50 protein-coding genes are annotated in these 57339 nt (G+C 71.8%); 26 read left to right on the top strand and 24 right to left on the bottom strand.

Annotated elements, in window-relative coordinates; translation table 11 throughout:
• Positions 1-36 precede the first annotated feature (36 nt).
• On the bottom strand, positions 37-1137 hold the full coding sequence (locus ABD466_RS35245) for a transporter substrate-binding domain-containing protein (RefSeq protein WP_344661587.1): 1101 nt from the start codon (positions 1135-1137) through the stop codon (positions 37-39).
• A 13-nt stretch (positions 1138-1150) separates the two neighbouring features.
• Entirely contained in the window at positions 1151-2536 is a 1386-nt protein-coding gene (locus ABD466_RS35240) for a hypothetical protein (RefSeq protein WP_344661586.1), read from the bottom strand.
• A gap of 139 nt (positions 2537-2675) precedes the next feature.
• Here ABD466_RS35240 and ABD466_RS35235 point away from each other — a divergent pair, with 139 nt between their 5' ends.
• The 3 genes from ABD466_RS35235 to ABD466_RS35225 all read left to right on the top strand — a co-directional run bounded on the left by ABD466_RS35235 (position 2676) and on the right by ABD466_RS35225 (position 6719).
• Complete coding sequence (locus tag ABD466_RS35235; RefSeq protein WP_344661585.1) at positions 2676-3926, top strand: L,D-transpeptidase; 1251 nt, start codon at positions 2676-2678, stop codon at positions 3924-3926.
• A gap of 30 nt (positions 3927-3956) precedes the next feature.
• The gene (locus ABD466_RS35230; protein WP_344661584.1) at positions 3957-5798 is read left to right on the top strand and encodes a glycoside hydrolase family 15 protein; all 1842 of its coding nucleotides are present in this window, start codon (positions 3957-3959) and stop codon (positions 5796-5798) included.
• A gap of 213 nt (positions 5799-6011) precedes the next feature.
• Positions 6012-6719, top strand: a complete 708-nt coding sequence (locus tag ABD466_RS35225) for an HAD family hydrolase (protein WP_344661583.1) — start codon at positions 6012-6014, stop codon at positions 6717-6719.
• Between the two features lie 13 nt (positions 6720-6732).
• Here the strand turns inward: ABD466_RS35225 and ABD466_RS35220 are convergent, their stop codons facing one another.
• Both ABD466_RS35220 and ABD466_RS35215 read right to left on the bottom strand, forming a co-directional pair.
• Positions 6733-9612, bottom strand: a complete 2880-nt coding sequence (locus ABD466_RS35220; RefSeq protein WP_344661582.1) for a hypothetical protein — start codon at positions 9610-9612, stop codon at positions 6733-6735.
• Positions 9609-12911 carry an FtsX-like permease family protein gene (locus ABD466_RS35215; RefSeq protein ID WP_344661581.1) on the bottom strand — a complete coding sequence of 1101 codons (3303 nt, stop codon included), beginning with the start codon at positions 12909-12911 and terminating at the stop codon, positions 9609-9611. The genes ABD466_RS35220 and ABD466_RS35215 overlap by 4 nt, the downstream gene beginning before the upstream one ends.
• A gap of 222 nt (positions 12912-13133) precedes the next feature.
• Between ABD466_RS35215 and ABD466_RS35210 the strand changes: the two genes are divergently transcribed.
• Positions 13134-13634: a GNAT family N-acetyltransferase gene (locus ABD466_RS35210; RefSeq protein ID WP_344661580.1), complete on the top strand. Its 501-nt coding sequence runs from the start codon at positions 13134-13136 to the stop codon at positions 13632-13634.
• 36 nt (positions 13635-13670) lie between these two features.
• Here ABD466_RS35210 and ABD466_RS35205 read toward each other — a convergent pair whose 3' ends face one another.
• From ABD466_RS35205 to ABD466_RS35190, 4 genes are read right to left on the bottom strand one after another with little or no spacing between them, the layout of a single operon-like run.
• Complete coding sequence (locus ABD466_RS35205; protein WP_344661579.1) at positions 13671-14759, bottom strand: ABC transporter ATP-binding protein; 1089 nt, start codon at positions 14757-14759, stop codon at positions 13671-13673.
• A gap of 34 nt (positions 14760-14793) precedes the next feature.
• On the bottom strand, positions 14794-15681 hold the full coding sequence (locus tag ABD466_RS35200; protein WP_344661578.1) for a carbohydrate ABC transporter permease: 888 nt from the start codon (positions 15679-15681) through the stop codon (positions 14794-14796).
• Positions 15678-17186, bottom strand: a complete 1509-nt coding sequence (locus ABD466_RS35195) for an ABC transporter permease subunit (protein ID WP_425558827.1) — start codon at positions 17184-17186, stop codon at positions 15678-15680. The genes ABD466_RS35200 and ABD466_RS35195 overlap by 4 nt, the downstream gene beginning before the upstream one ends.
• 2 nt (positions 17187-17188) lie before the next feature.
• Positions 17189-18592, bottom strand: a complete 1404-nt coding sequence (locus ABD466_RS35190; RefSeq protein ID WP_344661576.1) for an ABC transporter substrate-binding protein — start codon at positions 18590-18592, stop codon at positions 17189-17191.
• Positions 18593-18804: 212 nt separating this feature from the next.
• On the opposite strand from ABD466_RS35190, the gene ABD466_RS35185 reads away from it, so the two are divergent.
• Positions 18805-19992, top strand: coding sequence for an ROK family transcriptional regulator (locus ABD466_RS35185; RefSeq protein WP_344661575.1), 1188 nt, complete (start codon positions 18805-18807; stop codon positions 19990-19992).
• A gap of 91 nt (positions 19993-20083) precedes the next feature.
• A complete protein-coding gene (locus tag ABD466_RS35180; protein WP_344661574.1) occupies positions 20084-21070 on the top strand; it encodes a serine/threonine-protein kinase in 987 nt (328 codons plus the stop codon).
• Between the two features lie 13 nt (positions 21071-21083).
• Here the strand turns inward: ABD466_RS35180 and ABD466_RS35175 are convergent, their stop codons facing one another.
• Positions 21084-22277: a lipid-transfer protein gene (locus tag ABD466_RS35175; protein ID WP_344661573.1), complete on the bottom strand. Its 1194-nt coding sequence runs from the start codon at positions 22275-22277 to the stop codon at positions 21084-21086.
• 37 nt (positions 22278-22314) lie between these two features.
• Positions 22315-24522: an acyl-CoA dehydrogenase family protein gene (locus ABD466_RS35170; protein WP_344661572.1), complete on the bottom strand. Its 2208-nt coding sequence runs from the start codon at positions 24520-24522 to the stop codon at positions 22315-22317.
• Between the two features lie 50 nt (positions 24523-24572).
• Here ABD466_RS35170 and ABD466_RS35165 point away from each other — a divergent pair, with 50 nt between their 5' ends.
• On the top strand, positions 24573-25196 hold the full coding sequence (locus ABD466_RS35165; RefSeq protein WP_344661571.1) for a class I SAM-dependent methyltransferase: 624 nt from the start codon (positions 24573-24575) through the stop codon (positions 25194-25196).
• Positions 25197-25336: 140 nt separating this feature from the next.
• Positions 25337-25807: a hypothetical protein gene (locus ABD466_RS35160; protein ID WP_344661570.1), complete on the top strand. Its 471-nt coding sequence runs from the start codon at positions 25337-25339 to the stop codon at positions 25805-25807.
• Positions 25808-25886: 79 nt separating this feature from the next.
• On the opposite strand, the gene ABD466_RS35155 is transcribed toward ABD466_RS35160, so the two are convergent.
• The gene (locus tag ABD466_RS35155; RefSeq protein ID WP_344661569.1) at positions 25887-26366 is read right to left on the bottom strand and encodes a cupin domain-containing protein; all 480 of its coding nucleotides are present in this window, start codon (positions 26364-26366) and stop codon (positions 25887-25889) included.
• A 96-nt stretch (positions 26367-26462) separates the two neighbouring features.
• Here ABD466_RS35155 and ABD466_RS35150 point away from each other — a divergent pair, with 96 nt between their 5' ends.
• Complete coding sequence (locus ABD466_RS35150; RefSeq protein WP_344661568.1) at positions 26463-28001, top strand: serine/threonine-protein kinase; 1539 nt, start codon at positions 26463-26465, stop codon at positions 27999-28001.
• 97 nt (positions 28002-28098) lie between these two features.
• Here ABD466_RS35150 and ABD466_RS35145 read toward each other — a convergent pair whose 3' ends face one another.
• Genes ABD466_RS35145 through ABD466_RS35135 form a run of 3 tightly spaced genes read right to left on the bottom strand, consistent with a single transcriptional unit; the run spans position 28099 to position 31290 of the window.
• Entirely contained in the window at positions 28099-29223 is a 1125-nt protein-coding gene (locus ABD466_RS35145; RefSeq protein WP_344661567.1) for a prenyltransferase/squalene oxidase repeat-containing protein, read from the bottom strand.
• Positions 29220-29933 (bottom strand): class I SAM-dependent methyltransferase, encoded by a 714-nt coding sequence (locus tag ABD466_RS35140; RefSeq protein ID WP_344661566.1) that lies wholly within the window; start codon positions 29931-29933, stop codon positions 29220-29222. The genes ABD466_RS35145 and ABD466_RS35140 overlap by 4 nt, the downstream gene beginning before the upstream one ends.
• A 1-nt stretch (position 29934) precedes the next feature.
• A complete protein-coding gene (locus tag ABD466_RS35135; RefSeq protein ID WP_344661565.1) occupies positions 29935-31290 on the bottom strand; it encodes a glycosyltransferase family 4 protein in 1356 nt (451 codons plus the stop codon).
• Between the two features lie 208 nt (positions 31291-31498).
• Between ABD466_RS35135 and ABD466_RS35130 the strand changes: the two genes are divergently transcribed.
• The 4 genes from ABD466_RS35130 (at position 31499) to ABD466_RS35115 (ending at position 34348) form a co-directional block, all read left to right on the top strand.
• Positions 31499-32140 carry a TetR family transcriptional regulator gene (locus ABD466_RS35130; protein WP_344661564.1) on the top strand — a complete coding sequence of 214 codons (642 nt, stop codon included), beginning with the start codon at positions 31499-31501 and terminating at the stop codon, positions 32138-32140.
• A gap of 60 nt (positions 32141-32200) precedes the next feature.
• Positions 32201-32434, top strand: a complete 234-nt coding sequence (locus ABD466_RS35125) for a hypothetical protein (RefSeq protein ID WP_344661563.1) — start codon at positions 32201-32203, stop codon at positions 32432-32434.
• 79 nt (positions 32435-32513) lie between these two features.
• A complete protein-coding gene (locus tag ABD466_RS35120) occupies positions 32514-33833 on the top strand; it encodes a DUF6745 domain-containing protein (protein WP_344661562.1) in 1320 nt (439 codons plus the stop codon).
• A gap of 35 nt (positions 33834-33868) precedes the next feature.
• Positions 33869-34348: a hypothetical protein gene (locus ABD466_RS35115; RefSeq protein ID WP_425558826.1), complete on the top strand. Its 480-nt coding sequence runs from the start codon at positions 33869-33871 to the stop codon at positions 34346-34348.
• A gap of 30 nt (positions 34349-34378) precedes the next feature.
• On the opposite strand, the gene ABD466_RS35110 is transcribed toward ABD466_RS35115, so the two are convergent.
• The 4 genes from ABD466_RS35110 to ABD466_RS35095 all read right to left on the bottom strand — a co-directional run bounded on the left by ABD466_RS35110 (position 34379) and on the right by ABD466_RS35095 (position 38263).
• Positions 34379-35356, bottom strand: coding sequence for a small ribosomal subunit Rsm22 family protein (locus ABD466_RS35110; RefSeq protein ID WP_344661560.1), 978 nt, complete (start codon positions 35354-35356; stop codon positions 34379-34381).
• A 180-nt stretch (positions 35357-35536) separates the two neighbouring features.
• Positions 35537-36481 carry a bifunctional helix-turn-helix transcriptional regulator/GNAT family N-acetyltransferase gene (locus ABD466_RS35105; protein WP_344661559.1) on the bottom strand — a complete coding sequence of 315 codons (945 nt, stop codon included), beginning with the start codon at positions 36479-36481 and terminating at the stop codon, positions 35537-35539.
• A gap of 75 nt (positions 36482-36556) precedes the next feature.
• Positions 36557-36772: a ferredoxin gene (locus ABD466_RS35100; protein ID WP_425558825.1), complete on the bottom strand. Its 216-nt coding sequence runs from the start codon at positions 36770-36772 to the stop codon at positions 36557-36559.
• 24 nt (positions 36773-36796) lie between these two features.
• The gene (locus ABD466_RS35095) at positions 36797-38263 is read right to left on the bottom strand and encodes an aldehyde dehydrogenase (protein ID WP_344661557.1); all 1467 of its coding nucleotides are present in this window, start codon (positions 38261-38263) and stop codon (positions 36797-36799) included.
• A 160-nt stretch (positions 38264-38423) separates the two neighbouring features.
• On the opposite strand from ABD466_RS35095, the gene ABD466_RS35090 reads away from it, so the two are divergent.
• The 3 genes from ABD466_RS35090 to ABD466_RS35080 all read left to right on the top strand — a co-directional run bounded on the left by ABD466_RS35090 (position 38424) and on the right by ABD466_RS35080 (position 40686).
• Positions 38424-39419: an MBL fold metallo-hydrolase gene (locus ABD466_RS35090; protein ID WP_344661556.1), complete on the top strand. Its 996-nt coding sequence runs from the start codon at positions 38424-38426 to the stop codon at positions 39417-39419.
• A 249-nt stretch (positions 39420-39668) separates the two neighbouring features.
• A complete protein-coding gene (locus tag ABD466_RS35085; protein WP_344661555.1) occupies positions 39669-40196 on the top strand; it encodes an NUDIX domain-containing protein in 528 nt (175 codons plus the stop codon).
• A 280-nt stretch (positions 40197-40476) separates the two neighbouring features.
• Entirely contained in the window at positions 40477-40686 is a 210-nt protein-coding gene (locus ABD466_RS35080) for a cold-shock protein (protein ID WP_344661554.1), read from the top strand.
• 302 nt (positions 40687-40988) lie between these two features.
• On the opposite strand, the gene ABD466_RS35075 is transcribed toward ABD466_RS35080, so the two are convergent.
• From ABD466_RS35075 to ABD466_RS35060, 4 genes are read right to left on the bottom strand one after another with little or no spacing between them, the layout of a single operon-like run.
• Complete coding sequence (locus ABD466_RS35075) at positions 40989-41831, bottom strand: citrate/2-methylcitrate synthase (RefSeq protein WP_344661553.1); 843 nt, start codon at positions 41829-41831, stop codon at positions 40989-40991.
• 1 nt (position 41832) lies between these two features.
• Entirely contained in the window at positions 41833-42654 is an 822-nt protein-coding gene (locus ABD466_RS35070) for a CoA-transferase subunit beta (protein ID WP_344661552.1), read from the bottom strand.
• On the bottom strand, positions 42651-43571 hold the full coding sequence (locus ABD466_RS35065; protein ID WP_344661551.1) for a CoA transferase subunit A: 921 nt from the start codon (positions 43569-43571) through the stop codon (positions 42651-42653). Before ABD466_RS35065 ends, ABD466_RS35070 begins: the two co-directional genes overlap by 4 nt.
• Positions 43556-45022: an aldehyde dehydrogenase family protein gene (locus ABD466_RS35060; RefSeq protein ID WP_344661550.1), complete on the bottom strand. Its 1467-nt coding sequence runs from the start codon at positions 45020-45022 to the stop codon at positions 43556-43558. The genes ABD466_RS35065 and ABD466_RS35060 overlap by 16 nt, the downstream gene beginning before the upstream one ends.
• Before the next feature lie 344 nt (positions 45023-45366).
• Here ABD466_RS35060 and ABD466_RS35055 point away from each other — a divergent pair, with 344 nt between their 5' ends.
• The 8 genes from ABD466_RS35055 (at position 45367) to ABD466_RS35020 (ending at position 54526) form a co-directional block, all read left to right on the top strand.
• Positions 45367-46557, top strand: a complete 1191-nt coding sequence (locus tag ABD466_RS35055) for a 2-aminoethylphosphonate ABC transporter substrate-binding protein (protein ID WP_344661549.1) — start codon at positions 45367-45369, stop codon at positions 46555-46557.
• 107 nt (positions 46558-46664) lie between these two features.
• On the top strand, positions 46665-47819 hold the full coding sequence (locus ABD466_RS35050) for an ABC transporter ATP-binding protein (RefSeq protein WP_344661548.1): 1155 nt from the start codon (positions 46665-46667) through the stop codon (positions 47817-47819).
• The gene (locus tag ABD466_RS35045; protein ID WP_344661547.1) at positions 47816-48757 is read left to right on the top strand and encodes a 2-aminoethylphosphonate ABC transporter permease subunit; all 942 of its coding nucleotides are present in this window, start codon (positions 47816-47818) and stop codon (positions 48755-48757) included. The genes ABD466_RS35050 and ABD466_RS35045 overlap by 4 nt, the downstream gene beginning before the upstream one ends.
• Complete coding sequence (locus ABD466_RS35040; protein WP_344661546.1) at positions 48738-49538, top strand: ABC transporter permease; 801 nt, start codon at positions 48738-48740, stop codon at positions 49536-49538. The genes ABD466_RS35045 and ABD466_RS35040 overlap by 20 nt, the downstream gene beginning before the upstream one ends.
• A gap of 235 nt (positions 49539-49773) precedes the next feature.
• Entirely contained in the window at positions 49774-50244 is a 471-nt protein-coding gene (locus ABD466_RS35035; protein WP_344661545.1) for a GNAT family N-acetyltransferase, read from the top strand.
• Between the two features lie 133 nt (positions 50245-50377).
• On the top strand, positions 50378-52111 hold the full coding sequence (locus tag ABD466_RS35030; RefSeq protein ID WP_344661544.1) for an acyl-CoA dehydrogenase family protein: 1734 nt from the start codon (positions 50378-50380) through the stop codon (positions 52109-52111).
• Positions 52112-52162: 51 nt separating this feature from the next.
• Complete coding sequence (locus tag ABD466_RS35025) at positions 52163-53863, top strand: NAD-binding protein (RefSeq protein ID WP_344661543.1); 1701 nt, start codon at positions 52163-52165, stop codon at positions 53861-53863.
• Between the two features lie 312 nt (positions 53864-54175).
• Complete coding sequence (locus ABD466_RS35020; protein WP_344661542.1) at positions 54176-54526, top strand: DUF4190 domain-containing protein; 351 nt, start codon at positions 54176-54178, stop codon at positions 54524-54526.
• A gap of 51 nt (positions 54527-54577) precedes the next feature.
• On the opposite strand, the gene ABD466_RS35015 is transcribed toward ABD466_RS35020, so the two are convergent.
• Both ABD466_RS35015 and ABD466_RS35010 read right to left on the bottom strand, forming a co-directional pair.
• The gene (locus tag ABD466_RS35015; protein WP_344661541.1) at positions 54578-54973 is read right to left on the bottom strand and encodes an SCO5389 family protein; all 396 of its coding nucleotides are present in this window, start codon (positions 54971-54973) and stop codon (positions 54578-54580) included.
• Between the two features lie 105 nt (positions 54974-55078).
• Positions 55079-55876, bottom strand: coding sequence for a helix-turn-helix transcriptional regulator (locus ABD466_RS35010; protein ID WP_344661540.1), 798 nt, complete (start codon positions 55874-55876; stop codon positions 55079-55081).
• Between the two features lie 60 nt (positions 55877-55936).
• Here ABD466_RS35010 and ABD466_RS35005 point away from each other — a divergent pair, with 60 nt between their 5' ends.
• Both ABD466_RS35005 and ABD466_RS35000 read left to right on the top strand, forming a co-directional pair.
• Positions 55937-56776, top strand: coding sequence for an oxidoreductase (locus ABD466_RS35005; protein ID WP_344661539.1), 840 nt, complete (start codon positions 55937-55939; stop codon positions 56774-56776).
• Positions 56777-56799: 23 nt separating this feature from the next.
• Positions 56800-57183, top strand: coding sequence for a hypothetical protein (locus tag ABD466_RS35000; RefSeq protein WP_344661538.1), 384 nt, complete (start codon positions 56800-56802; stop codon positions 57181-57183).
• Positions 57184-57339: the final 156 nt, after the last annotated feature.

Raw genomic sequence — 57339 nt, 5'->3', positions numbered from 1 at the left:
GCCTTGCGGTCTACCGGCCCCGTCCGTCGGTCCGGCCTATTTCAGAGGGTACTGGTCGGGGGCCTTCGGGTGGGGCGCCACCGGCTTACCCAAATCGTTTGCAAACAGTGAGTCCCAGCCGTTCGGCCCGGGGTCGGCGATCAGGTTCGCCAGCGCCGTGTTCACGAACGGGGTCAGGTCGTTGGCCTTGGCCGGGTCGTAGTTCGTGACGATGCCGTAGGGCTGGGTCTGGACCGCCGGCGCGGTGGTGCGGTGGACGTGCGGGTCCTGCGCTTCCATGCCGCGCAGCAGGGCGTCGTCGGTGAACACCGCGTCCACCTGGTCCTCCTGGAGCAGCGCCAGGCAGTCCAGGGCGTAAGGGGCCTGGTAGGCGGCGTCGTCGCCGGCCTTCAGCTTGATGGTGTCGACGGCGGTCGAGTTCAGCGTGGCGCAGACCTTCTTGCCGGTGCCCTTCAGGCTCTCCAGCGTGGCCGCCTGCGGCTTGCCGTCGGCGCCGAGCGGCATCAGCAGCGTCTGGTCGGTGAGGTAGTAGGGGTCGGAGAAGCTCATGCGCTTGGGGCCCTGCATGCGCGCGCAGGTGATGGTGGTGGTGTGCACGGCCAGGTCGATGTTGCCGCTGTGCAGCTGCGCGTACTCTCCGGTCTTCGGGTCGGCCAGGGTCACCATCCGGAACTGGATGTGGCCGTCCTCGCCGAAGATGGCGCGGGCCATGGCCTTGGCGATGTCGACGTCGAAGCCCTGGGGCTCGTTGGTGTGGTGCGGGTCGTAGCTGAACAGGTAGGTGTTCAGGTCGATGCCCGCGACCAGGAAGCCGCGCTTGCGGATCTGGTCCAGGGTGCCGCCGGCCGGCACGGCGTCGTGCGGGCCGGGCAGCGGTCCCTGCCAGGCCGCGGCGGTCGCCTCCTTGCCGCAGGGCGTCGGCGGCGCGGCCGGCGCGCCGGGGATGGCGTTGTTGCCGATGCCCTCGCCGGCACGCGGGACACTCGGCGACCCCTTCATTTCCTTGCTCGAGCTGCACGCCGCGGTGAGACCGACGGCCGTCACCACGGCGACGGCGCCCCAGGCGCGGATCCGCTTGCGCTGCTTCGTCAGCTTCGTCGGCTTCGTCTGCTTCATCAGCTTCGTCTGCATCATCATCCTCACTGCCCCCTCAGTGGTATTCGGCAAGCCGCCGGCCCAGCCCCACGACCACCGCGGCGGCCATCGCGACGGCGAGCACGCCGAGCCCGATCTCCAGCCCGGTCAGCGCGTCGGCGCCGGACGCGGCCTCGGACCGGAACGCGTCCTCGGCGTGGGCGATCGCCTTGTCCAGGTCGGCCTGCAGCTTGCCGAACGACAGTGCGGCGCTGGGTGCCGGGGCGACGTAGTCGCGCTCGCCGAGCGCCGAGTCGACGGCCTTCTGGTACTGGTTCTGCGCGTCCAGGTCGCGCAGCATCTTGTGCTGCTTGGACCACTGATCCACGTCGTCGGCGGCGGCTCCGGCCAAGTCCCGTCCGGTACCGTCGGTCGCGATCTGGCCCGCGCTCTGCAGCGCGGCGGCCAGCTTCTCTTCAGTGCCGGGCGTGTGGTTGTTCGCCGCGTCGGTGCTCCCGGAGAAGTCGGTCTCCTTGTCATCGGCGGTGCCGCGGGCCACCAGGGTGAGCATCTCGTCGGTCCGGGCCTGGAGCGACAGGATCCGGGCCGTGGCCAGCACGCTGACCTGGTTCGAGCCCTTCTTCTTCGCCTGGTCCACGTGGCTGCTCTGGATCGACGTGGCGGCGGCGGCCCACATCAGGGACAGCGCCAGCGCGGCGGTGGCGGCGAGCAGGCCGATGCTGAACACCCGGTTGGTGCGGCGGCTCTCGCGGACCTGGATCACGATCAGCCCGCCCAGCATGAGCGCCCCGACCGCGATCATCGGCCACGGGAACTGCGTGGCCGTGTCCTCGGCGGCGGACAGGTTCTTCGCCTCGGCGTCGGTGAGCTTCTGCGCCTGCGGCAGGATCGTGCCCTGCATCAGGTTCGAGGCCTGTGTCAGGTAGCGGATGCCGACCGGGTACCCGACGAGGTTGTTCGCCGCGGCCGTGGCGTTGAGTTTCGCGTAGATCGGCAGCTGCTGGGCAATCCGGTCCAGAGCGTCCTTGGCCGCCCGGTCGGAGCCGGCCTCGTTGGTGGCGGCGAGCATCGTGCTCTGCGCCCCCTTGAGGTCGTCGTCGTAGCGCTGCAGCAGCTCCTTCGGCGCCTCGCCGACGTGCAGATAGATGGTCGCCGACGTGGCGTCGGCGTCGGAGAGGTCGTGGTAGAGCTGTTCGGCCTGCTGGATCAGCACGCCGCTGTGCGACTTCACGTCGTCCGCGCCGTCGGCGCGGATCTGCGTGGAGATGATGCCCGCGGCCCCGAAGAGCAGCGCGCCGACGGCCAGCACGACGCGGGTGCGGCCCAGCCTGCGGTCGGTCCGCGGGCGGCGTGCCGCCGGCGGCCCGGGGTGCTGCGCGACCGCGCCGGCTCCCGTGGCGGCCGGCGCCGATGTCGGCGGATTTCCGGTGGCGAGCGTCATCCAGGGCCCCCTCGTGTTTCCCATCCCTTGGCAGTTGGCATTCTGCCTCGCCGCTGGTTAAGGAAAACCTAACGGTTCGACAGCACGCTGCGGTGGCATCGGTATCAGCCAGTTATAAGATCGAGCACAGGAGGCGATTATGCGCAGACTGCAGAAGCTCGCCGCCACGATGGCCGCGGTGGCCGTCGTGGCCCTCGCCGGTGGATGCGGCGGCGGTGGAAGCGGCTCGAAGGCCTCTAAGAATCCCGTGGGGAACCCGGCTGCGGGATCGGGCACACCGACCGCCGGCGGGGCGGCGTCCTCCTCGTCGAGCGCGGCGCCGAGTACGTCCTCGTCGTCGTCCTCGGCCGCGGTCGTCGTGATCAAGCCGGCCGCGAACACGTCCGACGCCGACCCCGCCTCGCAGATCCAGGTGAGCGTGGCCAACGGGAAGCTGACGTCGGTCACCGCGCAGCTGTCCGGCGGGGGCGCGGTCGCCGGGGCCCTGGACGCCTCCGGCGCCTCCTGGACGTCGGCCAACCCGGTCGGCATCGGCCACACCTACCTGGTGACCGCCGTGGCCACGGGCGACGACGGGAAGCAGCAGACTGTCACGTCCCAGTTCACGACGGCCAAGCCGGCCAACGTCTACACCGGCACCTACACCCCGGACAACGGCACCACCTTCGGCATCGCCCAACCGGTCTCCATCACCTTCGACAAGCCGATCCCGGACAAGGCCGCGGTCGAGAAGCAGCTGACCGTGACGTCCGACCCGCCGGTGGACGGCGCGTGGCACTGGTTCGGCTCGCAGCGCGTGGACTGGCGGCCGCAGCAGTACTGGGCGGCCGGCACGAAGGTGACGCTGCACATGCGGCTGGACGGCGTGAAGAGCGGGAGCCTGTACGGGAAGCAGAACCGCGACGCCACCTTCACCATCGGGCGCGCGCTGGTCGCGACGATGGACGCCGACGCGCACAAGATGACGGTCACCACCGGCGGCAAGACCACGACCCTGCTGACCAGTTCGGGCAAGCCCGGGTTCGAGACCTGGAACGGCACCATGACGGTGCTGGAGAAGGACCAGGACATCCGGATGAACTCCACCACGGTGAACATCTTCGGCGTCAACGCCTACGACATCCCGCACGTGTACTGGGCGGTACGCCTGACACCGTCCGGCACCTTCGTGCACGGCGCGCCCTGGAACGAGGGCAAGTTCGGCAAGGTCAACGGCAGCCACGGCTGCATCGGCCTGTCGTCGTCCGACGCGGAGTGGTTCTTCAACCAGGTGATTCCGGGCGATCCGGTCACCGTGGTGAACTCGAAGGACACCGTGAAACCCGACAACGGGTTCGGCGACTGGAACCTGAGCTGGGCCGACTGGACGGCGGGCAGCGCGCTGCACTGAACACGTCGCGCCGGACTGTAGGGTCTGGCCATGACCTCGCACGCCTACCCTGCGATCGACGATCACGCCCTGCTCGGCGACCTGCGGACCTGCGCTTTGGTGACCGGCGACGGGACCGTCGACTGGTTCTGCCCCGGACGGTTCGACGCGCCGAGCGTGTTCGGCGCGCTGCTGGACGACGCGGTCGGCGGCGGCGCGTTCCGGGTCTGGAGCGAGGGCGCGTCGGCGAGCCTGGCGTACATCCCGGACACCGCCGTGGCGGTGACCCGGTTCGTGGCCGCCGACGGCGCGGTGGGCGAGGTCGTGGACTTCATGGTCCCGGACGAGAGCTCCGCGGACGACGGGCGGACCCTCCTGTACCGCATCGTCCGCGGCGTCGAGGGCCGGATCCGGTTCACGATGTACTGCCACCCGCGGTTCGACTACGGGCGCGAGGAAGCCCGCGAGCCCGTCCTGGAGCGGCGCGGCACGGCGCACGCCGCGGTGTTCGAGGGATCGCAGACCTCGCTGACCCTGTTCGGCACCGTGCCGATGGTCACCGTCGGCGAGGCCGCGGCGGCGCAGCTCGAACTGTTCGCCGGGCAGGCGGCCGTCTTCCTGGTGGCCGCCTCCGCGCCGGGCGACTGGGTCCCGGACGTGGAGCACGAGGCGGAGCGGTCGCTGGCCGAGACGCTGGCGTTCTGGCTCGGCTGGGTCGCCAAGAGCGGCTACCGCGGCCGGTGGCCGGACGCCGTGCACCGCTCCGCGATCACCCTCAAACTGCTGACCCACGCGCCGACCGGCGCGATCGTCGCCGCCGCGACCACCGCGCTGCCGGAGCAGATCGGCGGACCGCGCAACTGGGACTACCGCTACACCTGGATCCGTGACGGTTCCTTCTCCGCCCGGGCCCTGCTCGACCTCGGATACCGGGACGAGGCCGAGGCGTTCGCCCGGTGGGTCACCGCCCGCCTGGCCGAAGGCCCGACGCGCCTCGGTGAGCCGTTGGACATCATGTACCGGGTCGACGGCACGTCGGACCTGATCGAGGAAGAACTGCCGCAATGGAGGGGCTACATGTCCTCCTCCCCGGTACGCATCGGCAACGGCGCCGCGGAGCAGCTCCAGCTCGACATCTACGGCGAGTTCCTCTACTCCCTGGGCGGCACCGAGCACCTGCGCAGCCCGGAGGGCCAGGCCGCCGTCGCGAAGCTGCTGGACTGGCTGGTGGAGAACTGGGCCCGGCCCGACGAGGGCATCTGGGAGACCCGCGGCGGCCGTCGCGACTTCACCTACAGCCGGCTGATGTGCTGGGCCGCGTTCGAGTACGGGCTGCGGATCGCCCCGACCCAGGAGAACGCGGGGATGTGGGCCGTGATGGCCCACGCGATCGCCGACGAGATCCGGCTCAAGGGCTGGGACGAGAAGCAGGGCTCGTACGTGCAGAGCTACGGCGACCCCGCGCTGGACGCCTCCCTGCTGCTGATGCCCGTGGTCGGCTTCACCAGCCCGGAGGACCCGCGCTGGCACGCGACCCTGACGGCGATCGAGCAGGGCCTGACCCACGACGGGCTCTGCCACCGCTACCGCGTCGACGACTTCAGCGACGGCCTGGAGGGCGACGAGTCGAGCTTCGACCTGTGCACGACCCTGTACCACACGGCCCTGGCCGGGAGCGGGGAAGTGGAGCGGGCCCGGAAGATGTTCATGGACTTCCTCGGCCACGCGGGCCCCACCGGCCTGTTCGCCGAGGAGCTGACACCGGAGGGCGAGCAGCTGGGCAACTTCCCCCAGGCGTTCACCCACCTCGGCGTGATCTGGACGGCGCTGGCCCTGGACACCGCCCTGGACGCCGTGGACACCGTCGACGCCGTCCCGGACGCGAGGATCTGAAGCCGCCGACGACTCCGGCCCCTCCGCACCTCGCAACGGCCCGCCACGGATCACCACCCGGACGCCGTAACCCGTTGGCATGACTTTCCCATCGACATCGCCCTGCCCGGGCAACACCGCTTTACAATCACCGCAGCAACGCCGCGCCATCGGGCACTGTTGGGAATGGGGAGCCGTCTGACGCCGAAGCGTCCCGCGAGAGGAACCCGCACCATGCACATCCCGGGCAAGTCCCGCACCATCGAGGCCGTCGTCTTCGACGTCGGGGAGACCCTCGTCGACGAGACCATCGAGTACCACAACTGGGCCGACTGGCTCGGCGTACCCCGCCACACCTTCTCGGCCGTCTTCGGCGCCGTCATCGCCGCGGGCCGCCCGCACCTCGACGTCTTCGAGCACTTCCAACCCGGCTTCGACCTCACCGCCGAACGCGAAGCCCGCGCCCTGGCCGGGCGCCCCGAAGGCTACGGCGAACGCGACCTCTACCCGGACGCCCGCCGCACTCTGGCCGCCCTGAAAGACGCCGGCTACCTGGTCCTGATCGCCGCCAATCAAACAGCGGCCTCCCACCGCATCCTCGAGAGCCTGGACCTTCCCGTCCACCTCGTGACCACCTCCGCGATGTGGGGCGGCCTGGAGAAGCCGGATCCGGCGTTCTTCACGAAGGTCGTCGAGGTCGGCGACGAGGTGTCGCGGGCCGAGGGACGCGGGCCGCTGTCGGGGGCCGGAAGCGTGTTGTACGTCGGCGACCGGCTGGACAACGACATGCGCCCGGCGTGGGGGGCGGGGCTGCGCACGGCGTTCATTCGGAGGGGCCCGTGGGGGCAGGTGCACGGGGATCACCCGGACCTTGTCGCCAAGGCGGACTTCTATCTGACGAGTCTCGATCAGTTGCCGGCCATGCTGGTGGACGAAGTGTGAGGCTGCGGCGGGTTCACTCGAACTCCGCCGCCCGCAAGCGCACCGTCATCTCCGCCGACCTCCGCATCAAGACATCCGCCACCGTCCCGGCCACCACCGCCCCGACCACGACCACCCCGTCGATCACAGCCCACCGCATCCCCGTGGGCGCCGTCCCGACAACCGCGGCTCCGCCCCGGGTCAGGGGTCCGATGATCGGCGCCAAGGCGACTCCGGCGCCGATCCCGACCACGGCCGCCAGCAGCGCCAGCGGCAGCGTCACCAGGAAGGAGATCGCCCTCGCGGCTCCGCCGCGCAACCCGAACACCTGCAACAACAACGCGCTGTCCCTGCTCGCGCCGCGTGACGAGGCCAACAGCAACAACAAACACAGGGCGAAGTACGCCCCGCACAGCAGCTCCACCAAGTGGAAGACCGTCCGCGCCGCGGCCACCCGGGCGTCGCCCAGACCGGTCTTCTCCGCGTCGGCGAAGCGGTCGACGAGCAGGCCCGCCGGGCTGTACGGCGCCAGCGCCGCCTGCAGGTCCCGCCTCGACGGCGTTCCCGCGATCCAGGCCGTGTTCGGCTCTCCGAACGTCGTCAACGGTGTCACCGCTGCGCCGGGCAGCTGGTCCGCCGCCACGATCACATACGACTGCCCGTTCTCCGCCGTCACCGACTCCGCGGCCGGCAGGTCCACGGCCGCCACGTAGTCCGCCTTCACCGTCTGGCCGGGCGGCCCGACGCTCCCGTCCGTCCCCACCAGCGACGCCAAGTCCGGTGACACCAGAACCGGTGCGGCCCGGTCGTCTCCGATGGTGCGGGGCCACAGATCCGGCACCGTGCCCATCGGCACGTCGAAGGCTTCCCGCGTCGCCGCCGCCAGAGCCCGGAACGAGCGCGGATCGACCACGATCAGCGCCGCTCGCCGTCCACCCGGGTCCCCACCGGGGTCGATGGTTCCAGGGCCGACCCATGCCGCCGCCACCGCGGTGACCCCGGGCACCTTCCTCGCCGCGTCCACGAACCCCGGGTCGAAGGCGGGCGCCGGCGCTTCCGGATCCGGTACCGCCTGCTGCGCCGTGACCCGTGCCGCCGCTCCCACCGTGTGCACCGCGTCGATCCGCACGCGCTGGGGCACCGCCGCGTCGTATCCCGCGGCGAACATCCCCGCCGCGACCACCACGGCCAGGCCGGTCAGCGGGGCCGCGACCGCCCGGACCCGCCGCGCGGCCAGGACCGTGGCGACGAAGCCCGCCGCCGCCCGCCCCGCCCGTGCGGCGAAGGCCGGTCCGGCCAGCAGCGCGGGAACCAGCCGCACCGTCGCGACGCCCGCGCTCACCGCCAGCAGCGCCGGGGCGGCGACGGCGATCCAGTCGATCGATCCCGCCGCCGCGTCGACGCCCTGCGAGCGCAGGAACGCCAGTGCTCCCACCGCGCCGGCCACGAGTCCCCCGTCCCGCACCGCGCGCCGGGCCCGCGCCTCACCGCCGAGCCGCTCGTGGCGCTGCGACGGCAGGCGATCCGTGTGGCGCCCCACCAGCACCAGCACGATCGCCACCGACACCAGCGTCTCCAAGACCGCGCCGTACCAGGCCTCCGCCGCGTTGCGCGGCGTCGGTCCGAGTGCCAGGGCGATCCCGACGCCCACCGCGCCGAAACCCAGCACCACGGCGCCGGTCTGCACGGCGAACCGCACAGCCAGCCGCCACGAGGCCGCACCTCGTGCTTTGCACAGGGCGATCTCCGCCGATCGTCGGGTCACCGTCATCCGCAGCATCAGCAGGAACGCGGCCAGTCCCCCCGCCACTGTTCCGCCGAGCACCACGGCGTCGAGCGCGTGGCCCGCCCGCTGATCCTCCTCGGCGGCGGCGATCAGTTTCGGCAGTCCGGTGGAGAGCTCCATCGGGTAGGGCACTCCCGAGGGGTCGGCCGGTGTCGCGCCCTTGCCGAAACGCTGCGCGTCCCGCAGGCCGGCGGCGACCGCGGGCAGGCCGGCGCGGGCCAGCCGGGCCCGGTCCACGATGTGTTCCATCGTGACCACGACCGGATCGCCCGTGAACTGGGCGACCAGGTCGACCGTCGAGGGATCGTCCACCAGGACGTCCGCCATCCACACGTCCGACAGGGCCTTGCAGTCGACGGCGGGCGGGTTGCACGCCCGTGTCTTCAACGGGCGCAGCAGGTTCGGCGTGAACGCCCACATCTGATCGTCGGTCGGCGCGCCGGTGTCGAAGACCCCGCTGACCACCAGCTCGAGGGTGGACGCGCTCGACGCCCGCGCCGAGCCTCCGGCGCCGGCCACCGGCGCGTGCACCTTGGCCCCGGTGTGCAGCCCCAGTACGTCGGCCACGCTGCGCGACAGCGCGACGGGCACCGACCAGCCCGGCCCCGGCGATCCGGGCTGCGACGATCCGGGCTGCGGCGATCCGGTGGGCCCCGGCGCCGTACTCTTCATCCACGCAGGCGGCCCTGGCGGAGCCCCCTCCACGAACGAGACAGCGCTCTCATATCCGACCACCGACACCGGCCTCGCCTGCACCGGGAGCCGTACCGTCGCCGGCGGATCGGTCACCTGGAGCGACATCTCCTTGGCCACCGTGATCCGCGTCGCTGTGACCAGACCGCCCACCACCGCTGGAAGCGATCCCCGGCTCGTTGCGGCGATCTCGCGCAGCGCGGCGCCGTCCTCCACCGTGAAGGTCTGGTCCGGCAACCCCGACTTCGCCGTCAGCACCAGATCCCGCTGGGTGTGCAGCGCACGGCCGGTGATCGTGGAGACCGTCGCGGCGTCCGAGGCGTCCGTCTCCGCGGGCACCGCCGCGGCGGCCCCCGCGGTCGCCGCGGCCAGCAGCGCGACCAGGGCCAGCGCGGAGCGTCCGGCCCGCAGTTCGGCACGCCACCGCGCGCTCATCGCTCCGCCCCGGCCCGCAGCACCAGGCCCGAGGGCTCGCGCCGGCCCCGCAAGGCCAGGAAGGACGTCCCGAACAGGAACAGCGCCGTCATGCCCACCGCCCCGGCCATCATCGGCCGGTCGACCACCTCGTGCGGTGCGGGGACCGCGGTCGCGCCGGTGTCGGTGAAGATCATGAACGACAGCTCCGATCGGATCGCGACGGTGGCCAGGGCCAGCCCGGCGGCGGTGCCGAGCAGTACCAGCAGCGCCTGCTCGGCCAGCAGCACGGCCAGGGTGCGGCGCCGGGAGAGTCCCAGCGCGTGGAGAAGCGCGAGCTCGACCGACCGCTCGCGCAGGGTGGTGACGGCGTGCAGGCTGAAGCCGACGAGGATGAACAGGAGCGCGGCCGAGGCGCCGACCAGCAGCGTGATCCGGATGCCGGCGGCGAACGGGTCGTCGCGCAGGGCGGCGGTCAAGCGCTGCCGGTCCGCGGTCGGGTGCGTGCCTTCGAAGGAGGCCAGATAGCCCTGGACGCGGTCGTCCAACTGCGCCGGCGAGGTCCCGGGGGCCGCGGACGCCCACCACTCCGCCGAGTGGCCGGTGCCGGTGGGAGCGTCGCGCAGGTTGTAGAAGCCGCGCGGCACCAGCAGGACCTCGCGGTCGCGCCCCGGGTTCCGGGCCGGGTTCGGGTCTGTGCCGGGGACGGAGTCCAGGACTCCGACGAAGTGCAGCTTGACCGTGTCGCCGCCGAAGCCGGTGGTGTCGTACGTGTCGCCGACCTTCTTCTGCAGGCCGGCCAAAAGCCGCGCGGACGCCAGCGCCGGCACGGTCGGCTTCTCACCGCGGAAGACCACGGCTTGGGTCAACGGCAGCCGGTCCTGGGTGCCGTATCCGGAGGTCTGGTTCATCGTGAACGCATCAGGGCCCGAACCATCCGAGATCTGCATCGAGTCCGGGGGAACCGACAGCAGGCTCAGGGCGTGGCCCGCGGCGTCCCCGGCGGCCCACGGCCGGATCCCGGGCGGCAGCGGCGACGGCCGCCCGCCGGCGGACAGATCGGACATCCGCACCGTGACGTTCTCGCGGACGCCGGTCGGCTGCCCGTAGGTGAACCGCACGCTGAGCAGCCGCAGCGGGTAGGCGATGGTGCCGCCGCGGGCGTCGATCCGGCCGGTCAGCGGGTGCGCGACCCCATCGGGACCGTTCACCGTGCCGAGGTCGATCCAGGTCAGGCCGCCATAGGCGTCGGCGATCGCGGCGGCCACCGAGAGCTGTCCGAGACCGCTGTCGGCGCGATCCGAGCTGTAGCGCGCGGTCAGCGCCAGACTGTCCGGACGGCCCGGCAAGGGGACGCCGCCGGTGTCACCGTGCGCGTCCCAACCATCGGTCACCAGCGCTCCGGCCAGCGCCGGCCAGGGCTGCCCGGCCTGGTCCGAGCGCAGGGTGAACACCTTCCCCGCCCGCGCCGGATCGATGCCCAGCACGTCCGCGTCCACCGTGTCCGAGCTCGAGTACCCGAGCGAGGCCACGTCCCGCAGCACGGCGGTCCCCGTTCCGGTGCCGGGCAGGGCGGCCAGGCCGCCGAGGGTCCCGGCGCCGCCGGAGGGCACCAGGGTGGCGCGCACGTCGGCTCCGACCGTATAAGTGGCCTGATCGTGCGCCGAACGGTCGGCGGAGGCCAGGAAGACCGTGGCCTGCACCCCGACCGCGACCGCCATGATGAGCAGGATCATCGGTGCCGCGTAGGCCCGCGCGGTGCGTCCGACCCGCCAGCCGGCCAGCGCCCCGACCGCGCCCCGGCGCCGGGCGGCGAACCGCTCCAGGGGCCCGGCCAGCAGCGGCAGCAGCCGCAGCGCCACCAGCGCGCCGGCCACCAGCAGCACCGACGGCGCCACCGCCTGCGGGACGCCGAGGCGGCCCACGCGCGCGACGTCGGCGGCGTGCACCACCTCCCACAGCGCGGCCGCGCCGAGCGCCACCACCACCAGGTCCAGTCCGGTGCGCTGCACGACGGTCCGCGCGGTGGAACGGCTCTTGCCGCGGCGCACACCCACGAACGACAGCGCGCCGCCGAGCCCGGCGGTGGCCAGCAGGACCACGGTCACGGCGGCCACCCCGAACGCCACCGCCCAGTACCCGCCGGAGATCGGCGAACCGCCGCCGGTCGACCAGCGGCGGGCGGTGAGCCGGTGGTCCAGCCAGCGGGCGGCGAAGGGCGCGGCGAGCGCGGCCGGCGCGGCCAGCAGCATCCCCTCGGTCACCCCGATCCGCAGCAGGCCGGCGACCGAGGCGCCGCGCGCCCGCAGCAGGCCGTCGGACTCGCGCCGGTACTCGGCCAGCAGCCGCGCGGTGAGCACCAGTGCGGTGCCCGCGAGCATCGCCAGCTGCAGCACCTGCAGCAGGTTCAGGCGGTCGCTGATCTGCCGGCCGGCGGTGATGCCGACGGTGTGCGGGCCCAGCGTGTCCCAGACGGTGGGCTGGATCTGCGGCGGTGCGGCGGCCTTGAGCGCGACGTCCAGGCCCGCGAGCCGGTCCGCCAGCGTCGCGGCCTGGCCGCCGGTGACGGCCGCGAACGCCGGGGTGGCGGAGTATCCCAGGGTCTTGATCTCCAGCACCGGGCCCGCGGTGACGCTCGGGTCGACGGCCAGCGGGCCGAAGGTCGGCCGGTCCAGGTTGCCCCGCTGCGCGCCGAGGAACAGCTCGTGCTGCCAGAACGGGGAGCCGGGGTCCGTGGGCCGGTAGACGCCGGTGATCCGGAAGACCGCCTTCGCGCCGTCCTGGCGCGCGTCCACGGTGACCGTGTCGCCGGCCTTCCAGTGCTGCGCCGTCGCGGCGGCCTCGGGGACCGCGGTCTGGAACACCGCTCCGGCCGCGGCATCGGCGCCCAGCGGTCCGGGCCAGGTGCCGGAGAGCAGGCGGGCGTGCGCCGGGAGATCGGACGCGGCCCAGAAATAGACGCTCACCGGCGGAGTGGCCGTGTCGATTCCGTAGGCGACGCTCGCGACGGTGGATCCGACGGTGACCGGGATGTCGCCGAAGGCGCCGGAGACCGCGTCCCGTGCCTCGGTGTCGACGCGGCCGCGCAGCGCGGGGTCGTCCGGCCACCGGAAACCGGTGTCGTAGGTGGCGAAGACGGTGCGCGCGGCGGGCGGGATTTCGTCGAACGCCTTGCGCAGCCCTTCGCGGTCCGCCGCAGCGGTGTGCATCCGCACCAGGGTGACCAGCACGAGCGCCGGCAGCAGCACCGTGAAGGCGGCCGCGAGCAGGGTCGCCTGTGCGGCCGCGCGCCGCCGGACCAGACCCGGGCCCCCGCTCATCGCCGGCTCCCCGCGCGGACGGACGCGCGGACGGACGCGCCGGACGCTTCACTCATGTGTCGGAGAACGGGATGATCACGCTGCGCCGTTGCGCCCGTTACCGAACGGTGATGTCAGGGTTCTCCATCACGCGCCGCGCCGGAACGGCGCCGCCGCCCGACGATTGTCACAGAGTCCTGATACCGTCGGCGATGGAAGATCCACGGCACCGGAGGACGAGAGATGCTGCTGCGTGATGTCGAGCCGGCCGACTACGACGCCTACGTCGCCCTGCGCTGCGACCCCGCGATGATGGCCGAGCTCGGCGGCCCGCAGCCGCTGGAGGCCATCGGCCCCAAGGTCGCGAAGGACGCCGCCGACGCGGCCGCCGGGACCAGCTGGATCAAGATGATCGTGCTCGACGAGACCTACCCGGAGGACGTGGCCGGCGCCGTCACCATCTGGCGCGACCACCACGGCGGCGAGGAGTTCTCGGAGATCGGGTGGATGGTCCTGACCGCCTACCAGGGCCGCGGCGTGGGCAAGCGCGCGGTGGCGATGCTCCTCGACGCGGCCCGCGCCGACGGCCGCTGGGGCCCGGTCCACGCGTTCCCCGGCGTCACCGACGCCGCCTCCAACGGCATCTGCCGCTCGCTGGGCTTCGACCTGCTCGGCCCGGAGGAGATCGAGTTCGCCGGGCGGCCGTTCGCGGCGAACCACTGGGTCTACGAGGCCGGGGTCTGACGGTCTCCGGCCCGGAACGACGGGATCGCGGAGTGCTCAGTCCGGCAGCCGCACCCCGCTCCCGGCGTCGAACAGATGGAGCGCCGCCCCGGTTCGCACTCCCAGCACCACGCCCTCGCCCTTCGCCGGCACCGGTCCCCCGGCGTGTCGCACCACCAGGTCGCTCTCCACGCCGTCGACGACCGTGCGGGCCGTGACCAGGTAGTCCCGTCCGGTGTCCCGGACCAGGACCGCCGTCGCCCGGATGCCCTCGGCGCCGTCGGAGCCGATCGCGAGGTCTTCGGGGCGCACGCCGATGACGGCGCGGGGGCCGGTCAGGGCGGCCGCCTGGGCCGGCGTCAGAGGCACGGCCAGACCGCCGAGGCGGACCGCGCCGTCGACGGCCGGGGCGGTGACCAGGTTCATGCCCGGTTCGCCGAGGAACTGCGCGACGGCGATGGTGGCGGGCGCCGCGAAGACCTCGGCCGGGGTGCCGAGCTGCTGGACGCGGCCGCCGTCCAGGACGGCGATGCGGTCCGCGATCTGCCAGGCGTCCACCGAGCTGCAGGTGGCGTAGAGGGTGGTGATGCCCAGTTCGCGTTGCAGGGCGGCGATCGGGGAGCGGCCGCGCATCATGTGCGGGGTCCCGGAGCCGGCCAGGGGCTCGTCCAGGCAGACCACGTCCGGACGGCGGACGATGGCCCGGGCCATGGTGGTGCGCTGGCGGACGTCGTAGCCGACCGCGTCCGGCTTGGCGTTGAGGTGGTCGGCCACGCCGCACAGCTCGGCGACCTGCTGGACGCGGGCCGCGGCCGACTTCACCGACGACTTGCGCATCGTGAGCGGCAGCGCGATGTTCTCGCGGATGGTCTGGTTGGGGAACAGGGCGAAGCCCTGGAAGATCATGGACACGCCGCGCTTGTCCGGGGCGGTGCGGCCGACGTCCTTGCCGCCGATCAGCACGGTGCCCCGGTCCACGGGTTCCAGACCGGCCAGCATCCGCAGCAGCGTGCTCTTGCCGCTGCCGGACGGGCCGGTCAGGACGAGCAGCTCGCCGTCGCGGACGTCGATGCTGACGCCGTCGACGGCGGGCCGCCACGCCCCGTGGAACACCCGGGTGGCGTCGATGAAGCGGACGTCCGCCACGGTTTCGCGCTCTCCTGCCTGGCTTGCAAACCCGCTAGCCCTTGACCGAACCGGCCATGAGTCCCTGCACGAAGTATCTCTGGAAGGCGAAGAACACGATAAGCGGGACCGACAGCGACAGGAACGCGCCGGGCGCCAAAATGTCGATGTTGCTGCCGAACTGCCTCATGTTGGACTGCAGCGCCACGGTCAGCGGCTGGGTCTTCGCGTTCGAGAACACCAGCGCGACCAGCAGGTCGTTCCAGACCCACAGGAACTGGAAGATGGCCAGCGAGGCGATCGCCGGCAGCCCCAGCGGCACGATCACCTTCCGGAAGATCGTCCACTCGCTGCCGCCCTCCATCCGCGTGGCCTCCAGCAGCTCCCGCGGGATCGCCGCGAAGAAGTTGCGGAGCAGGTAGATGGCGAACGGCAGCCCGAACCCGACGTGGAACAGCACCACGCCGAGGATGGTCCCGAAGATGTGCAGGTTCCGGTAGAGCGAGGCCACCGGCAGCAGCGCCACCTGGATCGGCACCACCATCAGCCCGACCACCACCACGAACAGCCAGTCCCGCCCGCGGAAGTCGATCCAGGCGAAGGCGTACGCCGCCAGCGCTCCGAGGAACACCACCAGCACCGTGGCGGGCACGGTGATCAGCACCGTGTTCCACAGGGACTGGATGATCCCCTTGTTGCCGAAGATGTCGGTGTAGTCCTTGAACGTCAGCTGCGCGGGGTGGGTGAAGACCGTCCACCAGCCGCTGCCCGTGATGTCGGAGGCCTTGCGGAACGAGCTGATGAACAGGCCGAGCGTGGGGATCAGCCAGACCACGCCGACCACCAGCACGACGATGTACAGCGCACCGCCGGTCAGGCGCTTGGCGATCCGGGTTCCGAGCGGCACTTGGCCGGGCACCGCCACCGGTCGAGTGACACTCATCGCCCCTCCTTCTTCTCGTTGCGCAGCCGCCGGATGTTGAAGTACATGGCCGGCAGCACCAGCAGGTACAGGAAGACCCCGATCGCGCTGCCGAGGCCCTGGTCCTGGCCGCCGCCGAAGGACACGCTCCACATGTGCACGGCCAGCACGTTCGCGTCCGGCAGCGTGGATCCGGGGGCGATGACGTAGACGAGGTCGAAGACCTTCAGCACATTGATGATCTGGGTGACCAGCACCACCAGCAGCACCGGGGCCAGCAGCGGCACGGTGACGCGCCAGAAGATCTGTCTCTCGTTCGCCCCGTCGACGCGGGCCGCCTCTTGCAGCTCGCGGGGGATCGAGGCCAGTCCGGCGGCGATCAGCACCATCGCGAAGCCGGCCCAGATCCACAGGTACGACGCGATGATCGCCGGGGTGACCAGGCTGGGTCCCAGCCATTGGATGCCGCGGTAGGGTTCGGCGAAGTTGGCGGCCGGGATCTCCAGGGCGTAGCTCGCCCCGGGTTTGAGGCCCTTGATGGTGAAGGTGCCGTCGTCGTGCGCGGTCGCCGATCCGGCGGCCTTCCCGGTCGCGGTGTCGATCGCCTTGACCGAGATCCCCGGCATGCCCTTCTTGCCGGTGTCGATGTGGTTCGGTGTGCCGCCGCCGCCGTAGATGATGTCCAGCCAGACGGTGCCCTCGATCTGGTCCGCGGCCGGCTGCGCGGCCGGGGCGGCGGCCTGGGCCGACTTGCCCGGCAGCTTCGCCGCCTGGATGCCGACCAGCGGCACGTTCGCCACCGAACCGGCGGTGTACGTCTTCACCGAGGTGAACGACCCGCCGGCAGCCGGCTTCGCCAGGTCCGGGCGCGGGTGCGCGCCGGGGTACTTCGACGACGGGGCGAAGGTGTCGTGGATCCCGACGGCCACGGCGTTGGCCACGCCCTGGTTCGGGTCCTGCTGGTAGACCAGCTCGAAGATGACGCCGGCGGCCAGGAACGAGATGGCCATCGGCATGAAGATGATCGCCTTGAACGCGGTCGACCACCGGATCTTCTCACTGAGCAGCGCGAACATCAGGCCCAGCGCGCAGGCGACGGTCGGCGCGCACACCACCCAGATGATGTTGTTCTGCAGCGCCTTGAGCGTGGCGTGGTCGGTGAACAGGGTCTTGTAGTTCTGCAGGCCGACCCACTTGGAGCCGTCGTGATCGTGCAGGCTCAGCCAGATCGAGTCGATGGCCGGCCAGATGATGATGCCCAGCAGGATCACCGCGGCCGGGACCATGAACCCGAAGCGGACCCGGACCGGGATGCGCAGCGGGCTGGGGCCGCCGTGGCCGGCCAGCGGGTGCGGTCCCGAGGGCAGCGCGGGCTGAAGGAGCGGTGCCGGGGTGGGGACGGCGGCCGGTACGGGGTCCGGCGCGGCGTCCGATCTGGCGTCCGGCGCGGCGTCCGGGGTCGGGGTGGGCGGCCCCGCCGCCGGGGAGTCCCCGGCGGCGGGAGTCGCGGACAGGCTCTCGTCCATGTCTACTGCCAAGTCTCCTTGGCCGCGTCCTTCTCGAGGGCGGCGGCGGCCGCGTTCGGGTCACCGCTGCTCAGGAAGTCCTGCAGGTCCTTCCACTCGCCGGAGCCCTTGGTGCCGCCGAAGCCGGCCGGCGCCTGGTCCGACATGTCGAACCGGAAGTTGTCGCCGGCGCTCACCAGCATCTGCGCCTCGGCCTTCGTGGTGTCGTCCGGGTAGGCGGTCAGCGGGACGTTCTTGTCCGGGGACAGGAACCCGCCCTGCGAGGCCCAGGCCTGGGCCGCCGCCGGGGAGGCCAGGAACTGGACGAACGCCATCGTCGCCGGGTTGTCGTTGGTGGCCAGCGCCGCGTCGCCGCCGCCGACCACGAAGTCGGTCAGCGAGCCGGCCGCCGGGAACGGGAAGAAGTTCGCGTCCGTGCCCAGCTTGGCCTTGGTGGTGCTGGTGATCACCGAGCCGGCGAAGTCGCCCTCGTAGGCCATCGCGGCCTTCGGCGGGCTGGTGAAGGTCTGGGTGATCGAGGTGTTGAAGTCGACCTGCAGCGCCCCGGACTTGCCGCCGACCATCAGCTTGTCGTTGCCGAACAGCTGCTTGAGCGTGGTCAGGGCCTGGACCACCGACGGGTCGGTCCACGGGATCTTGTGGTGCGCGAGCTTGTCGTACATGTCCGGGCCGGCCTGCGACAGGTAGACGTTCTCGAACCAGTCGGTCAGCGTCCAGCCGTCGGCGCCACCGACCGAGACCGGGGTGATGCCCGCGTCGGACAGCGTTCCGGCGGCCTTGATGAAGTCGTCCCAGGTCTTCGGCGCGGTCACGCCCGCCTGCTGGAACTGCGCGGTGTTGTACCAGAACGTCGACTTGTTCGCGGCCTTGAACATGATCGAGTAGACCTTGCCGTTGACCGTGCCGAGGGTCTTCCAGCCGGGCGCGTAGTTGGCGTCGATCGTGCTGAGCACGCTGTCCGACAGCGGCTTGATCTGCCCGGCCTGCGCCAGCTGCGCGATGGCACCGGGCTGCGCGACCAGCGCGACGTCCGGGGCGGCGCCGCCGGCGAGCTTGCTCTTCAGCACCGTGACGGTCTGGTCGCCTGCGCCCTGGTAGCTGACGGAGGCGTGGGTCTTGGCGGTGAAGGCGTCGATCACCTTCTGGAAGGACTTCTGCTCCTCGCCGGACCACTCGGCCAGCACCTGGATCGACTTGCCGGACAGGTCGGGCAGCGCGACGTCGGCGGACGAGCCGGACGCCGACGGGGCGCCGGAGGACGACGCGGCGGAGGCCGGGGCCGAGGAGCCCGAGGTGCCGCTCGCGGACGGCTTGGAGGAGCTGGACGAGCAGCCGGCCAACGCCAGACCGGAGGCGAGCCCGACGGCTATCACAGCCGAAACGGACCGGGGGGAGCTTGCGCCCATGATCAGCCTTCTTTCATCAACTCGAGTGAGGGATCTGTTGTCGTGGGAAGCGTGGCCGTTGTGTGGGGACCGTAAAGCTGACGAAATGAAGGCGTCAAGCATGTTGCGATTCCGTGATGACCGAACAAATTCCACCGAACTAACCAAGGTCTCCACCCCCTTATTTGTTTGATCCTTGACTAATGAAGACCCGTCCGACCATCCTGAGGCCCATGAGGACGCCACCCCCGGAGTCCCGTGCCGAACGCAGCCGGATGGCCGTCGTCCGCCTGCTGCGCGAACGCGGGACGATGAGCCGTGCCGACATAGCCCGGGCCGTCGGCCTGTCCCGTTCCACCGTCTCCGGCATCATCGCCGCGCTGGTCGAGGACGACTTGGTGGTGGAGCTGGACGCCCGGCTGGCCCCGGCCGGCGGCGGTGCGGGCCGGCCCGGGGCGGCGGTGATGCTGAACCCGGCCAGCGGCGAGGCGATCGGCGTCGACTTCGGCTACCGGCACGTGCACGTGATCATCGCCAACGTGGCGCACGCGGTGCGGATCGCGAAGTCGGTGCGGCTGCCGGTGGACTACGAACCGGGGCAGGGCTTCGACCTGGCCGCCGACCTGGTGCGCACGGCCATCGGCGAGGCCGGCACCGACCCCAGCCGGATCCTCGGCGTCGGGGTGAGCGTGCCGGGGCCCTTCGACACCCGGCGCGGCGTGCCGAACTCCGGGATGCCCTCGCCGTGGTCCGGGATCCCGGTGGCGGCCGAGCTCACGGCCCGCCTGGGCCTGCCGGTGCTGGCCGACGGCGACACCAAGCTCGGCGCACTGGCCGAGCGGCGCTGGGGCGCGGCCCGCGGCTGCGACGAGTTCGTCTACATGAAGCTGCACGGCGGGGTCGGCGGCGCCTTCGTCTCCAACGGGCAGCTGGCCCGCGGCGCCACCGGCGGCGCCGGCGAGATCGGGCACCTGATCGTGGACGCCAACGGGCCGCTGTGCCGCTGCGGCAACCGCGGCTGCCTGGAGACCTTCGTCGGCCTGCCGGTCGTGATGCGCGCCCTGGAACCGGCCTACGGCGACCGCCTCACCCTGCGCAACGTGATCACCATGGCCTGGCAGGGCGACCGCGGCTGCATCAGGGCCCTGTCGGACGCCGGCGCGATGGCCGGCCGCGCGGTCGGCATGCTGGGCAACATCCTGAACCCGGAGACGGTGATCATCGGCGGCGCCCTGGCCGCGGCCGGCGAGCTGCTGATGGGCCCGCTGCGCGAGGCCGCGGCCGCCGCGTCGCTGCCGCTGGCCGGCGGCGCGATGACGATCCAGACCGGTGCGCTGGGGCCGCAGGCCTGCGCGCTCGGCGCGGTGGCGATGGTGCTGGGCGAGACCGACGAGAAGCTGCTCGCGGCGATGGGGTCATGAGCGGGTCGGTGGACGTCGCGGTGTCATCAGACCGCTGATAGCCTGCGGCGACACGGGTTCGTCCACGGGTTCGTCCACAGCGGGGGGCGCGATGAGGGAACTACTGCCGGGCGACCCGGTGCGCCTGGGGCCGTACGAGATCCGCAGCCGGATCGGGGCCGGCGGCATGGGGGTGGTCTACCTCGGGCGCTCGCCGAGCGGACGCCTGGCCGCGGTGAAACTGGTGCGCCCGGAAATCGCCGAGGACGAGGAGTTCCGCACCCGGTTCCGCCGCGAGATCGACGCCGCGCGCCAGGTCTCGGGCGCGTACACGGCCGCGGTGCTGGACGCCGATCCGGACGCCGACCGGCCGTGGCTGGCGACCGTCTACGTCGAGGGCCCGTCCGTGCGCGAGCGCGTCGCGGACGCCGGACCGCTGCCTCTGGCCGAGGCCCGCCGCCTCGGCTCGGGGCTGGCGGAGGCGCTGACCGACCTGCACCGCGTGGGCCTGGTGCACCGGGACGTCAAGCCGGGCAACGTGCTGCTGGCCGCGGACGGGCCACGGCTGATCGACTTCGGCATCATCCGCTCCGACGCCCTGGCCGACCTCACCGAATCGGGGTTCGTGCTCGGGTCGGCCGGCTACCTGGCCCCGGAGCAGGCGCACGGCCGGCACACCGGGCCGGAGGCGGACGTGTTCGCCCTCGGCGCGGTGCTCACCTTCGCCGTGACCGGCCGCGGACCGTTCGGTGCCGGAGCGCCGGCGACGCTGCTGTTGCGGACCGTGAGCGAGGAGCCCGATCTCACCGCTGTGCCGCCCGGACTGCGCGGCGTCATCCAGCGCTGTCTGAGCCCCGAGCCGGCCGACCGGCCGCCGGCCCGGGACCTGATCGCGATGCTGGCCGCCGGCGCCGAGCCGCTGCCGGAACGTGTACCGCCCACCCGCGCCGTGGCGGTGCCTGCTCACGTTCCCGCGGCGACGACGCCGAACCTCCCCGCGAGCCCCAGGGGGCGGAGCGGCCTCATCAGCACAGCGGCAGGCGCGACACTCGCGTTGTTCGTGCTCGCCTTCCTCCTCACCCTCTTCGTGGGGTTCTGAGGTCCGGCACTTCTCACACCTTCCGGAACACCGTCACCACCGCCGCTCCCCCGAGCCCGATGTTGTGCGCCAGGCCCACGCGCGCGCCGTCGACCTGCCGCGCGCCGGCCAGGCCGCGCAGGTGCCAGGAGATCTCGGCGCACTGCGCCAGGCCGGTCGCGCCGAGCGGGTGGCCCTTGGAGATCAGGCCGCCGGAGGGGTTGACGACCCAGCGGCCGCCGTAGGTGGTGGCGCCGTCGGCGATCAGCTTGCCGCCCTCGCCCTCGCCGCACAGGCCGAGGGCCTCGTAGGTGATGAGCTCGTTGATGGAGAAGCAGTCGTGGAGCTCGATCACGTCCAGGTCGTCCGGGCCGAGGCCGGAGGCGTCGTAGACGCGGCGGGCGGCGTCGCGGCTCATGGGGCGGCCGACGACGTCGATCATGGTCCGGGTCTCGAAGGCCTCGGCGGTGTCGGTGGCCATGGCCTGGGCCACGATCTCGACGGCGCGGTCGGCCAGGCCGTGCTCGTCGACGAAGCGCTCGCTCACGACGACGGCGGCCGCCGAGCCGTCGGAGGTCGGGGAGCACTGGAGCTTGGTCAGCGGGCGGTGGATCTCCTTGGCGTCCAGGATCTCCTGGACCGAGTACTCGTCCTGGAACTGCGCGTTCGGGTTGTGGACCGAGTGCCGGTGGTTCTTGGCGGCGACCTGCGCCAGCTGCTCGGCGGTGGTGCCGTACCGGTCCATGTGCTCGCGGGCGGCGTCGCCGAAGATCTGGGCGGTGGGCGGCGAGGGCTCGAAGCCGTGCAGCTCGGCCATCAGCGTGTAGTGCCGGGCCAGCGGGGAGGCGTTGAAGTCGTCGTTGTTCATCCCGCCGCCGAGCGCGCCCTTCTTCATCTGCTCGAAGCCCAGCGCCAGCACGCAGTCGTCGAGCCCGCCGGCCACCCACTGCGCGGCCATCATCAGCGCGGTGGAGCCGGTGGCGCAGTTGTTGTTGACGTTGTAGACCGGGACGCCGGTCAGGCCGAGCTCGTAGGCGGCGCGCTGGCCGCAGGTGGACGGGCCGAAGACGTAGCCGGCCGCCACCTGCTCGACCTGCTCGTAGCGGACGCCGGCGTCGTCGAGCGCGGCGGTGCCGGCTTCCCGCGCCATGTCGAAGTAGCGCCACCGCCGGGTCTCGGGCTTCTCGAACTTCGTCATGCCGACGCCGACGACGTAGACCTTGTTCACAGTCGCATCCCTCGCTGTCTGGATTGTCAGAGGTCTTCTAATCCCGCGGCAGTCCGAGGATGCGCTCGCCGATCACGTTGAGCTGCACCTCGGTCGTGCCGCCGGCGATGGTCAGGCAGCGGCTGGACAGGAACGCCTGGGTCCAGCCGGCCGCGGCGCCGTCCTCCTCGGTGGCGCCGGCGCCGCCGAGGACCTCCAGGCCGAGTTCGGCGACGTCCTGGGCCAGCTGCATGGAGATCAGTTTCCTGATGCTGGCCTCCGGCCCCTGCTCCATGCCGGACAGCTGGCGCAGCGTGGTGCGCAGGCCGAGCAGCGCGGCGGACTGGCCCTGGCAGACGAGCTCGCCGAGCCGTTGCCCGAGCACCGGATCGTGCTCGGCCCGCGCGGCGACCGACGTCAGCAGCCCTTCCAGCGAACCGCCGAGCACCGGGCCGGAGGCCAGCGAGACCCGCTCGTTGCCCAGGGTGTTGCGCGCCAGCGGCCAGCCGCCGTCCACCTCGCCGACCACCAGGTCGTCCGGGACGTGGACGCCGTCCAGGAACACCTCGTTGAACATCGACCGGCCGGTGATCTCGCGCAGCGGCCGGACGTCCACCCCCGGCGACTTCATGTCCACCAGGAAGTAGGTGATGCCCTCGTGCTTCGGCTTGTCCGGATCGGTGCGCGCGATGCAGATGGCCCACTGCGCGAAGTTCGCCACCGACGTCCACACCTTCTGGCCGTCCAGCCGCCAGCCGCCCTCGACGCGGGTGGCGCGGGTGGTCAGCGCCGCGAGGTCCGAGCCCGCGCCGGGTTCGCTGAACAGCTGGCACCAGATGATCTCGCCGCGCAGGGTGGGCAGCACGAAACGGTCGCGCTGCGCGTCGGTGCCGTACTTGACCAGCGTGGGGACCACCCAGTTGCCGATCACGATGTCCGGCAGCTTCACCTTCGCGGCGGCCATCTCCTGCGCGATGACGATCTGCTCGACCGGGCTCGCGGAGCGTCCGTAGGGCTTGGGGAGATACGGGGCCGCATAGCCGGTGGCGGCGAGTTCCCTGCGCTGTTCAGCCGGTGTCAGGCCCTCGACCGCCTCGAACGCGACGCGGGCGGCGGCGCGGTGGGCGTCGGCGTCCTCGGGGAGCTCGACCTTCAGCTCCCGGCGCCGGCCGGCGGCGGTGAGGTCGGCGACCCGCGCGCGCCAGCGGCTCGTGGGGCCGTGGAGCTGGCGCAGGGCCAGGGCCCTGCGGAGGTAGATGTGGGCGTCGTGCTCCCAGGTGAAGCCGATGCCGCCGAGCACCTGGACGCAGTCCTTGGCGCACTCCACGGCCGCGTCCAGGGCGAGCGCCGCCGCGATCGCGATCGGGACCTCGGCGTCGTCGGCGCCCGTGTCGGAACCGGCGACGAAGGCGGCGTCCCACACCGCGCCGCGGGCCTGCTCCATCCGGGCGACCATCCGGGCGCAGCGGTGCTTGACGCCCTGGAACCGGCCGATCGGCCGGCCGAACTGGACGCGGACCTTGGCGTACTCGGCGGCGGTGCGGGTGCACCAGTCGGCGATGCCGACGGCCTCGGCGGCGGCCAGGAGCGCGGCGGTGCGGTCCAGGAGGCCGGTGGCGCCGACGGCGACGGCTTCGCGCGGGACGCGGACGCCGTCCGCGGTCACCTTCGCGACGCGGCGGGTGCGGTCCAGGGACAGCAGCGGGCTGATCACGACGTCGGCCGCGGGGACGAGCGCCTGGATCTCGGAGCCGTCGGAGCGGCGGGCGGTGAGCACCAGCCAGTCGGCGAGCGCCGCGCCGAGAACCGGTTCTACCGATCCGGTGAGGGTGTAGCCGCCTTCGACGGGTTCGGCGACGAGGGTGCCGGACGCGACCGCGACGGCCGCGGTGGCGCTGCCGTCGGCGAGGCCCGAGACCACGTCGGCGCCGGCCTCGCCCAGGGTGCCGGCCAGGAACACGCCGGCGGCGGCGGTCGGCAGGAACGGGCCCGGCGTCGCGGCGCGGCCGGTTTCCTCCAGGGCGATGGCCAGCGTCAACAGCCCGGCGCCGGCGCCACCGAGGTCCTCCGGGAGGTGGTTGGCGAGCAGGCCCTGGTCGACCAGGCCGGCCCAGAACGCGGGCCGTTCCTCCCGGTCCGCGTCCAGTGCCGCCCGCACGGTGGCCGGCGGGACGGCGCGCGCCAGCCACCCCCGGACTGACGCGGCGAAGTCGCGGTGCTCGCTGGTGATCCCTACAGAGCCGATGCCGGCGGTCACGGAAGCCACGAGCCGGATAGTAGAACACGTTTCAGTTATCCGGAAGATAGAGTGGCGCCATGGATCACTCGCTGCGCGCCGCCGCCGAAGCCGCCCCGGGCTTCATGCCCGCCGACGAAGGCCTGGCCCTCTACGAGGCGGCCGAGCGCGCCGCGAAGGTCGGCGACCTGCTGGAGATCGGCACCTACTGCGGCAAGTCGACGATCTACCTGGCCGCGGCGGCGGCGACGGCGGACCGGACGGTGGTGACCGTCGACCACCACCGCGGCTCCGAGGAGCAGCAGCCCGGCTGGGAGTACCACGACCCGGAGCTGGTCGACCCGCGGGTCGGCCTGATGGACACGCTCCCCACCATGCGCCGCACGCTGCACGCCGCCGGCGTGGAGGACCGCGTGATCGCGATCGTCGGGCGCTCCCCCGCGGTGGCCCGCCTCTGGAACACCCCGGTCGGCCTGGTCTTCATCGACGGCGGCCACACCGACGAGCACGCGCAGGCCGACTACGAGGGCTGGGCCCGCCACGTCGCCCCCGGCGGCCTGCTGGTGATCCACGACGTGTTCCCGAACCCGGAGGACGGCGGGCAGGCGCCGTACCGGATCTATCTGCGGGCGCTGGAGTCCGGGGAGTTCGAGGAGGAGTCGGTGACGGGATCGCTCAGGGTGCTGCGGAAACCGGGCCGGTAGAACACACCTGCCGATCCCTTCACCGTTTCCTGTTTCCTGATCGGTCAGGAAACGCGCAACACGTGCGGATCCCCAGGTCGCGGGCCGATCACCGGAGAGACCGTACCGATCCGGACGGTCCTCACCGGAAGGGAGATCTCATGAAGATCACCAACGCGGACCGGCGCGCGGGCGTCGCCCTCGCCGCCGCCGCGCTGGCCATGCTCGGCGCCGCCGGACCGGCCGCGGCCGACGACGGCAAGGACGGGACCAAGGTCACGCCGGGCACGACGTACACCGTCTCCACCTCCAAGGACGCCAAGGCGGCGAACGCGGTCGTGTGCGCCAGCTCCAACGGCAAGGCCAACTTCCTGTTCCAGAACGACGGGAACCTGGTCGACTACGACGAGAACGGCACCGCGCGCTGGGCGTCGAACACCGCCGGCAGCGGCTACTCGTTCGTCTTCCAGACCGACGGCAACGCCGTCGTCTACGACGTCAACGGCAAGCCGCTGTGGGCCTCGAACACCGCCGGCCACCCCAACGACTGGCTGATCTGCCAGGACGACGGCAACGTCGTCATCTACGACCCGGGTCCGGTCGCGCTGTGGGCCACCGGGACCAACCACTGAGCAGCGGCTCAGACCGGACAGCCCTCTGCCGTCGACGGGACGGCAGAGGGCTGTCCCCCGCTCACGGTCGAGCCGGACGTCAGTCCTCGACGTTGTACTGGTCGTGCTCCAGGAAGAACGCCTCACCGAGCTTGGCCGGAAGGCCCTCCACGAGGCCGCGGAAGTAGTTCTCGCGCGGCGCGCCCGGCGCGAACATCAACAGCATGGACGCCTCCTCGCCGGACTCGTTCCGGAACGCGTGCAGCCCGCCGGGCGGCACGAACAGGTAGTCGCCAGGCGTGGCCTCCACCCACTTCTCGCCGTTGAACAGGCGCACGCAGCCCTTCAGGATGAAGAACGCCTCGCTCATGGTCTTGTGGAAGTGCGTGCCGGGGCCGCTCGGCGTGGCGGCGAAGTCCCAGCGGTAGAGCCCGTACAGGCCCCCCGAGTCCTTGTCGGTGGACAGCAGGCTGCACGTACCGCCCGAGGAGAAGGTGATCTCCGGCGGGGCGTCGGCGGGGCGGAAGGTGGCGGACACCTCGCCGGTGTCGGCGAAGTACCGGGGGTCGGGATACGACATGAAGGCTTCCCTTCCTCGGGGATCCACTTGATGTGATCATTACGGGGCTTCCGTAGTCTGTCCGATGTCGGATTCGCAGTCGACCCGGGGGGGTACATGCCTGAGCACTCTGAGCCCGGCCGCCTGGTGGGCGGCCGGTATCGGCTGGTCGCCCGATTGGGCGCCGGTGGCATGGGCCGGGTCTGGCGCGCCCACGACCTCACGCTGAACATCGACGTGGCGGTCAAGGAGGTGTCGCTGCCGTTCACACTGTCCGAGCAGCAGCACGCCGAGCGGCTCAGCCGGGCCGAGCGCGAGGCCCGCAACACCGTGCGGCTGCGCGACCAGCCCGGCATCGTGACCGTGCACGACGTGGTGGTCGAGGACGGCGTGCCGTGGATCGTGATGCAGCTGGTCACCGGGCGCTCGCTGGCCGAGCACGTGCGCGAGCACGGGCCGCTGTCGGTGGAGAACACCGCCAAGGTCGCCGAGACCCTGCTGGGCGCGTTGTCCGCCGCGCACGCCGCCGGGATCGTGCACCGCGACGTGAAGCCGGCGAACGTGCTGCTGGCCGACGACGGCCGGGTGCTGCTCACCGACTTCGGCATCGCCCAGCACGTCTCGGACAGCTCCCTGACGGTCACCGGCGCCATCATCGGCTCGGCCGAGTACATGGCCCCGGAGCGCACCCGCGGCCAGGACTCCGGGCCGGCCGGCGACCTGTTCTCCCTCGGCGTGACGCTCTACCAGGCGGTGGAGGGCGTCTCGCCGTTCCGCCGGGACAGCCCGACCGCCACCATGAGCGCGGTGCTGTTCGACCAGCCGCCGCTGCCGACCCGGGCCGGCCGGCTGGCCCCGCTGCTGGCCGGGCTGCTCGCGAAGGAGCCGGCGCAGCGCCCCTCGGTGGCGTCGGCGCTGGTCCTGCTCGGCAACGAGGGTGCCACCGGCAGCAACCGCGAGGGGATACCGCCCACCCGAGACCTGACCGAATCCGCGCCCAGACCGCCGCAGCACCCGACGGTGCCGCCGCATCAGCCCTCGTACCTGGTCGTCCCGCCGCCCCGGCGCAGCGGGCTGAAGGTCGGCCTCGCGGTCGCGGCGGTGGTGGCGGTGAGCGCCGGCGCGACGTTCGCGGTCACGGAGCTGATGCACTCCAGCGGCTCGTCGCAGACGAATCCGCCGGTGTCGTCGGGCCCGACCGGACCCACCCGGCCGACGGGACCGACCACGGCCCCGAGCCCACCGCCGACGACGCCGACCAGCCCGGACGGCGTCACCACGTCGACCAGCCCGGACAGCCTGACCACGACCGGTCCGAACGACGAGACCACGTCGACGTCGCCCTCGACGCCGACCGGCGCCAAGGCCGGCTGCGGCGAGGCCTCCCGCGACCTGGACGCCTTCAACGCGTCCAACCCGGCGGCCAACGGCGGCAAGGACTTCCAGATCGCCGCCGACCGCAAGCTGGCCGACAACCTCGCCGCCGACGCCAAGCTGGCCACCGACCCGGCGGTGAAGACCGCGATCCAGAGCGAGTCCGACAGCTGGAGGAAGTTCGCGGACTTCTACGAGAAGGGCGACTCGCAGTCGATGTCGAAGACGATCCCCGAGACCAGCAAGGCGATCGCGGCGGTGAACACCGCCTGTAACGGCTGAGCCGGATCGGGTGGCGGCTTGCGCGCGGCCGCCGCCGAAGACCGAACCCCGACCGGATCCTCTCGTCCGCACCAGTTTCCGCACCAGTGCGCTCCGCTCACGCGGCGGCGCACTCCTGATCCGCGCACAGCACCGGCAACCCCTCCGGCAACCCCTCGCCGCCGAACACCGCGACCGTGGCCTTCTCCTCGGCCAGCACGGCGAGGGCGAGCAGTACCGAGCCCGCGGTCCAGGCGGTCTTCTCCTGCGGCCAGATCGCCGGCTGGTGGCCCTGGTCGTCGCCCTGGTAGACGCGGCCGGTCCAGTACATGCCGTCGCTCTCGTCGCGCAGGTGCTGGATGTCGCGCAGCAGGGTCCGGGCCCGTTCCACGTCGCCGATCGCCCACAGCGACAGCACCAGTTCGCAGGTCTCGCCGCCGGTCACCCAGGCGTTGGGGGACACGCACCGGGCACCGAGGCCGGGCACGACGAAGCGGTCCCAGTCCTCGGCGATGCGCTCCTCGGCCGCCGTGCCGCGCAGCGCCGTGCCGAGGATCGGGTAGTACCAGTCCATCGAGTACGCGCTCTTGTCCGCGAACAGCTCGCGATGCTCGGCGAGCGCGTGGCCCAGGCGGCCGCACGCCAGTTCCCAGTCCGGCCGCGCCCGGCCCATCCGCTCGGCGATCGCCAGGGCGCAGCGCAGGGCCTGGTACATCGAGGAACAGCCGGTCAGCAGCGCCTCGCCGGCGGCGCGGTCCTGCTCGTCGCGGCACCACAGGATCTCGCCGCCCGGCGCCTGGAGTCCGAGCACGAACTCCGTGGCCCGGCACACCGGCCCCCACATCTCGGCGAGGAAGTCCTCGTCGCCGGTGGCCAGCCAGTGGTGCCAGACGCCGACCGCGATGTAGGCGGTGAAGTTGGTCTCGCGGAGGCGGTTCGTCGGCTCGCCGACCCCCTCGGGGGAGTCGGCGTAGGCGGCGTACCAGGACCCGTCGGCGTTCTGCGACGCCGCCAGCCAGCGGTAGGCCGCCAGCGCGCGCTCCGGCATCCCGGCCGCGTCCAGCGCCATCGCGGCCTCGGTGTGGTCCCAGGGGTCCAGGTGCCCGCCGTGGAACCACGGGATGGCGCCGTCCGGCCGCTGGACCGCGGCGATGCCGAGTGCGGTGGCCCGGATCTGCTCGGCGTCGAGGATCCCCTCGGAGGCCAGGAGCGCGACGGAGCCGTCGGCCGCCCCAACCCTCATGCGGCGGGCTTCGTGGCGTAGACGACCAGGCTCTTGCCGAGCACCGGGTTCAGCAGGGCCTCGCCGGCCCGGGTGAGCGCCGGCGCCTTGACGATGTCCCACTCCAGCAGCTTCTTGTACGCCTTCACCGGGCCGTTCTCGTTGTCGACCCCGACCGCGCACTTGAGCCACCAGTACGGCGCGTGCAGCGCGTGCGCGTGGTGCAGCTCGTGCGGCACCGCGCCGGCCGCGCGCAGCTTCTCGATCATCTCGCGCCGCTTGTAGATCCGGATGTGGCCGCCCTCGACCTCGTGGTAGGCGTCGGACAGCGCCCAGCACACCTTCTCCGGGAACCAGCGCGGCACGGTGACCGCCAGCCGCCCGCCGGGTTTGAGCACGCGCACCAGTTCGGACATCGCCAGCCGGTCGTCGGGCAGGTGCTCCAGCACCTCGGCGGCGACGATCGCGTCGAAGGTGCCGTCGGCGAACGGGAGCCCGTAGGCGGTGCCGCGCACGGCGATGCCGTTGGCGCCGGCCGGCACCTCCCCGGCCAGCTGCATGGCCGCGAACCACTTGGTCACCTCGGCGACCTCGTCCTGGCTGTAGTCCAGGGCGACGACGTCCGCGCCCTGCCGCAGCAGGGCGAAGGCGTGCCGGCCGAAGCCGCAGCCCATGTCCAGGACCTTCTCGCCCTTGGCGATCGGGAACTTGGCGAAGTCGACCGTCAGCACGTCAGACCCCTGCCCTTCGTGGTTGACGGGTACTTCCGGTCCGGGGCCGGCGGTCGCCGGCCTGACGGTCCCAGTCGACGGGGTCGCGGGCGGCGTCGATGAGCGCGCGGTACCGCTCGGCGGTGGCGACCGCGGCGGCCCGCCACGTGAACTTCTCCAGGACCCGCTCCCGCGCGGCGGCGCCGAGCCGGGCGCGCAGATCCGCGTCGGCCAGGACCCGCACCAAGGCCGCGGCCAGGGCCGAGGGGTCGCCGGGCGGGACCGCCAGGGTGGTCTCGCCGTCCCGGCCGGCCACCTCCGGGATCGCGCCGCCGGTGGTGGAGACCAGAGCCGCGCCGCAGGACATGGCCTCGACCGCGGGCAGCGAGAAGCCCTCGTACAGCGACGGCACACACGCGACCTCCGCCGAGCGGATCAGACCGACCAGCTCGGCGTCGGAGATGCCGTGCACGAACCGCACCGCGCCGCCCAGGCCCAGGCGCTCGACCGCCCTGGCGACGACCCCGTCCTCCTTGGCCTTGCCGACGACCACCAGATGCGCGTCCGCCACCTCGACCCGCACCTTGGCGAGCGCCTCCACCAGCGGCAGGAGGCCCTTGAGCGGGACGTCGGCACTGGCGGTGGTGACGATCCGGCCCGGGATCTTGGGCACGGACGGGTCCGGCGCGAAGGCGTCGGTGTCGGCGCCGATCGGGATCGTGGAGATGCGCCGCTGGGGCACGCGCAGGTACTGGCTGATCTCCGCCGCGGACGACGAGGAGACGGTGATGATCTCGGGCAGCCGCCGCGCGACGCGGGTCTGCATCGCGGTGAAGGCGTACCAGCGGCGCACGGAGGCCCGCTTGCCCCGCGTCGCCGCCGCGGCGAGCTCCAGCTCGCGGTCCACCTGGATGGGGTGGTGCACGGTGGCCAAGGTCGGGAAGCCCAGGCGCTGCATACCGAGCAGGCCGTACCCGAGGCACTGGTTGTCGTGCACGACATCGAAGTCGCCGCGACGCGCGCTCAGATGCCGCAGCGCCCGCAGCGAGAAAGTCAGCGGCTCGGGGAATCCGGCCGTCCACATGGTCCCGACCTCCAGCAGGTCCACCCAGTCGCGGTACTCCCCGCGCTTGGGCGTCCGGAAGGGATCGGGCTGGCGATACAGATCCAGGCTGGATATCTCGGTCAGGGTGACGCCCGGCTCCGGGTCCAGCACCGGGTAGGGCTGTCCCGCCAGAACCTCGACGGAGTGCCCCAGCCGAGCCAGCTCCCGCGACAGGTGGCGGACGTAGACACCTTGTCCGCCGCAGAACGGGTTCCCCTTATACGCGAGCAGGGCTATGCGCAGGGTCTCGCCGCGCGACACCTCGTCCGCCATGGCCCTTCGTCACCTCGCTCCGCAAGTCCGTGTCCCGCCTTCACGGCTTCGACGGCGTCACGAGCGGGTCACCGGAGCATAATCCGTGGCGCTAATCTAGAACAAGTTCCTACTTCGGCCCCGCCGCAGGTGGCAGAGTTGGGGCGTGACACAGTTCACACAGTTCAGACAGGGTCCGCGGGTCGGACGAAGAAGTTGAGGAAAGCCCATGACGGTTGACGCGTCGGCCACCGCCGGCTCCCCCGTTCCGGCCGCCCCGGCGAGCCCGGTCCCTCCGCTCACGGAGCGCCAGGAGGCACGCCGCCAGCGCATCCTGCGCGCCACCCAGCAGCTCGCCGCCCGGGGCGGCTTCGACGCCGTCCAGATGCGCGAGGTGGCGGAGCTCTCGGAAGTGGCGCTGGGCACGCTCTACCGCTACTTCCCCTCCAAGATCCACCTCCTGGTCGCCACCATGCAGGACCAGCTGGAGCAGCTCCACGACCAGCTCCGCCGCAAGCCACCGGTCAGCGCCGACCCCGGCGAACGCGTCGCGGAGACGCTCATGCGCACCTTCAAGGCGCTGCAGCGGGAGCCCCACCTGGCGGAGGCGATGATGCGCGCGCTCACGTTCGCGGACCGGTCGGTGTCCGCCGAGGTCGACTCGGTCAACCGGCTCATCACGGACGTCATCGCCGACGCCGTCCACGCCGGCCGGCCGCTGACCCGGTCCGAGCTGGCGGCGGTGCGGGTGGTGACGCACACCTGGCACTCGACGCTGATCACCTGGCTGTCCGGACGCGCCTCCATCTCCCAGGTGAAGGCGGACATCGACACCGCGTGCACGCTGATCTCGCAGGCCGCGGCCGAGTAGCCCCGGCCGGCTGGCCCCCGTATCGCAGAGGTCTCATACTGGAGGCCGGAGGTGGGGGACATGAGCGACGAGCAGAACACCACTGAGGCGCGGTCCGCGGCGGCGGACTCGACGCGGCCCCAGGCCGGCGGCGACGGCCGTGACGGCCGCGACGATCTGGTCGACACCGTCATCGGCCTGGCCGTCCTGGGCCTCGGCGCCGCCGTGATGGCGGGCGGCATGAGCCTGGGTGGCGTGCTCCGGGGGCTGACGCGGGGGACGCCGCCCCGGACGCCGCCGATCGGGCCGAGGTAGGGCCCGCGCGGGCGCCCTCGAAAAGCATTCGCCCGCCATCGCAATCCCCTGTCACCATCGGTCGCCAGGGGGTGACGACATGGGATCCAGGATTTCCCGGCTTACCGAGCGGACCGCGGCGCTGGCGGCCATCCGCCAGGAGTGGCTCGACGCGCAGTCCTGCACCCTGCCCGCGGACCGCTACGAGGCCGAGTTCGGCATCGCCCTCGCCTACGACAGCGCCGGCCTGACCCCGCCCCGCACCGTCGTGTGGGTGCCGGACCCGGCACTGGGCGCGGTCGTCGCGGCCGTCCTGGCGAACCGCGGTACCCGGACCTCCGGAATGGTCTGGTCCGAGGCGCGTCAGCGGGGGCGGCGTGCCGCGTCCCTGGTCTACACCAACCGCGCGTGGGACCAGGCGCACGCGGCGACGCGTTTCCCGACCGGCCGCGTCGAGTCCGCCACGCGCTCCGCCGCCCTGGGCCTCACCTTCACCACCCGCAGCCCGAAGACGCCCGTTCCCCGCGACCCGTTCGTCCTGCAGTCCGAGTGGCGTGCCACCCAGACCCGGATCGAGGCGTCCATGGCGACCTGGGGCCTGCACGCCTTCTGGAGCCACGGCCGCGTCGACTACCGCAAGCGCGGAGTGCGCGTCGCCATGGAGGCCGTCGGCGCGCCCGAGAAGGACCTCCCCCAGTGGCTCCGCTACCGGACCCCCCAGTACCTCCAGGTCAAGGAGTGTCTGGACTGGGCCCTGGGGCAGCAGGAGCACCTGGAGGAACTGGCCCTCCTCGACGCCCTGGGCCGCCTCGACAACCAGCTCTTCACCCGCCTCCACCACGACACCACCCCCTTCCGCCCCGTCGACGGCATCGCCCGCGTGGCCCGCTCGGCCGGCTGGTGGTGGCCGTTCGAAGACGTCGCCGTCGTCTGCGAACGCCCCTCCGTCCGCGCCCTGGACCGCGAAGGCCGGCTCCACGCCGAGGACGGCCCCGCCCTCGCCTACCCCGACGGCGGCTTCTCCGCCTACTTCTGGCACGGCCGCGTCGTGCCCCGGTGGGCGGTCCTGGAACCGACCGTCGCCCGCATCGCGACCGAGCCGAACGTCGAAGTCCGCCGGTGCGCGATCGAGTCCATGGGCTGGGCCCGCTTCACCGAGGAGGCGGAGCTGACCCTGCTCGACGAATGCCCGGACCCGGGCAACCCCGGCCAGTGGCTGAGCCTGCACTCGGTGCCGGGCAAGGTCTGGGGCACGCCGGCCCACGTGCTGGTCTGCACCAACGGCTCGGTGGACCTGGACGGCGGCCGCCACACCTTCGGCCTGCTCGTCCCGGTGACCGTCGGCACCGCGCTGGGCGCCGCCGCATGGGGCTACGGCCTCACCGCCGACGAATACGCGCAGCTGCAGCGCCGGGCCTGACAACCACGAACCTCCCGGAGGAGAACGTGCGGACTTTGGCAGAAGCGATCGAGCTCCACGGCATCGACGTGGACGAGCACCTCGACCGCGAGATGACGATCCCGGTGCTGACCGGCCTGCAGGCGCAGGGCGACGTGATGGTCGTCCCGCGCTCCGCGCAGGCCCCGGCGGCCACCCCCGTGCCGCGCGACGGCGTCGCCGTCGTGCGCGGTGAGTTCGGCGGGCACACCCACACCCTGCTCGCCGAGGGCACGGTCACGTTCGACCCGGCGCCCGAGGAGGGGCTGGACATCGGCGTGCTGACCGTCGGCACGGACGCGACCGCGTACCTGGCGCACCCGGAGCACGCGTACTCGGGCATCGGCCCGGGGACGTACGTGCTGCGGCGCCAGCGGGAGCTGGACACCACGCGCCCGGACCCCGAGGAGCTGATCGCGCGCGCCGCGGCGGTGCGGCGGGAGCGGGCGGAGGCGGAGGCGGCCGCCGACCGGCGGGTGCGCTACGTGCGGGACTGAAGCAGGTGGTGCCGCGGCGCGGGCCGGTGGTCAGTCAGCCGATCCGCGCCACAGGTCGCCCCAGTCGACGTCCCGGGCCGCGCGATAGGTGTCGCCCTGACGCTTGGAGACGAGCGTCTGAGCCGTCGCGCCGTCCGGCTCGCACAGCTGCATCATCACCAGACCCTTGCGGATCTGCGGATGCCGCAACACGCGTGCCGGTGACTCGGGCACCGGCACGCGAGTCGCCACCACGTACGCGAACTTCTCGTCCTCGTGTCCCAGATCTCCGCCCTTGAGCCGGCGATGCAACGGCGACCGGTGGACCCGCGCTGCGAAATGGCACCAGTCCCGCGTGCCGGCCAGAGGGCACGCGCCCGAGTGCGGACACGGCGCGACCACTCGCAGCCCCATCGCGATCAGCACATCGCGCGCCGCCATGATCCGCTGGTAACCGTCGGGCGTACCGGGCTCGACGACCGCGATCGTCCCCGCCCCGACGGCCGAGGCCCGGACCAGCGCGTCCTGGTCCTCGGCCGACAGCTCGGACAGGACGTAGGACACCGTCACCAGATCGGCCTCGGGGATCTCGGCCGGGAACCGCACCTGGCGCCACTCCGCGTGCCGCAAGGCACCGGAGAACGCGTCGCGCGCCAGCCGGCGCCCGAGCTCCAGCGCATCGCCGACCTGATCCAGGACCACGATGTCCTTCAGCGACGGGAAGACCCCGCTCGCCGCCCACGCCGCGGCCCCGCTTCCCCCGCCGACGTCGACGAGGCTCCGCGGACCCAGCTCCGGGACGCGCTCCGCGACCGCGCCGAGCGCCGCCCGCACCGCGCCCCACGTGGCGGGCATCCGGTAGGCGGCGTAGGCGGCGGCATCCACGCTCCCGGCGAGGATCGGCCGCGCCGCGCGCCCCGGCGTCCGATAACGCATGATCAATCGCTCGACCGACGCCTCCAGTTCACGGAGTGACAGGTCGGCGGTGGCGGCTTCAAGCGCGGCGGCGAGATCGGCAGGCAGGTCCATGGCGGGACCATCCTGCCATCCGCCGCGCACCCTGCCGCGCCGTCACCGCCGTTACCGCCGTTACCGCCGTCACCGCCGACCTGGCGCCGCGCCGACTTGGCGCCGCGCCGACTTGGCGCCGCGCCGACCTGCTGCCGACCGACACCGCGCCGACCCGCCTCAGTCCCAGGCCGGGCTCAGCTATCCCAGCTCCATCCGCCACTCCTGCTCCACCAGATGGTGCCCCCACACCTCGACCGCCTCCTGATGCACGACCTCGAACCCGACGTCCCGGTAGATGCGGTGCGCCGCGCTCAACCCGTCCACCGTGAACAGCACCATCCGCCGGTACCCCGCCTTGCGCGCGAACCCGAGGCACTCCTCGACCAGCCGGCGGCCCACCCCCAGCCCCCGTGCCGAGGGCTCGACCAGCAGAATCCTGAGTTGTGCGGTCTCGACCCCGTCCTCGCTCGGCCGCCGTACACACGCGATGCACCCCACGCGCCGTCCCCCGGCCTCCGCGATCCAGAACGCCTCGCGCTCCGGGTCGTGCGACGACGCGTAGTCGGCCACGATCCGCGCGACGTCGGCCTCGAACGTCTCGTCGAAGTCCCGCTCGACCGCGTACAGCACCCCGTGCCGCTCCACCGCCCAGCCGTAGTCGCCGGGGCGCGGTGCCCGCAGCGTCACCTCGCTCCCGGCTCCGACCTCCAGTTCCAGCAGCGAGCCGACCTGCACCATCGCCTCGACCAACCGCCCGCGGTCCTCGGCTCCCAGCCGCGACAGCAGTGCGGCGACCTGCTCGCCGGAACGGTCGTCGAGCCCTGAGAACACCGAGCGTCCGCGCTCGGTCAGCGCCACGGTCCCCCGTCGCGCGTCCTCCGCGGCCCGGCCCTTGACGACCAGCCCCTCCTCGTCGAACCGGGCGAGGATGCGGCTCAGATACCCGGCGTCCAGGCCCAGGTCCTCGCGGATCCGCGGGACGCTCCCCCCGTCCGGGCCGGCGTGGGCGATCTCGAACAGCACCCGGACCTCGGTCAGGGTGTAAGGGCTCTTCACCAGGCCTTCGTCCAGCAGGCCGATGAGCTTCGTGTAGGCGCGGTTGAAGGAGCGTACGGCGGCCACCGCGGGCGCGAGATCCAGCATGCGTCCACGGTAGGGGCCGATGCTTGACTCAGTCAATGACCGAGTCAAGGAATAGTGGCCGGCGCGGCGACGGCCTCACTCCTCCGGCGGAAACACCGCCCGCCCGCTCTCCTCCTCCACGATCGTGATCGCCTCGACCGGACAGTTCTCCGCGGCGTCGAGCACCGCCTCCGACGACGCCATCACCTCGTGCCGCGGACACGACTGCCGCGCCGCGTCCAGCTCGAACCCGTCAGGCGCCCGCAGAACGCACCCACCCGAACCGATGCACAGGTCCGTATCGACAGTCACGCGCCACTTGGTATCTGACACCGGTTAGAACCCTTCCGGGGTATAGCCGTTCGGCAGGTGCATGGTCTTCGTCTCCAGGTATGCCCTGAGCCCTTCGGGCCCGAACTCGCGTCCGATCCCCGACTGCTTGAACCCGCCGAACGGCGCGTTGAACTCCATGCCGAAGGTGTTGACGCCGTAGTTCCCGGACCGAACCCGCCGCGCCACCCCCAGGGCGTGCTCGGTGTCGGCCGACCACACCGAGCCGGACAGGCCGTAGTCCGAGTCGTTCGCGATCCGGACCGCGTCGTCCTCGTCCGCGTAGGGGATCATCGCGACCACGGGCCCGAAGATCTCCTCCTGCGCGATCACCATGTGGTTGTCGACGTCCGCGAACAGCGTCGGCTCGACGAACCACCCCTTCGGGAGGTCTTTCGGCCGGCCGCCGCCGACCACCACCCGCGCGCCCTCGCCGACGCCCTTGGCGATGTACGCCTCGACGCGGTCCCGCTGCCGCCGCGCCACCAGCGGACCGACCTGCGTGCCGGGATCGAGGGGATCCCCGGTCTTCAGGGCCCTGACGGCCTCGGCCATCGCCTCGACGGTCTCGGCGTACCGGTCCCGGTGCACCAGCACCCGCGTCTGGGCCACGCACGCCTGGCCGTTGTTCATGTAGGAGTTGGGCAGCAGCCCCGGGATCGAGGTCGCGAGGTCCGCGTCGGGCAGGATGATCGCCGCCGACTTCCCGCCGAGTTCCAACGTCACCCGGGTCAGATGGGGCGCGGCCGCGGCCAGCACCGCCTTCCCGCCCGCCGTCGAGCCCGTGAACCCGATCTTGTCCAGCCCCGGGTGCGCGGCCAGGTAGGCGCTGTTCTCGCGCCCGGCCGGCACGATGTTCAGCACCCCCTCCGGCAGCCCGGCCGCGATCGCCATGTCGGCGAGCATGTACGCGTCCAGCGCGGTCTCCGGCGAGGGCTTCACCACCACCGCGCAGCCGGCCACCAGCGCCGGCGCGATCTTGCTCACCGTGATGAACTGCGGCACGTTCCACGCCACGATCGCCGCGGCCACGCCGACCGGCTCGCTGCGCACCACGGTCGGGCCGAGCAGCCCCTGGCGCAGTTCCTCCCACGGGTAGTCGGCCGCCATGGTCAGGAAGTAGTCCCAGATCATGATGGGAGCCCACACCTGCGCCAGGATCGACCACGAGTACGGCGATCCGGTCTCGGAGCTGATCAGCCGCGCGAGCTCGTCGGAGCGCGCCTCGTACTGGTCGCGCAGGTTCCGCAGGATCTCCACCCGCTCGGCCACGCTCATCCGCGGCCACGGGCCCTCGTCGAACGCCCGGCGCGCGGCGGCGACCGCGCGGTCCATGTCGGCCGGGGCGGCCTCGGGCGTCCGCCCGAACACCTCCTCGGTGACCGGGGAGATCATCTCCAGCGTGGCGTCGGTGGCCGGATCCACGTAGGAGCCGCCGATGAACAGTTTCGCGTGCTCGGTCACGGTGCCCATGAGTGTGCCCTCTCAGCTGAAAGACCGTCAGGCGGCAGCCACTAGAACAGATATCAGTTTCGATGGTGAAGCTCAATGACGCTCCGGGCCGGGGAACCTTTCGCCTCGCTAAGTACTTATGAGAACGTGTTCCTACATCACGTGAACCAAAGGAGCCCCCATGACCGACGCCGTCGTCGCCGAGGCCCCCGGTGTCTGGTCGATCCGGGTGCCGTTCCCCGACAACCCGCTCGGCTACACCCTGGTCTATGCCCTGGAGGCCGGGGCCGGCGGCCCGGTCCTGGTCGACGCCGGCTGGGACGACCCGGTCTCGCTGACCGCGCTGGAGGACGGCCTCGCGGCGATCGGCACGTCGGTCTCCGACGTGCACGCCGTCCTGGTCACCCACCACCACCCCGACCACCACGGCCTGGCCGGCCGCATCAGGGAGCTGAGCGGCTGCCGCGTCGCCCTGCACGCCGAGGACGCGAAGGTGGTCGAGATGGTCCGCACCGCCGAGCGCGGCCCGTGGACCAAGCGCTACAAGGCCCTGCTGGAGCTCTGCGGCGCCCCGGCCGAGGCGGTGGCGAGCGCCGGCGCGGCGATCCCGCAGGGCGCCAAGCCCGCGGTGCCGGACGTGCTGATCGAGGACGGGGCGCTGATGGACGTGCCGGGCCGCGCCCTGCGCGCGATCTGGACGCCCGGCCACTCCCCCGGCCACACCTGCTTCCACCTGGAGGACACCGGCGAACTGCTGACCGGCGACCACGTCCTGCCCGGCATCACCCCGGTGGTGACGGTCTACGACGACCACGTGGCCGGCACCTCGGACCCGCTGGGCGACTTCCTGGCCTCCCTCCACAAGGTGTCCCGCCTGCCCACCACCCGCGCCCTTCCGGCCCACCGCGCACCCTTCGACGGCGTGGCCGCCCGCGCCGCCGAGATCGCCGAGCACCACGAGCGGCGCCTGGCCCAGATCGAGGAGCAGCTGGCGGCGGGCCCGAAGACGCTGTGGGCGATCGCCGAGCGCATGGAGTGGAACAAGGGCTGGGAGCGGCTGGACACGTTCGCCCGGCACCTGGCACTCGGCGAGGCCGGGTCGCACCTGCGGCACCTGGCGGTGACGGGGCGGGTCCGGCTGTCGTCGACGGAGCCGATCGAGTTCTCGGTGGCGTGAGGGACGCTGCGGCAGGAGCGGCGATGGAGGCCTCATAGACCCCGTAGCGCCCCAGAACCCGCCGGAGCAGTCTGCTCCACCCTTCCGGCCCCGCCCGCCCGGCACGGTCCCCCTCCAGCCCTCACAGCCCCCCGGGGACGCCCCCGTCCGGCTCCCCGACCGGTGGCCGCTCCCGGCACCTAGCTGGAAACCCCTGCGGCCCAGGACCGGAGCGTCCCGGCTACCGGCGTCGGCGTACGCTGATGAACCATGCCAGTCCACAACTCCCACTGCTCCTACTGCGGCACCGCCTACCCTTCGGGCGCGCCGTGGCCCCGCGTCTGTGCGCACTGCGGCGAGACGACCTGGATCAACCCGCTGCCCGTGGCGCTGGTGATGATGCCGGTGATCGGCCGTGACGGGCGGACCGGGCTGCTGACCGTGCGGCGTGGCATCGAGCCGCAAGTGGGTGAGGTCGGGCTGCCCGGGGGCTTCATCGAGGAGGGGGAGAGCTGGCAGCAGGCCGCGGTGCGCGAGCTGTGGGAGGAGACCGGGCTGCGGGCCGAGGTGGACGAGGTGGAGCTCGCCGACGTGCTGAGCGCCCCCCGGCACGTCATCCTCATCTTCGGGCGGGTCCGGCCGCGGCCGATCGCGGAGCTGGACGGGCTGACGCCGGAGAAGGTGTCCGCGCTGTCGAACGGCGAGACGCAGGAGTTGGTGGTCGTCGAGCGGGCGCAGCCGCTGGCGTTCCCCCTCCACACGGAGATGGCGTACCGCTTCTTCGGCGAGTCGCTCTGAGGCCCGGGGATATCCCCGAGTTGACGCTCAGGAGTCGGGCAAGAGCACGCAAACCGTGATGATCTGTCCGCCACGAGGGTGACGACACGGCCACGGCCTTCAACTTTCACTCGGCGTGATGGCCGATGTGATGCTACCGTGACGCACGGTCGCACTGGGCAGTCGGTTCATGAAGCACATCGGGACTCACTCCAAGCTCGACCGGTATCGGCGCGACAGGCGCGGGTACCCAACCACCGGTCCCGCGGACAGCGGGAGTGATTCCGAGGTAGAACGCAGCATGGCAACTGGCACGGTCAAGTGGTTCAACGGCGAGAAGGGCTACGGCTTCATCGCCCAGGACGGCGGCGGCCCGGACGTCTTCGTCCACTTCTCCGCCATCGAGGGTCAGGGTTACCGGAACCTCGAGGAGAACCAGACGGTCGAGTTCGAGATCACCCAGGGCCCGAAGGGCCCGCAGGCGGAGAAGGTCCGCGCCGTCAACGGCTGATCCCCGAACGCAGGAACAGCGCGACGAAGCCCCCGCGAGCCAGCTCGCGGGGGCTTCGTCATGCCTTGCCGTCAGGTCTTGCCGTCGTGCCTCGTCAGGCCTTGGTGCGGAGGGCTCCGGGATACGCCATCTCGACCCGCATCGCCTCAATGGCGTAGTAGTCGGCCTTGGACACCGATTCCAACAACCGGCGCGCGTCCGGCCCCACGAGCCCAGCACCGCGTAGGGGCGTAAACCATCTCACCAGCCGCAGACCTTCCGCCCGACGCGAGGAGGACGGGCGACCACAGCGTCCTCTCGAACTATCCGACGAGGTCGCCCGGCAGATGACGGTCCGCCGGGCCGTCGTACCAGTCCGGCCCCTGCATCTGCAGCGACAGCGGCTGCACCATGTCCGAGTTCTCCGAGGCGCGCCAGCCCTTCTCCCGCGTCGACTCCTCGATGGAGTGCGCGCACAGCGACAGCGTCCGGCAGGTGATGAACATCGCCTTCATCTCCAGCGGCGAGTAGCCGGCGTCCAAGCCGATGCAGCCCATGGCGCCGGGGCCGTTGATCCACAGCCGGCGGCCGAAGACCTCCTCGGTGGCGTCCTCCATGGCGCGGGCGATGGCGACGTACGTGCCGCTGATCCCCCACTTGTCGCTGAGCTCCAGCAGGCGCACGGTACGCGGGTCCCGGATGTGCTGCGCGTGGTGGAAGCCGGGCATGTTCTCGCGGCGGGCACGCATCTCGCGGACGGTGAGCGCGGCGGCCTCCTCGATGCTGAGGCCCTCGTCCTCGGCGCGCTTCTCCACGCCGATGTACATGGCCGCCGGCCGGTCGGCGGTGCCGTGCAGGCGGCCGATCGCGGCGACGCCGGCCGAGACCGCGCCGTTGAGCTCGGCGCCGCCGGCGGTGGCGAAGCGGACGGTGGCCGAGGACGGGGACATGGCGTGCTCGGCGAGCGAGACCATCATCGCGTTCGTGATCCTCGCCTGCGCCTCGGTCGGCAGCTCGCCCTTCAGCACCAGGAACAGCATCTGGCCGAAGTCCAGGCTGCCGGTGAGCTCGTTGACGTCGTAGCCGCGGACCACGATCCGGTCGCGGTTCTTCCACGCGATATTCGACTTCCAGTGGAAGGGGGTCTTCTCAGTGCTCTCGGCCATCTCAGCGCTTTCCGTTCTTCAGTCGTTCGGGGAAATAGCGGGACTCGGGGTCGAGCACGTCGCGCAGCAGCGCCAGGTGCTCGGCGGAAGGCGCGGCGACCACGCCGAGGGTGTCGGCGACGCGGGGCGTGAAGCCGGTGTTCGCCAGCACCTCCTCGACGGTGGCGCCGGGCATCAGGGCGCTGACGGTGAGTTCGCCCACCGTGTCGTCGCCCTCCATGACGCACAGGTCGGTGACCACCTTCACCCGCACCGGGTTCAGGCCCGCGCGGCGGCGCGCGCCGGGGCCGTCCAGGAAGCCGGGCGAGGTGACGTAGTCGCAGCGTTCGGGGAATCGGCGCTTCTCGTGGCTGGTGAGCACCACGATGGTGGCGCAGTGCGAGGCGATGTCGTTGGCCCCGCCGCTGCCGGGCAGCCGCACCCGGCCGGTGCCGCGCTCGATCCAGGTGGAGTTGATGTTCGCCCGGGCGTCGATCTGCGCGCCGCCGAGGAAGCCGGTGGCGACCAGGCCGCGCTGCACGAACCCGCCGAGCGACTCGATCAGCGAGCCGAGCTTGGACGGCGCGTGCATGATCCGCGGGTCCACCACGGACAGCGGGGTGGGCACCACTTTGGGGAACACCACGCCGGACTCGATGAGCAGCCGGGCGTCCGGCGCGTGCGTGCGCTGCGCCACCAGCCCGGCCAGCAGCGGGAGCCCGGTGCCGGCGATCACGCAGTCGCCGTCGGCGATCTGCCGCGCGCCCTCGAAGACGAGGAGTTCCCGGGGCAGGGCCCCGGGCGGCTCCAGGTGCCCGGGGGCGACGGGTTCGGTGACGGTCACAGCAGTCTCCGCATCTGCTCGGCCATCGCGGTCCGCGCCGAGCCGTCGGGGTCGGTCGCGGCCAGATAGGCGTCGAAATCGGGGTGGGACTCCACGGTCCCGGCGAGGAAGGCGCGCGGGCCCTCGTCACCGGCCTTGGCGATCTTCTGGTAGCCGTCGATGTCCGGTTCGAAGTAGTCGTAGCGGCGGTAGACGCTGGTCGGCCAGGCGCCCCAGGGCTGCTCGACGACCGCGCTGACGTAGGCGCCGGAGATGGTGACGCGCTCCGGCTGGTCGTCGAACGCGCCGGCCGGCAGCACCTCCTCGACCGAGACGATCACGTGCCGGGAGGCGCGGACCATGTCGATCTCGTGGCTGGTGACGCCGTCGATCACGACGTTGCCGTCGGCGTCGGCGGCGTTGGCGTGGATCAGCGAGACGTCCGGCGTACAGGCGCGGACCAGCACCACCGGTTCGCCGCTCCAGGGGTCGGCGGTGACGACCGCGTCGTCCTCCGCGACGAGCCGCTCGAGCACCGAGGAGCCCAGTAGCGAGCGCACCGGCATGAACGGCAGGCCCATGGCGCCGGCCAGGAACCGGGAGGCCATGGACAGGTGCGAGTAGTCGCGCACCGCGATCCGGTTGGCCTCGACGGCGCGGCGCCAGGTGAACAGCGTCCCGAACTTCTCCAGGTTGCCGCTGCCCTGCTCGGTGCGGACCACGAGGCCGGCGGCCACGAGGAAGTCCAGCGGCAGGGACAGGTTGCAGCCCACCACCGTGAGCTCGCCGATGCGCTGCCGCACGACCTCGTGCACCAGCGCCATCGGGCAGCGGTTGATGTTCTGGCCGCCCAGGCCCAGCACCGCGCCCGGTTCGACGAACCGCTCGACGGCCTCGGCCGCCGGCAGGACGAGGGCCTTGGTCAGAAGCTGATGCACGCCGACCGCCATTCGGTGTAGAAGTCCCAGACCTCCGGCGAGCACTCGGGCGCGCCGTACTGGGACTGCTTGGCGCCCATGTGCGGGAGGTGCGCGTAGGCGCCGACGCCGGGCCGGTTCACGTGCAGCATGCCCGCTTCGAAGCGCTCCAGCGCCTCGAAGATGTGCGCCGGGTTCTGCGTGAAGATGGTGCCGGACATGCCGTACTTCACGGAGTTGCTGATGCGCATGGCGTCGTCGAAGCCGTCGCAGTCGATGACCGACAGCACCGGGCCGAAGATCTCCTCCTGGGCGATCTCGCAGTCCCACGGCACGTCGCGCAGCACGGTCGGCTGGACGTAGTACCCGTTCGGGACGCCGTCGGTGAACCGGCCGCCGCCGACCGCGACCTTCGCCCCGGCCTTCTGGGCCTTGGCGACGGCGTCCAGGCAGGCGTTCATCCGGTCCTCGTTCACCACCGGGCAGACCTCCGCGGCGGGGTCGGACGGGTGGCCCACCTTGAGGGCGGCGACCTTCGCGACGACCTTCTCCAGCAGGGCTTCCCTGACCCTGGTGTCCACCACGACGCGCGAGGTGGCCGAGCAGCGCTGCCCGGCCTGGCCGAACGCGCCGAACACGATGGCCGCGGCGGCCTTGTCGAGATCGGCGTCCGCCAGGACCAGCACGGCGTTCTTGCCGCCGAGCTCCAGCTGCGTCTTCATCAGCCGCCCGGCCCCGGCCTGGTGGATGGCCCGGCCGACCGGCAGCGAGCCGGTGAACGATATGCCGGCCACGCGCGGGTCGTTCGTGAGCGCCTCGCCGGGCTCCCGGTCGCCCTGCACCAGGTTCAGCACCCCGGCCGGCAGCCCGGCGTCGGCGAACGCCTGCACCAGCAGCGCCGCGGAATGGGGCGTGAACGGCGAGGGCTTCAGCACGCTGGTACACCCGGCGACCAGCGCCGGCGCGACCTTCCAGATCGGGATGGTCAACGGGAAGTTCCACGGCGTGATCAGCCCGACCACCCCGATCGGCTGCCGGAACGTCATCGCGACGGTCCGCGGCTCCTCGGCGGGCGTGGTGGAGCCGTTGAGCCGGCGCCCCTCCCCCGCGGTGAAGTCGAGGATCGCCATCCCGCGGCGCACCTCGCCGAGCGCCTCCTTGAGGAGCTTGCCCTGCTCGCGGCTGACGGCGTGGGCGAACTCGTCCTCGCGCTCCCCGATGATCCGCTCGGCCCGGCGCACGAACTCCGCGCGCTTGATCGGCCCCAGCGCCCGCCACGCCGGCAGCGCGGCCTCGGCGGCGTCCACCGCGCGCGCCGCGTCGGCGGCGGTGGACTCGGCGAAGTGGCCGACGACGTCGGAGGTGTCGGCCGGGCTCACGTTCGGCCGGGTGCCGCCGGACACGGCCGGGGCCCAGGCGCCGCCGACGAAGTTGCCGAGGTGCTCGGGGCGGACAGGGTGTTGATCAACCATGGTTCCTACCTTGGGGTGAGCGTGCGCTCTCGCCAAGACCGCTCTTCGGCATGGACTGGATAGCGCCCCGCTATGGAGCCCGGTGGGGATGAACAGTGCGTTAACCGACGGGTGACACATGGCGCCGGCCTGCGCTGAAGCGTTCGGCTATGGGCTCCATAGCCGGTAAGGCGGTTGGCCCGTCTGCCTGCGGGCGGAACACTGCGGAGCACGGAAGACCGCCTGCCACGCCATGCCCGGACACGAATGTTCACCAGGCGAACGCCTGTCAGTCACTTGCAGCCGCGAAGGTACGGCTCCGAGTCACACGAAACCCGGAGATATCCAGCCAGAAGGGCACACCCATGTCGCAAGTACTGTCCCGCCGCCTCGGCGCGCTCCTCGCCGTCGGGGGGCTGACGCTGACCGGACTGACGGCTTGCTCCTCTTCCAAGTCCGCCAGCGCGGCCGGCTCAGCCGGCTCGGCCGGCGGGACCACCCCGGCCGCCGCCCCGGCCGCCTCGTGCCCGGCCCTGGGCGCCGCCGCCCCGACCGACGCGCCCAAGGCCGACGGCTCCGGCGGCGAGGTGACCATCTACAGCGCCGACGGCCTGTACGACACCAAGGACGACAACAACTGGTACAACGCCGAGTTCAAGAAGTTCACCGCGCTGACCGGCATCCACGTCAACTACTCCGAGGACGGCTCGGGCGGCGTGGAGGCCAAGGTCGACTCGGAGAAGGCGAACCCGAAGGCGGACGTCATCGTCACGCTGCCGCCGTTCATCCAGAAGGCGCAGGCCTCCGGCCTGCTGCAGGCCTACAGCCCGGCCTGTGTGGACAAGGTCGACCCGTCGCTGGTGGACAAGAGCGGCCAGTGGGAAGCCGTCATGGGCAACTACCTGTCCTTCATCTACAACACCAAGCAGCTGCCCGACGGCCCGCCGAAGACCTGGAACGACCTGCTCGACCCGAAGTTCGCCAAGAAGCTGCAGTACTCCACGCCGGGTGTGGCCGGTGACGGCACCGCGGTGATGATCAAGGCGATCCACGACTTCGGCAGCCGGGACGCGGCCTGGGACTACTTCAAGAAGCTGCAGGCGAACAACGTCGGCCCGTCCAAGTCCACCGGCAAGCTGGAGTCCAAGGTCAACACCGGCGACCTGCTGGTGGCCAACGGAGACGTCCAGATGAACTACGTGGACAGCAAGACCCAGTACCCGAACACCAAGATCTTCTTCCTGGCCGGCGCCGACGGCAAGCCCACCACCTTCTCCCTGCCCTACATGGCCGGGCTGGTCAAGGGCGCGCCGCACGCCGACAACGGCAAGAAGCTGATCGACTTCCTGCTCTCCGAGCAGGCCCAGCTGGACGCCTCGAAGATCGCGTACGGCTTCCCGGCGCGCACCGACGTCAAGCCCGCCGACGACAACTTCGCGTCCATCAGCGGCCTGCTGCAGGGCGTGACGGTCTTCCCGGTCGACTGGAACGACGTGGCCAAGAACTACAACAGCGACGTCAAGGCCTGGGACGAGGCCACCGGCACCCCGAGCTGACCGTGACCCCGCACGACGACTAGCACCGCCAGGTGTCCCGCTCCGACACACGGGGCGGGGCACCTACCCGTGTTTCCGTACGCACCCCGAACCGCACAGGAGTGATCATGACCGAAGCCGAAGCCGAAGCAGGCCGGCCGGACCGACGATCAGCGAGCCCCCGAGGCGGCGGCATCCGCTTCGACGACGTGACCGTCGCCTACAACGGCACCGTCGTGCTCGACTCCTTCTCGCTGGAGGTCGCGCCGGGCGAGGTGGTGGCGCTGCTCGGCCCGTCCGGCTCGGGCAAGACCACGGCGTTGCGCGCGGTCGCCGGGTTCGTGCGGCCGGCCTCCGGCCGGGTCCATGCCGGCGGCCGGGACGTCACCGACCTGCCGCCGTACAAGCGCGGCCTGGGCATGGTGGTGCAGCAGTACGCACTGTTCCCTCACATGCGCGTGGAGCAGAACGTGGCGTTCGGGCTCAAGGCCCAGAAGGTCGCCAAGTCCCTGATCCCGGAACGGGTCGCCGAAGCCCTGCGGATGACCGGCATGTCCCAGTACGCCAAGCGCTACCCGCGCGAACTGTCCGGCGGACAGCAGCAGCGGGTCGCGATCGCCCGCGCGCTGGCCATCCAGCCCTCGGTGCTGCTCCTGGACGAGCCGCTGTCGGCCCTGGACGCGCAGCTGCGCAGCGGGATGCTGGCCGAACTCGCGCGGCTGCACCGGGAGCTGCCCGATGTCAGCATCCTGTATGTCACCCACGACCAGATCGAGGCGCTCACGCTGGCCGACCGGATCGCGGTGATGAACGACGCCCGCCTGGTCGAGGTGGGCACGGCGCGCGAGCTGTACAAGCGGCCCGGCACCGAGTTCGCCGCCGGGTTCGTCGGCAACTCCAACCTGCTGCCGGTCGAAGTCACCGCATGCGCGCCGCACGCCGACGGCTCGTTCCGGGCCACGGTGCGGATCGCCGAGGGCGCCGATCCGGTGGTGGCGAGCTGCGCCGAGGCCGCCGCGGCCGGCGAGGAGCGGGTCCTGTGCCTGCGGCCGCACCTCGTGGACCTGGCCGCCGCCGACCACCACGACAACGCCTTCGCCGGCAAGGTGACCGAGGTCCAGTGGCGCGGCTCCGCGCACCGCGTGTTCGCCGAGGTGCACGGCCACGAGGTCCGGATCGACACCACCGAGCTGCGGAACCCGCCGGGCATCGGCGACGAGGTGTGGCTGCACTTCTCGGCCGAGGACGCGGTGCTGATACCCGCGCAGGGCGGCGCGCGATGAGCGCCGTCACCGAGCTTCCGCCGACTGCGCCGGTCACGCCGGGTGCCCGGCCGACCGGCCCCGCGCCGAAGAAGCGCCCGGCGACAGCGTGGCTGTGGTCCACTCCCCCGGTTCTGCTGCTGGCCGCGGCGTTCCTCTATCCGCTGTACCTCGTGGTGAAGCAGGCGTTCGAGGGCAGCCCGCCGGACCCGGCGAACCCGTTCAAGGTCACGACGTCGTTCTCGGACACGGTGAAGGACCCCGGCACGCGCACCGTCGTGAAGAACACCATCGAGATGGCGGTGTACTCCACGTCCGGCTGTCTGGTGCTCGGCTTCCTGCTGGCGCTCATCATCGCCTTCGTGCCGTTCCCGGGCTCGCGCGCGGTGTCACGGTTCGTCGACGTGTTCCTGTCGTTCCCGTCGTTCCTGATCACCGTGTCCATCATGTTCCTGTACGGCCGGGTCGGAATGGTGAACCACATCGCCTCCTCGCTCACCGGCGGCGCCCACGACACGCCGGTCGACTTCATCGAGTACTCGCCGTGGGGCATCTGGCTGGCCGAGCTGATCTACTTCACGCCGTTCGTGATGCGCCCGCTGCTGACCGCCTTCTCCCAGCTGGACTCCGGGCAGCTGGAGGTCGCCGCGTCGCTCGGTGCGCGGGCCGGCCGCGTGGTGTGGCAGGTGATCCTGCCCGAGGCCCTGCCCGCCCTGTTCGCCGGCGGCTCCCTGGTCCTGATGCTGACCATGAACGAGTACGGCATCGTGTCGTTCACGGGCGCCAAGTACCAGACGCTGCCCGTCCTGATCGAGAACTTCGCCAAGGAGCAGACCAACTACGCCGGAGCCTGCGCTCTGGCGGTCGTCAACGTCGTGCTGTCGCTGGCGCTGTTCGCCGGCTACCGCGTGCTCCTCGCCCGGATGTCTGGAGGCCGTCGTGCTGCTCTACACGCGTAGGGCCCAGAGGATCGCGTGGGCGGTCTTCGGGTTCTTCTTCCTGCTGCTGTTCGTGCTGCCGTTCGGCGTGCTGGTGCTGGCGGCGTTCACGCGGCAGTGGAACGGGGCGTTCCCGTCGTCGTACACGTTCTCCAACATCACCGCGGCCTTCCACAAGGACCCGCTGGACGGTCTGGAGACGTCGCTGATCACGGCCACGGCGTCGAGCCTCGTCGCGCTGGCCCTGGGCACCTGGGCCGCGCTGGCCCTGGACGCGGTCCGCCACCGCGTCGGCAAGACCCTGATCCAGACGGTGTTCATGCTTCCGGTGGCCGTGCCGTCGGTCGTGGTGGGCCTGGCGCTGCTGGTGGCCTTCTCCCAGGGCCCGGTGTTGCTGAACGGCACCAACACGATCGTCGTGATGGCGCACGCGATCCTGGTGACGGCCTACGCGTTCCAACAGGTCTCGGCCGCGGTGACGCGTCTGGACCCGGCCTACGAGCAGGCCGCGGCCTCGCTCGGCGCGCGGCCGTACTACACGCTGCTGCGCGTGAAGCTGCCGTTGCTGCTGCCGGCGCTGACCGGATCACTGGCCTTGTGCTTCGCGCTGTCCATGGGTGAACTGGGCGCGACCGCGATGGTCTACTCGGCCGACTGGACCACGCTCCCGTTGCGCATCTACGCCCTCGACGACCGCGGCCACCAGTTCGTCGCGGCGGCCGTGACCACGGTGATGATGACCATCACGCTGGCGGTGCTGCTGGTGATCTCGAAAATCCGGACGCGCGCGAACTACCGGTGATCTAGCGTCCCGCGCCGGGAATCCGCCGCGGAAATCAACGCCAGGAACGATCCTGGCGGCGCCGGTGCCTTGACCGCTGCGCGGCCAAGCTGAACAGCCACGACCAACCAGGTCGAGGCAGTTCATCCGGCTTGCCAGGCCCGCCCCTGACGCCGATTTCCATCACCTTCCCGACGCATCCTCACCTTCGCCCGGGGCGACGGATTCCCGGCGCGGGACGCTAGCCTTCGTGCTCATGAACGATGGCGAAGCGCCCGGGATCCGGCTCGCGACCCCGGCCGACGCGGCCGCGGTCGCCCGGATCCACATGGACGCGCGCGCGGCGGCGATGCCGTTCCTGCCCGTGGCGCAGAGCCGCCCGCACAACGAGGTCACCCGGTGGGTCGAGGACGTCGTGCTCACCGAGTGCCGGGTCTGGGTGTATGCCCAGGGCGATGAGGTGCTCGGGTACGCCGCCCTCGAAGGCGACATGCTGGAACACCTCTACCTGCGGCCGGACGTCCGCCGTCGGGGCATCGGGACGTTGTTGCTCGACACGGTCAAGCGGCACAGTCCCGGTGGCCTGTCCCTGTGGGTGTTCCAGGAGAACGCCGACGCCCGGGCCTTCTACGAGCGCCACGGCTTCGCCGTCGTCGAGGCCACCGACGGTCGCGACAACATGGAGCGGCTTCCCGACTTCCTCATGCGATGGACCCCCGGCGGCTGACCGGGCGGCCGGCTGACCCGGGCGGCCGGTCGGCTGGTCAGCCGGTCGGCCGGTCGGCCGGTCAGCCGGCGACACCCAGTGTCCCGGCTCACACCTGCCGGTCCGCCAAGTTACCCGCTGGTAGCATCACGCCATGACTCACGACCCGGCCGCGCTGTTCAACCCGCGCACGTTCGACCCCTCGCAGTTCGACGAGGAGACCCAGCGGCTGCTCAACGCCGTCATCGACTGGTTCGAGGGGCGGGGGAAGCAGCGGCTCATCGCTGAGGACCTGGACCGGGTCTGGTACGCCGACTTCCTGGAGTTCGCGGCCGAGGAGAAGCTGTTCGCGACCTTCCAGACGCCGGCGGCGAACGCCTTCGGATCCGCCGCGGCCGACCAGCGCTGGGACACCGCGCGCAACGCGGCGCTCAGCGAGATCCTCGGCTTCTACGGCCTGCCGTACTGGTACACGTGGCAGGTGACCGTCCTCGGGCTCGGGCCGGTGTGGATGAGCGGGAACGCCGCCGCCCGGGAGCGTGCGGCGCGGCTTCTGGACGAGGGTCACGTCTTCGCCTTCGGCCTTTCCGAGAAGGAGCACGGCGCCGACGTCTACAGCACCGACATGATCCTCACTCCCGACGGCGACGGCGGTTACACCGCCACCGGCGGCAAGTACTACATCGGCAACGGCAACGTGGCCGGCCTGGTCTCGGTCTTCGGCCGCCGGGCCGACGTCGAGGGGCCGGACGGCTACGTCTTCTTCGCCGTCGACAGCCCCCACGAGAAGTTCGAGCTGGTGCAGAACGTCGTCGACTCGCAGATGTTCGTCAGCGAGTTCACGCTGAACGCCTACCCGGTCACCGAGGCCGACATCCTGCACACCGGCGCCGACGCCTTCAGCGCCGCCCTGAACACGGTGAACATCGGCAAGTTCAACCTGTGCACGGCCTCCGTCGGCATCGCGGAGCACTCGTTCTACGAGGCGATCACCCATGCCCACAACCGCATCCTCTACGGCCACCCGGTCACCGACTTCGGCCACGTCCGCGCGTCCTTCGTCGACGCCTACGCGCGCCTGGTCGCCATGAAGCTGTTCAGCGCCCGCGCCGTGGACTACTTCCGCAGCGCCGGTCCGGACGACCGCCGTTACCTGCTGTTCAACCCGATCACCAAGATGAAGGTGACGTCCGAGGGCGAGCGGGTCGTCGACCTGCTGTGGGACGTGATCGCGGCCCGCGGCTTCGAGAAGGACACCTACTTCAACGGCGCCACCCACTACATCAGGGCCCTGCCGAAGCTGGAGGGCACGGTCCACGTGAACCTCGCGCTGGTGCTGAAGTTCATGCCGAACTACCTGTTCAACCCTCAGGACTACCCCGAAGTCCCGACCCGCACGGACGCCGCCGACGACGCCTTCCTGTTCCGGCAGGGCCCGGCGCGCGGTCTGGGCAAGGTGCGGTTCCACGACTGGCGCGCCGCCTACCGGCAGGCCGCGGCGGTCCCGAACGTCGCGCGCTTCACCGAGCAGGCCGAGGCGCTGACGCGGTTCCTGGCCACCTGCCCGCCGGACGAGGCGCAGCAGAAGGACCTCGACTTCCTGCTCAACGTCGGCCACCTGTTCACCCTGGTGGTCTACGGCCAGCTGGTGCTGGAGCAGGCCCGCCTGACCGGACTGGCCGATGAAGTCGTGGACCAGATCTTCGACTTCCTGATCCGCGACTTCTCCGAGTACGCCGTCGCCCTGCACGGCAAGCCGTCCTCGACCCCGGCGCAGCAGGAGTGGGCGCTGGGCGCGATCCGCAAGCCGGTCGTGGACGAGGAACGCTTCAGCCGGATCTGGGAGCGGGTGGCGCAGTTGTCCGGTGCTTACGAGATGCGCCCCTGACGAAGGCCCCCTGGCCGCCGTGCGTTAACCCACGGCGGCTAGCCTTCGTGCATGTCAGACCACTTCATCGTGGTGGGGGGAAACGCTCTGGCGTACCGCCTGGCGGTCGAACTCACGGAGCAGTACGACGCGAACGCGGCGGCGATCGTGCCGGCCGAGGAGACGCCGTACACCGTGCAGATCGCCAGGGCGGTCGGCACCGGGAACGCCGTCATCAGCGCGCACGTGACCGAGGAAGCCCTGCGCGAGGCCGGCATCGACCGCGCCCGGGCCATCGCCTTCGTCGACGGGGACGACCGGACGAACATCCACGCCGCCATGCGGGCCGCGGCCCTGAAACCGGGCATCGGCATCGTGATCCGCATGTTCAACCAGCGGCTGGGCCGGCACATCGCTCAGCTGGTCGCCGACTGCACCGTCCTGTCGGCCTCCGCGACCGCCGCCCCGGCCTTCGTCAACGCCGCCCTGCGACGCCCGCACACGGTCACCGCGGGCGGGCGGTCCCTGTGGATCGCCATGGGCCCGGACATCGACATGCGCCAGACGCCGTTCCTGGTCGCCGACGACGTCGACCGCGACCGGCCGAAGAAGATCAAGATGCTGCCCGCCACCGCCGCGCGCAGCCGCGCCCAGGAGTGGATGGCGCTGCAGGAACGCTCCCCACGGCACGCCGCCCTGCAGTTCCTCGACATCTCCCACACCGACTCGGCGGGGAACCAGGCCCCGGCCATGACCCGCCTGCTCTGGCGCGCCGCCGACGCACTGCGCTTCTTCACCAGCGCCAAACTCCGCACCGTCCTGATCGTCGCGGTGCTCACCCTGCTGGTGGCGTTCACCGGCATCTGGCTGCTGGCCCGGCCGCTCGGCTGGGCGCTGTACCAGAGCCTGCTGGACGTCGCGGGCTCCGCGGTCCCGGACGTGTACGGACAGCCCAGCGCGGTCGGCGGGAGCTGGCAGCGGGTGTTCCAAGTGGCGCTCACGCTGTCCGGCGTGGTGCTGATGCCGGTGGTGACGGCGGTCTTCGTCGAGGGCACGGCCGCACGCCGCAACGTCCGCACCCGGCAGCCGAGCGCGGGGCTGCGCGGCCACGTGGTGGTGGTCGGTCTCGGCAACGCCGGCACCCGGGTCACGACGCTGTTCCACGCCCTGGGCGTCCCGGTGGTCGGCGTCGAGCGCGATCCGGAGGCCCGCGGCATGGCCGCCGCCCGCGGCCTGGACGTCCCGGTGGTGACCGGCGACCGGCCGATCGACGACGCCCTGCGCCGGGCGCAGATCGCGCGGGCCCGCGCCGTGGTGGCGGTGACCGGCGACGACGTGGCGAATCTGGAGGCGGCCCTGGAGGCCCGGGCCATCAACCCGGACGTCCGGGTGGTGGTGCGGCTGTTCGACGACGACTTCGCGTCGCACGTGTACAAGGAGTTCGGCAACACGGCCTCACGCTCGGTGTCGTACCTGGCGGCCCCGGCGTTCGCGGCGGCGATGATGGGCCGCGAGGTGCTGGGGACGCTGTCCGTGTTCCGCCACGTCCTGCTCATCGCCGAGGTCGCGGTGGAAGCCGGCTCGGAGCTGGTCGGCGTCGCACAGCGGGAGCTGGACCGGGCGGGGCTGACCCGCGTGCTGGCGGTGCGGCGGAGCGGGAGCCGGGAGTTCGACTGGTCGGGCGCCGACCGGGGCCGGAGGCTGACGGCGGGCGATCTGCTGATCGTGGCGGCGACGCGGGCCGGACTCGGGGGATTGCTGAAGCCCGCGTAGGGCATGGTCACAGGGGACGACGGGCGGAATACTGGGCGGGTTCGGGAGCGGGCGGCCGGCGGGTCATGGGGAGGCAGAGCGCTGATGAGCTACGACGCTGAAGGTGGACCGGGGTACGGCGACCGGGTGCCCGGCCATGGTCAGGACCCTTATTCGCAAGGCGATCCGTGGAGCACCCCGATCAGCGACGTCCCGCCCACGGCACCGGGCTTCCCGGCCGCACAGTACCCCTCGCCCGGACCGGGGCCGATGCCGACCGGACCGGGACCGATGCCGCCTGGACCGGGGCTAATGCCGCCTGGACCGGGGCCGATGCCGCCTGGACCGTCCGGATTTCCCCCGTACGGACCACAGCCCGGCTACGGCCCGCCCGGCTACCCGCCCTACTACGGGCCGCCGGGATTGGCCCGCAAGACGAACGGCATGGCGGTGGCCGGGATGGTGCTCGGGATCGTCAGCCTGGTGTTCTTCTGGGTCTGGTTCGCCGCGCCGGTCGTCGCGCTGCTGGGGATCATCTTCAGCGCGGTCGGGATCTCGCAGTGCAACCGCATGGGCCAGGACGGCAAGGGCATGGCCGTGGCCGGGCTGGTGTGCTCGCTGATCTCCGCCGCGTTCTGGACGCTGCTGATCATCGCGGTCCTCCACTCCTTCAGCGAGGTCTGAGCACGGCACCGGCCCCGGGGCGGGACCGCCGCCCCGAGGCTTCCCGCGACTTCAGCAGTCGCGGAACTCAGGGGACTGGTTCAGGACCTGCGCGCGCTCGGAGATGAACCCGCGGTGCGTCTGCGAACCGGCGGCCTCCGGCCGGAAGACCGCGACGCGATGGCAGTTCTGGAACGCGAGCTTCACACCGAAGCGCCGCTCCAGGCTGCCGCGGATCGCGTCCGAGGCCAGGGCGCGCAGCAGCTGCCCGCGCTCGGCCTCGGTGGGACCGTGCACGTTGTCGGCGAACTCCCGGGCCGGGTCACCGGACTCCAGGTCCGCGGCCAGCTTCTCGACCAGGGCGTAGGCGTAGGGCAGGGATGCCGCGACCGTGGCGGCGAAGTCCTCCGCGTCCACCTCGCCGACCTCGGCCTGGCGCAGCAGGGTCGGCGCGACGTCCAGGGACATGCGGGTCCTCCTTCTCTCGGTCCACTCCGGACAGTTTTCGACAATGAATGTCGTTTTCAACAGCCGAGCGTAGACCGCCCCCGGGACCGTCGGGCTCCTCTGCCCTCACACCGGCGTGTCGCGCGCATTGAACAACACGGCGAGCTGCGTCCGGCTGGCGCAGGAGGTGGCGGCGAGGACCCGCGTCAGGTGTTTCTTCACGGTGTCCACGCCGATGAACAGGCGGCCGGCGATCTGGCGGTTGGTCAGTCCCTGCGCGGCGAGGTCGGCGACGTCCCACTCCCGGGGCGTGAGCTGCCACTCGTTGCGCGCGGCCCGGGCCCGGTGCCGGGCCAGCTGCTCGACCGCCAGCGGCGCGAGGTGGCGGCGCAGGACGCGGAGCACGGCCAGGTCGCGGTCCGGGACGCGCGGGACGCCGTCCCGCACCGCCACGCTGACCAGCAGCACGCCGGACGGCCCGGCCTCGATGAGCATCGCGGCCTTGTCGGTGATGCCGTGCGGCCGCAGGTACTGGCGCACGAAACGGGAGTCGGCGGCGACGTCGCCGAGGCGCAGCACGCCGACGGCGGCCAGCTGGGCCAGGACTTCCTCGGACCGGAAGGGATCCTCGACGATCCAGCCGTCGGCGTAGCGCGCCATGAACTCGGCCGAGTAGCCGGACTGCACGCCGCAGCCGTGCTGAAGGGCGTCGGCCGCGGTGTCGCCGTGCAGGACCGTGACACCCAGGAAGCCGAACCAGCTCTTCAGCGCGCGCACCAGCCGCTCGCGGAACTCGGCCAGGTCGGTGGACTGATCCACGGCTTCCACCACCCCCACCGCGCGCCGGTAGTCCTCGGGACTCAGCGGCTCGTCGGCGGGCAGCGGCCGCGGCTTCGGCGCGGGTCCGGGCAGCGCGATGGTCACCCTCCGATGTTCCACCTTCGGGCCATACCGGGGCCACCCGCGGCCGCCGACGATGGAGTCATGAACGAGAACTCCTCCGCGGCGCCCCGCCGCTGGTTCATCACCGGCGCGAACAGCGGTTTCGGTCTGGCCTTCGCCCACGCCGCACTGGCCGCCGGCGACGAGGTGGTCGCCGCGGCCCGGCGGCCGGAGACGCTGGCCGGACTGGCCGCCGCGCACCCCGGCCGCGTGACGGTCGTGGAACTCGACGTGCGCGACGCCGACGGACGGACCCGCGCGATCGAGGCCGCGGGCCGCATAGACGTCCTGGTGAACAACGCCGGCTACGGGATCCTCGGCGCCTTCGAAGAGATCAACGACGCAGAGTTGCGCGACGCGTTCGAGGTGATGTTCTTCGGCGCTGTCGCGCTGACCCGGCAGGTGCTCCCCCAGATGCGGGCCCGCCGCAGCGGGACGATCGTGCAGATCAGCAGCATGGGCGGTCTGCTGTCGTTCCCCGGCGTCGGTTCCTACAGCGCGGCGAAGGGCGCCCTGGAGCTGGCGAGCGAGGCCCTCGCCGCGGAGGTCGCGCCACTGGGCGTCAAGGTTCTGATCGTCGAGCCGGGCGCGTTCCGCACCGGCTTCGCCGCCCCGTCCGCGCTCCGGCCGGCCGCGTCGCGCATCGCCGACTACGCATCCACGTCGGGCGCGACCCGCGAGACCCTGGCGAACTCGCACGGCTCGCAGGAAGGCGACCCCGCCAAGGCGGCAGCCGCCGTGCTGGAAGTCCTCGACTGGCCGGAACCGCCGCTGCGCCTGGCGCTGGGCGACGATGCCGTGGACGCCATCCGGGCGAAGCTGGCGGCGGTGAGTGCCGATCTCGACGCGACGGAGAGGCTGGGGCGCGGGATGGGGGTGTAGGGGTCTCGGTTGGGTGGTGGTCGGTGCTCGTGGGTCAGCGCTCGTGGTCGGTGCTGGCGGTCGGTGCTGGCGGTCGGTGCTGGCGGTCGGTGCTGGCGGTCGGCGCTGGCGGTCGGCGCTGGCGGTCGGCGCTGGCGGTCGGCGCTGGCCGTCGGTCGGCGCTGGCGGTCGGTGCTCGCTCGTCGGCGCTGGCGGTCGGTGCTCGCTCGTCGGCGCTGGCGGCCAGTGCTCACTCGTCGGCGCTGGCGGTCGCGGTCGCGATCGCGATCGCGATCGCGATGGCAGGATCGCTGGTGGCTGGTTGTCGGGTCGCGGTGATAGGGCGGCGGTTCACCTGTGGGTTGAAAGGCATTATTACGACCTTCGGCCATGGTGTTGAAAGCTCGCTGGAAGTCGCAGTTCACTGATTCTCATCTGGTCGCAAAGGCGACTGCCGGTCGTGGCCTGCGGCCCCTACACAGGATGAGCGACCATGTCGCGGCTCGCGGGCTGGAAAGTCAAAAGCAATGCCTCCGGCGGGCCTCGGCTCCGGGGGATCACCAACCCCCCGCGCGGGCTGCGGT

The sequence above is a fragment of the Catenulispora subtropica genome, assembly GCF_039531675.1.
Lineage (GTDB): Bacteria > Actinomycetota > Actinomycetes > Streptomycetales > Catenulisporaceae > Catenulispora > Catenulispora subtropica.
This window is presented reverse-complemented; position numbering and strand designations above follow the sequence as displayed.

Coding starts and splice junctions, on each gene's coding strand:
- ABD466_RS35220 (WP_344661582.1), bottom strand. CDS start 9,612: ATGAGCGCGCGGTGGCGTGCCGAACTGCGGGCCGGACGCTCCGCGCTG.
- ABD466_RS35210 (WP_344661580.1), top strand. CDS start 13,134: ATGCTGCTGCGTGATGTCGAGCCGGCCGACTACGACGCCTACGTCGCC.
- ABD466_RS35120 (WP_344661562.1), top strand. CDS start 32,514: ATGGGATCCAGGATTTCCCGGCTTACCGAGCGGACCGCGGCGCTGGCG.
- ABD466_RS35090 (WP_344661556.1), top strand. CDS start 38,424: ATGACCGACGCCGTCGTCGCCGAGGCCCCCGGTGTCTGGTCGATCCGG.
- ABD466_RS35030 (WP_344661544.1), top strand. CDS start 50,378: ATGACTCACGACCCGGCCGCGCTGTTCAACCCGCGCACGTTCGACCCC.
- ABD466_RS35150 (WP_344661568.1), top strand. CDS start 26,463: ATGCCTGAGCACTCTGAGCCCGGCCGCCTGGTGGGCGGCCGGTATCGG.
- ABD466_RS35020 (WP_344661542.1), top strand. CDS start 54,176: ATGCCGCCTGGACCGTCCGGATTTCCCCCGTACGGACCACAGCCCGGC.
- ABD466_RS35015 (WP_344661541.1), bottom strand. CDS start 54,973: ATGTCCCTGGACGTCGCGCCGACCCTGCTGCGCCAGGCCGAGGTCGGC.
- ABD466_RS35180 (WP_344661574.1), top strand. CDS start 20,084: ATGAGGGAACTACTGCCGGGCGACCCGGTGCGCCTGGGGCCGTACGAG.
- ABD466_RS35045 (WP_344661547.1), top strand. CDS start 47,816: ATGAGCGCCGTCACCGAGCTTCCGCCGACTGCGCCGGTCACGCCGGGT.
- ABD466_RS35085 (WP_344661555.1), top strand. CDS start 39,669: ATGCCAGTCCACAACTCCCACTGCTCCTACTGCGGCACCGCCTACCCT.
- ABD466_RS35055 (WP_344661549.1), top strand. CDS start 45,367: ATGTCGCAAGTACTGTCCCGCCGCCTCGGCGCGCTCCTCGCCGTCGGG.
- ABD466_RS35165 (WP_344661571.1), top strand. CDS start 24,573: ATGGATCACTCGCTGCGCGCCGCCGCCGAAGCCGCCCCGGGCTTCATG.
- ABD466_RS35130 (WP_344661564.1), top strand. CDS start 31,499: ATGACGGTTGACGCGTCGGCCACCGCCGGCTCCCCCGTTCCGGCCGCC.
- ABD466_RS35235 (WP_344661585.1), top strand. CDS start 2,676: ATGCGCAGACTGCAGAAGCTCGCCGCCACGATGGCCGCGGTGGCCGTC.
- ABD466_RS35135 (WP_344661565.1), bottom strand. CDS start 31,290: ATGGCGGACGAGGTGTCGCGCGGCGAGACCCTGCGCATAGCCCTGCTC.
- ABD466_RS35005 (WP_344661539.1), top strand. CDS start 55,937: ATGAACGAGAACTCCTCCGCGGCGCCCCGCCGCTGGTTCATCACCGGC.
- ABD466_RS35185 (WP_344661575.1), top strand. CDS start 18,805: ATGAGGACGCCACCCCCGGAGTCCCGTGCCGAACGCAGCCGGATGGCC.
- ABD466_RS35105 (WP_344661559.1), bottom strand. CDS start 36,481: ATGCTGGATCTCGCGCCCGCGGTGGCCGCCGTACGCTCCTTCAACCGC.
- ABD466_RS35240 (WP_344661586.1), bottom strand. CDS start 2,536: ATGACGCTCGCCACCGGAAATCCGCCGACATCGGCGCCGGCCGCCACG.
- ABD466_RS35160 (WP_344661570.1), top strand. CDS start 25,337: ATGAAGATCACCAACGCGGACCGGCGCGCGGGCGTCGCCCTCGCCGCC.
- ABD466_RS35080 (WP_344661554.1), top strand. CDS start 40,477: ATGGCAACTGGCACGGTCAAGTGGTTCAACGGCGAGAAGGGCTACGGC.
- ABD466_RS35230 (WP_344661584.1), top strand. CDS start 3,957: ATGACCTCGCACGCCTACCCTGCGATCGACGATCACGCCCTGCTCGGC.
- ABD466_RS35050 (WP_344661548.1), top strand. CDS start 46,665: ATGACCGAAGCCGAAGCCGAAGCAGGCCGGCCGGACCGACGATCAGCG.
- ABD466_RS35095 (WP_344661557.1), bottom strand. CDS start 38,263: ATGGGCACCGTGACCGAGCACGCGAAACTGTTCATCGGCGGCTCCTAC.
- ABD466_RS35195 (WP_425558827.1), bottom strand. CDS start 17,186: ATGGACGAGAGCCTGTCCGCGACTCCCGCCGCCGGGGACTCCCCGGCG.
- ABD466_RS35110 (WP_344661560.1), bottom strand. CDS start 35,356: ATGGACCTGCCTGCCGATCTCGCCGCCGCGCTTGAAGCCGCCACCGCC.
- ABD466_RS35060 (WP_344661550.1), bottom strand. CDS start 45,022: ATGGTTGATCAACACCCTGTCCGCCCCGAGCACCTCGGCAACTTCGTC.
- ABD466_RS35075 (WP_344661553.1), bottom strand. CDS start 41,831: ATGGCCGAGAGCACTGAGAAGACCCCCTTCCACTGGAAGTCGAATATC.
- ABD466_RS35225 (WP_344661583.1), top strand. CDS start 6,012: ATGCACATCCCGGGCAAGTCCCGCACCATCGAGGCCGTCGTCTTCGAC.
- ABD466_RS35245 (WP_344661587.1), bottom strand. CDS start 1,137: ATGATGATGCAGACGAAGCTGATGAAGCAGACGAAGCCGACGAAGCTG.
- ABD466_RS35035 (WP_344661545.1), top strand. CDS start 49,774: ATGAACGATGGCGAAGCGCCCGGGATCCGGCTCGCGACCCCGGCCGAC.
- ABD466_RS35200 (WP_344661578.1), bottom strand. CDS start 15,681: ATGAGTGTCACTCGACCGGTGGCGGTGCCCGGCCAAGTGCCGCTCGGA.
- ABD466_RS35215 (WP_344661581.1), bottom strand. CDS start 12,911: ATGAGCGGGGGCCCGGGTCTGGTCCGGCGGCGCGCGGCCGCACAGGCG.
- ABD466_RS35125 (WP_344661563.1), top strand. CDS start 32,201: ATGAGCGACGAGCAGAACACCACTGAGGCGCGGTCCGCGGCGGCGGAC.
- ABD466_RS35025 (WP_344661543.1), top strand. CDS start 52,163: ATGTCAGACCACTTCATCGTGGTGGGGGGAAACGCTCTGGCGTACCGC.
- ABD466_RS35145 (WP_344661567.1), bottom strand. CDS start 29,223: ATGAGGGTTGGGGCGGCCGACGGCTCCGTCGCGCTCCTGGCCTCCGAG.
- ABD466_RS35190 (WP_344661576.1), bottom strand. CDS start 18,592: ATGGGCGCAAGCTCCCCCCGGTCCGTTTCGGCTGTGATAGCCGTCGGG.
- ABD466_RS35155 (WP_344661569.1), bottom strand. CDS start 26,366: ATGTCGTATCCCGACCCCCGGTACTTCGCCGACACCGGCGAGGTGTCC.